The sequence below is a fragment of the Pseudomonas sp. Ag1 genome (genome assembly GCF_000278565.1).
In the GTDB taxonomy this organism is placed as follows: domain Bacteria; phylum Pseudomonadota; class Gammaproteobacteria; order Pseudomonadales; family Pseudomonadaceae; genus Aquipseudomonas.
In genome coordinates, this window is sequence record NZ_AKVH01000106.1 from 168,500 (window position 1) to 212,399 (window position 43,900).

Genomic DNA, 43,900 nt, shown 5'->3' on the forward strand with positions numbered 1-43,900 from the left:
CGTAGATATAGCTTTGGTGGTGATCAGCACTGTGTTCGGCAATCAGCGTGTCGCCTTGCCAGAAGAACTCGGTGGTTTGGCTTTTTATCGTTTTGGCGATACGCCGACCAAAYGGRTCGTAGCGRTAGCTGGCCTGKRTKCCGTCCGGYTGGGTGACGCTGATCAGGCGATGCTGACAGTCGTARCKGTATTCGGTAACYAACTGYTGMGCCYGRCCCCGGCGTTCCCGCAGGAGGTTGCCGAAAGCGTCGTAGTCGTAATGRCGGTCRCCTTGCATCARCAGGCGRTTGCCTTTGACGACGCTSGGMCCKACGCGGTCTTGCATCAGCAGGTTGCCCGCCGGRTCGTGGACGAAGCGTTCCTGCAGGTCGTGCGAGTGGTTGGCGCGGGTCAGKCGGTCGAGTGGGTCGTAGTGGTAGTCGTGCTGRCCTTTKCGRGTGTCGAGRATGCGGGTSAGGTTGCCGCGTTTGTCGTAGTCGTATTGGCGGCGCTGSTGGCGTTGTTCCTGTTGRGTGATSGCGTGGGCGTGCAGGCGGCCCTGGTCGTCRTAGTGGTAGTGGCTGAGGAGTTGGCCYTGCTGGCGYTGRTGTTCRCGGCCGGATTTGAACAGGTGCGAGGTGAGCAGGYTGCCRTTSAGTTCGACGGTGSCGAGGTCGCCACCTTTGTCGTRGTGGAAGGCGAGGCGGTTGTTGTCKGGCAGSCGCAGGTAGTTGAGTTGSCCGCATTCGTCGTAGCGGTAGCGCAACGTGCCCCAGCCCTGGTGTTCGGCGGTGAGGCGGTTTTGCAGGTCGTATTCGTAATGCAGCGGCCAATGACCGTCGTCGACGCTGAGAAGGTTGCCGAGACGGTCGTAGGTGTAATCGACAATGCTGCGGTCGGGCAGGGTTTTTCTTACCAGGCGACCGGCAGCATCGCGCGCATAACCGGTAACCAACTGACTGCCGTCATCGCCGTATTCGGTCTTTTCCAGCAGATGCCCGGCGAGGTCGTAGRCATAGGCGGTGCGGCGMCCATCAAACCCGRTTTCCTGCTGTATCAGGCCGTTGGCGTGGTACTCAAGCCGGTAGGTTTCCCCAACCTCATTTTCGATCTCGGTGAGTAACAACCGAACATTGTCGTAGCGGTATTTGAGCTGCGTGCCGTCCGGATTAATCCGACGGCTGATCAGGTGTAGGCCGTCGGCATATTCGTAGCGCGTRACCCGMCCCAGCTCRTCRCGCTCGGCAGTGATTTTTCCGTACGGGTTGTAGCTGAATTCGCGAGTGCCACCGCCCGGCTGAATCACCTTCAGCAAACGACCYACGGCGTCCCACTGATACTGGGTCAGCGCACCATGCTCATCCTCGCAAGCCACCTGCCGCCCCAGCTCGTCATAGCGATAACGCCGCACACCGCCATTCGCCAGTTTTTCYTCAATGAGCTGGCCGCGTTCGTTCCAGATAAAGCGTTGGCTGCTGTTATCCGGATACCAAACACCCGTGAGCTTTCCGTGTTGGGTGTAGGTGTATTCGGTGTAATTGCCRTCCGGATCAGTCTTGCGAGTGATATCGCCTTGATCGTTACGCTGGTATTTCCACACCGCGTCACCACGGCGCACAACCCGTACGAACCCGTTGTCATGCTCGTAGGACGTCGGCRTATCGTCCCCGGGAAACAGCGCAATCAACCGACCGGCTTCGTCGTACTGATASGCCGTCACCGCCCCCAGCGGATCCTGCTCGACCGTCAGCCGGCCTTTTTCRTCGTAGGATTTGAAGTGCTGCGCGCCGTCCGGATCGATCCGCTGCACCAGCCGTGCRCGCTGGTCGTGTACGTAGACTTCCTGGCTGCCATCGGCGTTGTGYACRGTGACMGTGCCGTTGTCRTCCCACACATACCGSGTGTCCATCTGCGAAAAGCTGGCCCAGTGGCGGACGCATCGCGCCGCCTTGCCAGACCGTTCCCACTCCCAGAAGAAACTCGCCCCACCGGCCAGTTCCCGCTCCAGGATCACCTGCTGATCGTCGTAYCGATAACGCTCGCTTTCGCCGACAGCGTTGGTCGCTTCGATCAACCGCCACGCATCGTCGTACTTGTAGGCAACAACGTTCTGCTCGGTAACCCAGTCCAGTTCCCGCTGCACCTGATAGTCGACGGCAACGATATGTCGGCGGTCATACCGCAGCAGCAATCCTTGACCAACGCCGTTATCAATCCGCTGAATCCGCCCGGAATAGTCACGGGAAATACGCAGCCGGTTGTCATACGCATCGCTGATCGCCGTCAGCACACCGTCACGGAAGTGGTAGAAAAGCGACGCCTGAGCCAGYACCCATTCATCCGGCAAAGCACCCMGATAAATCGCCGCTTCCGCCAGGCTATTGGTGATCGCCGGCCGTSCAGCAGAGGGCAGGGGAAAGGTGGTGCTGCGGTTYTCGTGATCGGTCCACACCACCGATTCRCCGCTCACCWCCAACCGCTGMGCCAGCGCATGACTCCAGCCAAACCCCAACCCGCAATCCAYTTCCACGGCACTGCTGCGATACAACCGCGTCCAGGCAAATGGCAGSACACCCTCCAACGAGCCRTCYGTGAGGGTCAGCAGTTCCTCACCAGTAACCATCGATACCGGGCAGCCATTCGTACAGGTGCTCGCCGAACAAGCCGACGCATCCCCATTGGGGTTTTTCGCCGAAGCAGGCACATCATCCACAGGCTCCTGCTTCACCAGCGCCGTGCGTGCCGTCTTCGGTTCCCGCACCATCGGTGCCGGGTTGGAAATCTCGTCCACGCCAGCCTTCAACGGCACCGCCGCAGCCTTCACCGGTACTGCCTGACTCTGAAGCGATAACGGCTTAAGCACCTCCGCATGCCTATCCAGCGGGGCCGTACCGCCCAACTTGGCAATCTGCTCCAACCACTCCCGTGCCCGCTCGGACCTGACCTTGCCCAGCACCTGCGCGCCCAGCCGTACCGCCACACCCATACCGCCGGTAGCCCACAGCAACAGCAGGTTGAGCAACACCTCGGTGGTGATTTCCCCGAGCAACTCAAGCATGTAATGCGGCGGCAGCATGCGCATCCAACTGACCATCGCGGACAGGTAGATGAACAGCAGCGGCTCGTCGCTGAGAATCAACAATCCTTTGGCAATCGCCTCATGACTGAGCTTCAGGAGCGCTCCAAGCTCGGCTTGGGAGAGGTACTGCAGGAGCTTTTCGCTGTTGGGCTTGATGTCTGCCAACCACTGGTACAGCTGCGCAATACCGTCCCAGAGACCGTAAAGCACGTTTTCAAAGCCCCGCGCATAAGCCAGTTGCAGCGAGGTGTAGCGCTCGCCATAACCCGCCTTGGAATAGCTCTCCCATATCGGCTTGAACGTGCTCGTCCACTGACCGCGCAAGTTGCCTTCCAGCGAGCTGAGCTCGGACTGATAGGAGGCATACAGTGCCTTGATGTGATCCCTGGAAACGTTGGGGTAAAAGCTGACTCGATACTGCCGGTCGACGGTGCACTCGGTGACTTCGAGAATGCCGCTGGGGCCGATGGTTTTATGGATGGGGTCGCCGAGGGCGCCACCGTCTTGCGCGACTTCCTGCAGCATCACCGGCGTATTGCCGATGGGCACGAACCGTGTGCTCTGGAACATGTGCACCAGGGTCAACGGTGAGTTGGCCTTGCAGGTCGCGACGGTGCTGGCGGGATACAGGGAACGGGTGATGGGCGCGACCAGCGAAACCTCGTCGCCTACCTTGAACACCTGCTCGACATCCAGTGCCGAAAAGCTCCAGAAGCTCTCGGCCCACGCGTCGTAGGTGTTCAGGCAATGTGTGAAGTCGTTGAGAGCCCCATCGACGTCGCGCGTCTTCGGGTCCATCGCCGCCACGACCAGAAAGCCTATGGCGGGATTCAAGAGGCAGCCCCATCGGGCAGGGCATTAATCGAAAAAAACATCGGCGTTCCCTCGCGCTGTGTGATCAGGCGAGGGACTTTGCAGAGGTTCTCAGGGCAGGGGAGTAGAGGTTATCCGGCAGTTCGGTAGGACGTTTCGTTAAACCTCCGGCAAGGTCGAGCCGCCATCCACCACCAGCGTCTGCCCAGTGATATAGCCCGCCAGGTCCGATGCCAGGAACAGCATTGCCCCGGCAATATCCGACGGTGCGCCCAGCCGTCCCAGCGGTACCCGGCTGGCGATCTGTGCATTTACCTGGTCATCCCCCAGGTTGCCCATGGCCGGGGTTGCGATCATGCCGGGCTCCACCCCGTTGACTCGCACATTCAAACCGGCCAGTTCCAGCGCCGCATTGCGAATGAACCCGTTGACCCCGGCCTTCGACGCCGCATAGTGACTCAACCCCGGAAACGCAACCCGCGGCCCCGTGACAGACGACGTAACCAGCACGCAGCCCCGACCCTGACGGCGGAACATCGGCAGCGCCGCCTGGGTCAGCCAGAACAACGCCGAGAGGTTGACCGCCAAGGTACGGCCGAGCATCGCCGGAGTGATCTCGGCAAAGGGCGTCAGCGGAAAATACCCGGCGTTATGCACCAGAATATCCAGCCGCCCCCAGTCGTGTTCCACCCCTGCAATCAGCTCGAAAACCGCAGCCGCATCCGCCAGATCCACCGTCACCGCTTCCACCTGGCAGCTGCGCCCGCACAGCTCCAGCGCGAGCGCCTCTGCCAGTTGCAGGTCGGCGATCATCACCCGCGCGCCCCGCAGAGCAAACGCTTCGACGATGGCCCGACCAATACCCTGGGCGCCACCCGTTACCAATACGTTGCGACCAGTGAAATCCAGGTCTTCATTCATGACGCTGCTCCATACGCGCATAGGCCAGCGTCGGCACATCGACAATGCTTGAGCCCCCGTCCGCCACCAGCGTCGCACCCGTAATGATCGACGCGTCACTGGAGGCCAGGAAGCGGCACACCCTGGCGATTTCTTCAGCGCTGGCCGGCCGGCGCAACGGCACGTCGGCGCACACCCGGTCATAGGCGTGTTGCAGCGTTTCGCCATAAAAGTCCATCAACGGCTGCATCTCCTCATCCGCCATCGGCGTGCGCACCCAGCCGGGGCACACCGCGTTCACCCGCACCCCGCGCGGGCCGTAATCCCGCGCCAGCGAGCGATTGAGCCCGAGCAAGGCATGCTTGGCCGTGGTGTAGCCGCACACCTCGGGCCCGGCAGCCAGTGAGGCAATCGAACCCATCAGCACGATGTTCCCGCCACTTTCCAGCAGCAGCGGCAAACACGCCCGCGCACTGTAGAAGGCGCTGTCGAGGTTGCTGCGCAGCGCCGCTTCCCAGGTCTGCGGGCTGGTGTCGGTGGCGCTGCCCACGCCATGGCCGCCCGCACAGGCCAGCAGCACGTCGATCCGCCCATAGTGCTGGCGAATCTGCGTAATAAAACCCTCCCAGGTCTGCGGGCAGGCCGCATCACCCACCAACACCAACCCCCCGGTTTCCCGCGCGACCTGCTCCAGCGGTTCGCGACGACGGCCGATCAGTATCAACTGCGCACCCTCGGCAGCATACAGCCGGGCGCACGCAGCACCGATGCCCGTGCCGGCCCCGGTGATCACAATCGTGCGCGGCTCAGTCATCAGGATGTTCCGTGCGATTGAGCACCTGGCAGTATGAACTGATGGGAAAGTTCGATAGCTCATCGAAGGAGGCGTCGGCATAGCCAAAGATCTTGCCGTCGCTGCGGTGCTGTTGCAGGTCGATCAGCACCAGGCCAAGGGTAGGGATGATTTTTTCGCGCCAGACGAACAGGTAGAGCTGGTCGGCGATCTTGTAGTAATCGCAGCGGTCGGTGTCGCACAGGCCCTGCTCGACACCCTTGAGGCATTGCCAGGCGTAGAACTGGTGGTTGAGGTAGATGTGCTCGTAGACCTCGCTCGGGCTGTAGCGGTACTGGTTGCGCAGGCCGATCAGGTCGGTGGTTGGTGCGTGGGGGCATTGGCCTGGCTGCCACGGGCGGTCGAGGCTGCCGTGGAGGAACTCCACTTCCACCGACGTCAGCGGCTTGCCGGCAAGGGCGCGGCTGTAGAGGCCTTCGCGGGTTTGTTCCTGGGTGGGCATGCGCCCGAGCACAGCGGTGAACGAAGCGCTGGCGGTGTCGAGCACCAGGCTGACCGACCAGGCCTGCGTGCCTTCGCGCTTGATGAAATCCACCAGGTACAGGCCGGGGCGCACGGAGGTCGCACGGTAGGTGGCGCTGCCGCTGGAGTGACCGTCGGCTGCAGCCCAGGAGAGCCTGTCGCGCTCGAAACGGTGCTCGATCTGCCAGCCATTGGCGAAGTGCAGGGTGAAGACCTTGCCGCTCAGGTCGGCCAGGTTCGGCAGGATAAATGCCTCTGGGGCGAAGCCGTCGGCCAGGGCGCCCACGGTGATCCAGTCAGAAGGGGTGGTCATTTGCGAAGCTCCGGTTGGGTGGGTGAACACCACGAATCATCGCGCCCGGGAGCAGGCGCGGGTATCAACCGGATGGTTGAGGCGAACTACAGGAAAAGACTTCCCACCAGTTCTGTGCGACTGCTGACGCCGGCCTTGCGAAACAGGTTGATCAGGTGGGTCTTGATGGTGGGCAGGCCGACATCCAGCTCCTGGGCCAACTGTTTATTGCTGGCGCCCTGGCGCAACAGCAGGGCGATCTGGCGCTCCTTGGGCGTCAACCCGGCCAGCGCCTCTTCAGTGGGCTGCATGTTGGCCACCGCCAGTTGCAGCAAGGTTTGCAGGGCGTTCAGTTGGGCCAGTTGCTCGCCGGTGAAAGCGCCCTGGTCGGCGGTGCGCAACAGCGAAATCGCCGCCTGGGGCTGGCCGGCCCGCTGGGCGAAAATCTCCACCACATCGACCACGCCATAGCGCCGCAGAAAATCCCCATAGCGCCGGGTATCCCGCGCCGGCTGGCGGGCCATGGCAACGCCCAGCGGCACCACCGCCAGGCCACTGGACAGGCAGTTGCGCGGTTGCAACGGGTCGAATTGGCGGTAGTTGTCGAGGTAGTCGCGGTGCATTTCGCCGCTCATGCCGTGCAACTGGAAATCCCGGGCTTGCAGCTGGCGGTCGACGCAATAGAACGCGGCCTGGCTGACCGGAATCAAGCGGGTGAAAGCCTGCAGGCACTGGCCGGCGACTTCGTGGGCGGGGAGAGCGTGCATGGGTGGGCACCTGCGCCAAAAGGCTGCCGACGGGTGCCGGCAGCCGGGGCTATCACACCACGGCGAAGTAGTGTTTGACGAAACTTTCGCTGACCACTTCCCACAGCACCGGGGTGCCCTTGGTCACGAACCAGCTGTCACCGGCCTTGTAGCGGGTGCTCTGGCCGGTGGATTCGTCGGTGAGTACCACTTCGCCGGTGACCACGGTGGCCTGTTCGGCAAACGGGTAGACCATGCGGAACTTGCCCTGGGTGGTGCCGAAATAGGCGCTGCTGACCGGGTCGGTGGGGGCACCGAAAGTCATTTTGCCGAAGGCCCGGACTTCGCCTTCGAGGATGGTCGAGCCGAGGTCGGCGACGGTGCCCCAGGCGTCGAGTTCGGATAGCTGGATGTCTTTCTTGAGGGTAACGAGGGTCATGGCAGTTGCTCCTGATGAGAAAAAATTAGTGACCAACTGTAGGAGCGAGCTTGCTCGCGAAGGTCGTCAACGATGACGTTGGCGTCCTGGATTAACGCGGCGCCCTTGGGTTTTTCGCGAGCAAGCTCGCTCCTACAGGTGTCAGGCGTGGGATTTAGCGGCGGCCGTTCCAGTAACCGGAGAGCTGGTGCCAGGATTTGCCGGCGGTAAGCAGCAGCGGGCGGATCGCGTCCTTGCCGATGATGGTCGGGCGATGGATCGAGCTGACCAGGTCATACCGCGCCGAGCCTTCGCTCATGCCTTCGGCCAGCACCTTGCAGATGATGTGGCTTGGGGTCACGCCGAAGCCCGAATAGCCCTGCACGTAGAACGCGTTGCTGCGCCCGGGCAAGGTGCCGACCTGCGGGAACAGGTTCGGGCTGCAGGCCATCGGGCCGCCCCAGGCCAGGTCGATCTTCACGTCCTTGAGGTACGGGAAAATCTTCAGCATCAGGTTGCGGTTCCAGGCTTTCAAATCGCCGGGAATGTGCTCCACCAAAGGCGTGGCGGCGCCGAACAGCAGGCGGTTTTCGTTGGTGACGCGGTAGTAGTCGATCACCGGGCGAATGTCGCTGTAGGCCCCGCGAATCGGGCTGATACGGTTGATCAGCTCTTCTGGCAACGGCTCGGTCATCATCTGGAACGCGTAGGTGTTGATGGTAGAGCGGTGCAGTTCCGGCTCCAGCTTGTTGAGGAAACTGTCGCAGGCCCACAGCAGCTTGCTGGCCTTGACCGAACCGCGGCCGGTGCGCACGGTGATGCGCTCGCCATAACTGACTTCCAGCGCCGGGCTGTTCTCGAAAATTCGCACGCCGTGGCCGGCCAGGGCCTTGGCTTCGCCCAGCAGCAGGTTCAACGAGTGCACATGCCCGCCGCCCATGTGCAGCAGGGCGCTGCTGTAGGCGTCGGAGCCGATGATCTGCCTGACGTCGGAGCCGCCAAGAAAGCGGATCTCGTGTTGGGTGTTGATGGATTTGAAGTCTTTCTCCCAGGCGCGCAGGGTCTTTTCCTGGCGGGCGTTGAAGCCCATGTAGCCATAGCCGTGGCAGAAGTCGGCATCGATGTCGTACTTGGCGATGCGGTTCTTGATGATGTCGGCGCCCAGGTCGCTGATCTCGAAGATCTGGCGCAGGCCGTCTTCACCCACGTCCTTCTTGATCTTTTCCAGGTCGTGGCCAATGCCGGCCATGATCTGCCCACCGTTACGCCCGGTTCCGCCGAAACCCAGGTAACGCGCTTCCAGCACGACGATGTTGGTGATGCCTTTTTCGGCGAGCTCCAGGGCGGTGTTGATCCCGGAAAAGCCGCCACCGATGATCACCACGTCGGCTTCCACGTCCTGCTCCAGGGTGGGGAAGCTGAGGTTGTATTTCTTGGTCGCCGTGTAATAGGTCGGCGTTTCGATATTGATCATTGCGCTGCCTGACAGTGAAGAGCTAATGAGTGTATTAAGGCCGTTGGCGCGCTGGATGTCTTGATTCTGTGTGCCGCCGGTTTTGATCCTGCGCGCCAGAGCCTTCGCCGGCTTCACAAGTTATAGCGTGAGGTGGGGAGGAGAGTGTTAGAGTTTCGTTAAAACATTAACTAAATCTATCGTGACCCTGAGCCTATGTTGAAACCCAGACAATCCCTGACCCTGACCTTGCTTCAGGCCCGTGAAGCGGCCATGAGTTTTTTCCGGCCCTCGCTGAATGAGCATGGGCTGACCGAGCAGCAATGGCGGGTTATTCGAATTCTCAGCCAGCATGACGAGCTGGAGATTTACCAACTGGCGGAACTGGCGTGCATTCTCAAGCCGAGCATGACCGGCGTGCTGGTACGCATGGAGGCGGCGGGGATGGTGCACCGGCGCAAGGCCGAGCAGGATCAGCGGCGGGTGCTGGTGACGCTGGCGGAGAAGGGCAAGGCCAGTTTCGAGTCGATGAGCCAGTGCATGGAGGAGAATTACCAGCGGTTGCAGGAGCAGTTCGGGGAGGAGAAGTTGCAGGTGTTGCTGGGGTTGCTGGATGAGTTGAAGACTATCAAGCGCTGACACACCGCCGATCCAAATGTGGGAGCGGGCTTGCTCGCGAATGCGGTGGGTCAGCCAACAAACCTGGCACTGATACACCGCTTTCGCGAGCAAGCCCGCTCCCACATTTTGGATCTTTGTAGTTTCAGAGCGTCAGTACACGCCGCCGGTAATGGCCGGTGCCGCAGTGTCTTTGAATTTCGCCGCCAACCCCTGCAACCCGCGCATCAACACCGTCGTATCCACCCCTACCGCCACAAACGCTGCCCCCAGCTCGATATACCGCCGCGCCAGTTTCTCATCCGCACTCAAGATCCCCGCCGCCTTGCCGGCTTTTTGAATCCGTACGATAGCGTCCTCAATCGCTGCCTGCACCTCGGGGTGCCCCGGATTCCCCCGATGCCCCATGGCCGCGCTCAGGTCCGCCGGGCCGATAAACACCCCGTCCACTCCGTCAACCGCCGCAATCGCATCGAGGTTGTCCAGGCCTTCACGGTTCTCGATCTGCACCAGCAGGCACATCTGCGCATCGGCCTCATCCAGGTAACCGGGAATACTGTTCCAGCGCGACGCCCGCGCCAGCGCGCTGCCCACGCCCCGTACACCACCCGGTGGATAACGCATCGCCCGCACCAGCTGCCGTGCCTGGTCAGCCGTCTCCACCATCGGCACCAACAGCGTCTGCACGCCGATATCCAGCACCTGCTTGATCAACGCCGTATCGCCGATCACCGGGCGAATCACCGGTTGGCTGTCATAAGGCGCGACAGCCTGCAGTTGGCCGAGCATGCCGCGCAGGTCATTGGGCGCGTGCTCGCCGTCGATCAGCAGCCAGTCGAACCCGGCATTCGCCGCCAGTTCGGCGCAATAAGCGTCCGCCAAACCGAGCCACAGGCCGATCTGGGTCTCGCCACGTTGCAGGCGTTGCTTGAAACGGTTGATGGGCATGTCCATGAAACAGTCCTCCAGTGTTCAGACAAAGCGGCAGGAGATGGACCCCAGCATGTCGTAATCGACATGGAAGGTGTCACCCGGATTCGCCGCCACCGGGCGGGTGAAGGAGCCGCCGAGGATGATCTGGCCGGGTTGCAGGGTGACGTCGTACGGCGCCAGTTTGTTCGCCAGCCAGGCCACGCCCTTGGCCGGGTGGTTGAGCACGGCAGCCGACACCCCGGACTCCTCGATCACCCCGTTGCGGTACAGCACCGCCGGCACCTTGCGCAGGTCGATCTCGGTGGGGCGCACGGCGCGGCCGCCCATCACCACGCCGGCATTGGCGGCGTTGTCGGAAATGGTGTCGAACACCTTGCGGGTGGCGTTGGTGTGCGGGTCGATCTGCTGGATGCGGGCGTCGATGATTTCCAGCGCCGGGATCACCCATTCAGTGGCATCGAGCACATCGAAAATCGTGCAGTTCGGGCCCTTCAGCGGCTTGCCGAGGATGAACGCCAGTTCCACTTCCACCCTCGGCACGATGAAGCGCTCGAAGGGGATGTCGGTGCCTTCGTCGAAGAACATGTCATCGAGCAGGGCGCCGTAATCCGGCTCGGTGATGTTCGACGACACCTGCATCGCCCGCGACGTCAGGCCGATCTTGTGCCCGACCAGCTTGCGCCCGTCCTTGATTTTCCGGGCCACCCAGGCGCGCTGGATGGCGTAGGCGTCTTCAATCGTGATGTTCGGATGCTCCAGGGAAAACTGGCGCACCTGTTCACGGGAACGCTCGGCCTGGTCGAGGCGGGCGGCGGCTTGCTGAATAAGGGCTTGATCAAGCATGACAAAATCTCTACTGGGGATTGACGATGGCCGCATGGGTGCGCAGCACCAGCAGGCCGCCGAGGGCGATAAGCAGCGCCAGCACGTACAGGGCCAGGCTCGCGCTTTGGGTGGTGTCGCGCATCCAGCCGATCAGGTAGGGCGCGAGGAACGAAGCGATGCTGCCGAACGAGCTGATCAGCGCGATGCCGGCCGCCTGGGTGCTGTTGGACAGGAATGCCGGCGGCAATTGCCAGAACATCGGCAGCGCAGCGCTGGCGCCCATGCCGGCGAGGATCAGGCCACCCAGCACCAGGGTCGGGTTGGTGGGCGAGAGCCCGGCCACCGCAATACCGATGGCCGACATCAGCAACGGCACGCACAGGTGCCAGCGGCGTTCGCGGTTGCGGTCGGACGAGCGCCCGCAGCCGATCATGAAGAAGCACCCGGCCAGATACGGTACGGCGCTCAGCAGGCCGACCTGGCTGTCGCGGCCGATGCCGGCGCCGTGGATCAGGGTGGGCATCCAGAACGCCAGGGTGTTCACCGCCAGCATCACCGCGAAGTACACCGCCACCAGCAGCCACACCTGCGGGTCACGCAGGATGCCGCCGAAGGAGGTGATGGATTTGCGCTGTTCTTCAGTGCTCAGTTGCTCGCGCAGTTGTTGCTTTTGCGCGGGCTCCAGCCACTTCACGGTTTCGAAGCTGTCGGGCAGGTATTTCAGGACGACTAGGCCGAGCAGCACCACCGGGGCGCCTTCGATCAGGAACATCCACTGCCAGCCCCGCAGCCCGCCGAAATCATGGAAGTTCTCCAGGATCGCACCGGACAACGGGCCACCAATCACACCGGCCATGGGCACGGCAATCGCAAACAGCGCGGTGACTTGCGCCCGGCGGCGGGCCGGGTACCAGCGGTTGAGGAACACCAGGATCCCCGGGAAGAAGCCGGCTTCGGCCACCCCCAGCAGAAAGCGCAGCACGTAGAAGCCCGTGGAGCTTTCGATCCACAGCATGCTGGTGGAGAGCACGCCCCACACCACCATCAGGCAGGCGATCCAGCGCCGTGGGCCGACCCGGTCCAGGGCCATGTTGCTGGGTACGCCGAACAGCGCGTAGGCGATGAAAAACAGGCCGGCACCGAGGCCATACACCGTGTCGCTGAAGTGCAGGTCGGTGCTCATCTGCATCTTGGCGAAGCCGATGTTGATGCGGTCCAGGTGGGCAAACAGGTAGCAGATCAGCAGCAACGGCATCAGTCGCCAGGTGACGATGCTGTGGGTGCGCTGATGTTCGATCAGGGTGGTGCTGTCGGCGGTATTGGCTGTGCTCATGATGTTGTTCTTTTTTGTTTGAGTGGCCATGGGCGGAAAGGTGGGCTGTGCTCAGCCCGCCTGGTTCTTCAGGAATGCGTGCACGTTGTTCTGCTTGAAATTCAGCTCGGGGTGCAGCTCGATCATCTCGAACGACAACGCCAGCAACCGCTGGGATTGCAGCGCGGCGAAGTGTTCGGTGATGACCTTGAACAGGGCTTCGGCCACCGTTTTTCGGGTTTCCAGGTCGCGCCCGTGGCCGACCTTGAGGGTCATGTGGACGAAGGCGTAGTCATGCTTGCCGTCGGCCATGCGCCAGGTGTCCAGGCGCACTCCGCGACTGCGGATGCCCCCCAGGGGAAACACGCCGCTGTCCCCCAGCACGGCGTGAACCTGCTCGAACAGGGCCGGCAGGTTGGCCTGCTGCTCGATGTTGTCGGTGTATTCGGCGATGAAGTGCGGCATGTGTATCTCCTCTTTGGGTGAGGTGCAGCGAATTCCTTGTAGGAGCTGGCTTGCCTGCGATGGCATCAACTCGGTGAGACAGATACACCGAGGTGCCTGCATCGCAGGCAAGCCAGCTCCTACAGGTGATCTTCACCAAGGCTCATAAAGGGAAAATGGCATTGATCTGGCCGGTGCCCGAGCTGCCGAATGGCTGGGTGATGATCTCGGCCGGCTGGTTGTAGTCCGGCCCGCCCAGCAGCCCCAGGAGCATCGCGGTGTCGTGCATCTTGCCTTCGCCGAAGCAGTGCTCGGCGTAGTCCGGCAGCATTGCGCAGAACTCCTTGAAGCGGCCTTGCTTCCACATCTCCACCACGTGCAGGTCCATCTGCTTGTCGAATTCACGGGTCCAGTTGTGGATATTGGCTTCGGCTTCGCGGTCGTCCGAGAAACGGTGGGAGAGGGAACCCGAGGCCAGCACCAGGACTTTGCGGTCGCTCTTTTCGATGGCGCGGCGCACGGCGGCGCCGAACGCAAAGCTGTCTTCCAGGCGGTGCCAGGCGCACCACGCGGCAATCGAGATCACGTCGAACTTCTGCGCGTCCGGCACGCCCATGTGCATGTAGCGCATCGGTACCAGGGTGCCGTATTCCAGCTCCAGGCTCGGGATGTTGTGGGCCATGGTGCGCACGCCGGCCAGGTTGGCCTCGGCGGCGATCAACTCGCCCAGCTCGGGGCAGCCCGGGTACTCGTACTCCATGTTCTTGATGAAGTGCGGCAGCTCGTTGCTGGTGTAGGTGCCCTTGAAATGCTCGCCGCAGTTGACGTGATAGCCGCTGTTGACCAGCCAGTGCACGTCGAACACCACCGCGGTGTCGGCCCCCAGTTCACGGGCGCGCCGCCCGATTTCCTTGTGCCCGGCGATGGCTGCTTCGCGGCAACCGTGGTGCTTGCCGGGCAGTTCCGACAGGTACATCGAGGGGACGTGGCAGATCTTCGCTGCCAGAACCACTTCGCCCATGATCATTCTCCTGAGTATTTATTCTTTTGTAGGAGCGAGCTTGCTCGCGAAAAACGTCAACGATAACGCAGCACTTCTGTTAGCCCGCGGCGCCTGCGGGTTCTTCGCGAGCAAGCTCGCTCCTACAGGTAGCGTTGTTATATCCGGATTACACACCCCAGCGCGGGATGTGGTGACTGCCCATGGAAATGCACACGTTCTTGATCTCGGCAAACACTTCGAAGCTGTACTGGCCGCCTTCACGGCCGGTGCCGGAACCTTTTACCCCACCAAACGGCTGGCGCAAGTCCCGCACGTTCTGGCTGTTGATGAACACCATGCCGGCTTCGATGCCGTAGGCCAGACGATGCGCCTTGCCGATGTCCTGGGTCCAGATATAGGACGCCAGGCCGTACTCGGTGTCGTTGGCCAGTTGCAGCGCTTCGGCTTCGTCCTTGAACGGGATCAGGCACACCACCGGGCCGAAGATCTCTTCCTGGGCGATGCGCATCTGGTTGTTCACATCGGCAAACACCGTCGGCTGGATAAACTGCCCGCGGCTCAAGTGCGCCGGCAGGTTGGCCGGGCGTTCCAGGCCGCCGGCCAGCAGGGTGGCGCCTTCTTCGAGGCCAATCCTGATGTAGCCGGTGACCTTGTCGTAGTGGGCCTGGGTGATCATCGAGCCGACCTGGGTCTTCGAGTCCTGTGGGTCGCCGACGATCAGGCGTTTGGCGCGGGCGGCAAATTCGGCGACGAACTGCGGGTACACGCTCTCCTGAATGAAGATCCGGCTGCCGGCGGTGCAGCGCTCACCGTTGAGCGAGAAGATGGTGAACAGTGCCGCGTCGAGGGCGCGGTCCAGGTCGGCGTCTTCAAAGATCAGCACCGGCGACTTGCCGCCCAGTTCCATGGAGTACTTTTTCAGCCCGGCGGTCTGCATGATTTTCTTGCCGGTGGCGGTACCGCCGGTGAAGGAAATCGCCCGCACGTCCGGGTGGCGCACCAGCGCATCACCGGCGGTGGCGCCGTAGCCCTGGATCACGTTCAGCACGCCTTTGGGGATCCCGGCTTCGACCGCCAGGCGCCCCAGTTCATTGGCCGTCAGCGGCGAGAGCTCGGACATCTTCAGCACCGCGGTATTGCCCAGCGCCAGGCACGGCGCAGTCTTCCAGGTGGCGGTCATGAACGGCACGTTCCATGGCGACACCAACGCACACACACCCACCGGCTGGTAAAGGGTGTAGTTGAGCATCTGGTCGTCTACCGGGTAGCTGTGGCCGTCCATGCGGGTGCAGACTTCGGCGAAGAAATCGAAGTTGTGGGACGCCCGGGGAATCAGCACGTTCCTGGTCTGGTGGATCGGCAGGCCGGTGTCGAGGGTTTCCAGCTCGGCCAGGTGCGGCACGTTCTGTTCGATCAGCTCACCGAGCTTGCGCATCAAGCGGGCCCGTTCCTTGGCCGGTGTGCCTGCCCACTTCGGAAAGGCTTCCTTGGCTGCTGCAACGGCCTGCGCCACTTCCTCGGCACCGCCGCTGGCCACTTCACCGATGGCTTCGCCGGTGGCCGGGTTGTAATTGATGAAGGTGTCTTTGCTCTCGACCTCACGGCCGTTGATCCAGTGTTTGATCATGTTGCTCAAGCCTCTTTACGGGCGGCAAAAAAGTCCGCCTCGCTGACAATTCGATTGACCAGGCGACCGACGCCTTCGACTTCCACGACCACTTCGTCCCCCGGCACCACATCCGCCAGGCCTTCCGGGGTGCCGGTGGCGATCATGTCGCCGGGCTGCAAGGTCATGAAGCTGGACAGGTACTCGATCAAATACGGGATGTCGAAAATCATGTCTTTCGTACTGCCTTCCTGGCGCAGTTCACCGTTGATCCAGGTGCGCAGCTTCAGGTTGCTCGGGTCCGGCACGTCGGCGACATCCACGATCCATGGGCCCACGGGCGTGGTGGCGTCGCGGTTTTTCACCCGCAGGTTGGGGCGGTAGTAGTTTTCCAGGTAGTCGCGGATCGCGTAGTCGTTGCACACCGTGTAGCCGGCCAGATACTCCAGGGCGTTCTCGCGCTTGACGTTGCGCGCCGGCTTGCCGATGACCGCCACCAGTTCGCACTCGTAGTGCATGTAGGCGACGTTATCCGGCCGCCAGGTCACCTGGTTATGGCCGGTGTAGGTGCCGGGAGACTTGATGAACGCCAGCGGTTCAGTCGGTGGCTTGAAGGCCAGTTCGGCGGCGTGGTCGGCGTAGTTCAGGCCGAGGGCAAACATGCTGCCGGTGGCCGGTGGCAGCCATTCGACCTGGTCTTCAGCCAGCAGGCGACCGTCGGCCAGGCGCACGGCGTTTTCAGCCTCTACCAGCACCTGGTGGGCTTCACCTTCAAAGCGAATACGGGCGTGTTTCATGACAGCTCCTCTGCCTTGATGTGGTTGACCAGGCGGCCCAGGCCGCTGATCTCGACTTCAACCGTGTCGCCGGGTTGCACATCCACCCGGCCTTCGGGGGTGCCGGTGATCAGCACATCGCCTTCGTGCAGGGTCATGAACTCGCTGATCTCGGCGATCAACTGCGGCAGGCTGCGCACGAAGTTGGCGGTGGAGTTTTGCTGGCGCAGTTCACCGTTGACGAACAGCTTCACGCTCAATTGATGCGGATTGGCGACCTGGTCGCGGGCCACCAGTTCCGGGCCCAATGCGCAGAAACCGTCCCGGCACTTGGCTTTCACCGCCGGGCGGTAGTAGCTGTCTTCCGGCAGGCTGAACTCATTGACGATGGTGTAGCCCGCCACATGCTCCAGGGCATTTTCGACGCTGACCCGGCTGGCGCTCTTGCCAATCACCACCCCGAGTGCCGGGCCCGGTTGCAGGCGTTCACCCTGTGGGTGCAGCACCACGCCGTCGTGGCCGTTGCGGGTATTGGGCGTCTTGATGAACAGCACCGGCTTCACCGGTGGCTTCTGGTAAGGCGCTTGTTCGAATTCGGCGAGACGTTGGTTCAGCAACCCCTGGTAGTTCAGCGCAACGCCGAACAGGGTGCCGTTCGCAACATCATGCAGGGCACGGCTCATGCTTTTCTCCTGGCAGTGGCGGGGCAGATTCGGACCTGCACCGTGGAAAATTCGTTAACGTGTTAACGTTATAATTAAGATGTTAACTATCGTCAAGCGTGGCAATATTTCAGGGCAGTCAAAACAACAAAGAGAATGCAGTGATGAGCGATCGTCAGCCGATCCCCAACATCAACATCGGGCAGGTCTACGACCAGCGTTACAGCGATGCCGAGGTGCACTACGACCGGCTCGGCAACCTGGCGGGATTTTTTGGCCGCAACATGCCGGTGCATCGCCATGACCGGTTTTTCCAGGTGCATTACGTCAAGACCGGCGCGGTGCGGGTCTACCTGGACGACCAGCAGTACCTCGAATCCGGGCCGATGTTTTTCCTCACGCCGCCGACGGTGGCGCATTCCTTCGTCACCGAAGTCGACGCCGACGGCCATGTGCTGACCGTGCGCCAGCAACTGGTGTGGGCCTTGATTGACGCCGACCCCAGCCTGGCCCCCGGCGCACAATTGCCGGCGGCCTGCGTGGCGTTGGCGCGGCTGGCACCGGAGTTTCAGCCCGAGGTGCGCCGCCTGGAATTCCTGTTTGATGAGCTGTGCAGCGAGATCAACGCCCAGGCCAGCGGACGCGGTTCGGCCCTGGACAGCCTGACGCGGCTGATCATGATCAGCCTGCTGCGGCTCTGCGCCAATTCCCTGGAAGCCCGCCCTGCACGTCACGAAGACCTGCGGATCTTTCACCGCTTCAACGAACTGATCGAAGACCACTACCTGCAACACTGGCCGCTGTCGCGCTACGCCGACGGTATCGGCGTCACTGAAGCGCGGCTCAACGAGGTGTGCCGACGCATCGCCGACCTGCCGTCCAAGCGCCTGATTCTGGAGCGGCTGATGCAGGAGGCCCGGCGCCTGCTGCTGTTCACCGGCAGTTCGGCGAATGAAATCTGCTACCAGTTGGGGTTCAAGGACCCGGCGTATTTCAGCCGGTTCTTCCAGCGCTACGCGCAGATGACGCCGGGGGAATACCGCCAGCGTCAATCGGGGTTGCGTTGAGGCGCCCGGCGTTACCACAGGGCTACGGTGTAGCCGATGATCACCCGGCTTTCGTCGATGTCGCTGGTCAGGCCGTTGCTTGAGCGCAGGGTCGCATTGCGCAGGCGCACGTTGACGTTCTTCAGCGGGCCGCTCTGCACGGTGTAGACCAGGTCGGTGTCGCGCTCCCATTCGCGGCCGTTGCGCACCGTGGCGGTTTGCGCGTGGCTGCCGTCGACGTAGCGGGTCATGAAGGTCAGGCCCGGTAGGCCGAGGGCGGCGAAGTTGTAGTCGTAGCGCGCCTGCCAGGCATCGGTGTTGGCCTTGGTGAAGATATTGATGGTCACCAGGTTGACCGAATACGGATCTTGCCCCGGGAAGGCAAAGTCGCCGTCGCCGGAAAGGCTCTGAAAGCCCAGGCCGAATTTGTGTGCGCCCACCGACAAACTGAACATGCCGTTGAAAAAGCGGTTGTCGATCCGCCCGCCGTCGACCCGCGAAGCGCTGCGCAGCAGGGCGCTGCCTTGCTCGCGGGTGTCGAAATAGCGCAGGTCGGTGCGCAGGTTCACGCCTTGGGCCAGCGGCAGGTCATGCACCAGGCCGATGAAATTCTGGCGGTAGATGTCCTGCATCTGCGCGTAGTAATAAGTCGCCGTCAGGTGCGGATTGATTGCGTAGGTGCCGCCGGCCAGGTCCAGGTGGCTGCTGGAGACGCCGCCGTAGCTCATGGATTCGTTGTTGGAGGAGTCCCGCAGGTTCTGCTTTTCCAGGCGGCCGACGTTCAACGTCAGGCCGTCGATGTCCTGGGAGGTCACCAGTTCACCGTTGTAGGTTGACGGCAGCAGGCGCGTGTCGTTATAGGCGGCCACCGGCAACAGGGGTTGCAGGGTGCCGAGCTTGAGCACGGTTTTCGACACGCGCAATTTGGCGGTCAGGCCGAGTTCGCTGTAGCTGTCGGCCGGCTCGCCGCTGGCGCCAGACGGCAACAGCCCGGTGCCCCGGCGGTCGCGGCTGGAGTCGAGCTTCAGGCCCATTTCACCCAGGGCGTCCACGCCAAACCCGACCACGCCTTCGGTGTAGCCCGACTCCAGGCGCAGCACAAAACCTTGCGCCCATTCGTCTGCCTTGTTCTGCGGCGCGTTGGCCTGGCGAAAGTCGCGGTTCATGTAGAAATTGCGCAGGTCCAGGCTGGCCTTGCTGTCCTGGATGAAGTCGGCGTGGGCGACCAGAGGGCTAAACGCGGCGCACAGGCCAGCGCTTGCCGCCGTGCGAAAGAGGCACGAATGCATGAGGGGCGTTCCTTTTGTTGTTTTTGTTGGTAGAGCCCGCCACCAGGGCAGGGGCGGGCATATTGTTAACATGTTATCTTTAAGCTGAATAGCTGGATTAACAGGTTTTTATGAATTCGTTTCGAAATTAACGACTTGCTGCGCGCGTCGGGTTGCGCACGCGGAACACCGACTCTAAGCTTCGTCGCTTCGACCTCTATTGCGCGTGAACCATGCCCACCCCCAGACCGTCCCTTACGCTCACCTTGCTCCAGGCCCGCGAAGCGACCATGGCGTTCTTCCGGCCGTTGCTCAATGAACATGACCTGACCGAACAGCAGTGGCGGGTGATCCGCATCCTGCGCCAGCAAGGCGAACTCGAAAGCCACCAACTGGCGCACCTCGCATGCATCCTCAAGCCGAGCATGACCGGCGTACTGGGGCGGCTGGAGCGTGACGGCATCGTGCGCCGGCGCAAATCCGCCGAAGACCAGCGCCGGGTGTTCGTCGCCCTGACCGAACAGGGCCAGCAGTGTTTCGTCGACATGAGCGCCGGGATGGAAAGCAATTACCTGAAGATTCAGGAGCAGTTCGGCGAGGAATCCCTGGAGCAATTGATGGAGCTGCTCCAGAAGCTCAAAGGCATCAAACCGTAATAATCAAAAAATAGTGGCTGAAGCCTGTCCCTTTTTTTCACGTGACTGGTCATTCCAGGTAAGTGAACAAAATCGAGAGCTTCTTCCAATGCCCGCAATACGCCCGTTGCTGAACCTCAGCCTCATGCTGAGCCTGAGTGCCAGCCCGTTGTTCGTTCCCATCAGCTATGCCGAAGACGGTGCGTCCCGGCGCAGCTACCAGGTGCCGGCCGGCAGCCTGAGCGCCGCGCTGACCCGTTTCGCCGGGCTGGCCGGGGTCAACCTCTCGGTGGACCCGGCGCTGGTCAGCGGCCGCAACAGCAGCGGGTTGTCCGGCGAATACGGCGTCGAAGAAGGTTTCGCGCGCCTGCTCCAGGGCTCCGGCCTGCAACTGCAGCCCATGGGCGAGCAGGCCTATAGGCTGACCCCGATTCCCGAAGGCGGCAGCCTGCAACTGGCGCCCACCTCGATTCTCGGCACCACCGGCGATGGCGACAGCGAGTCTTTCGCCGGTGGCCAGGTGGCGCGCCGTGGCTCCCAGGGCCTGCTGGGCTCGAAGGACTTCATGGATACTCCGTTCAGCATGACCACCTACACCAGCGCGGCGGTCAAGAACCAACAGGCGCGTACCCTTGGCGACCTGATTGCCAGCGACCCCTCGGTGCGCGCCACCAACCCGGCCGGCGGGCGCTATGAGCAATTCACCATTCGCGGCTTCAGCCTGTTCAACAGTGATGTCGCCTACAACGGCCTCTATGGCGTATTGCCGACCTACACCATCGACATGGAAATGGCCGAGCGCGTCGACATCATCAAAGGCCCCAGCCAGTTGATCAACGGCATCTCGCCACGGGGCAGCGTGGGCGGCGGGATCAACGTGGTGCCCAAGCGTGCCACCGACACACCCATCACCTCGCTCACCGGCAGTTGGGCCTCCGACAGCCAGGCGGGCGGAGCCGTGGATATCGGCCGGCGTTTTGGTGAAGACAACCAGTTCGGCCTGCGTTTCAACGGCGTGAAACAGTCCGGCGACACCGCCTGGGATCACCAGAGTGTCGACCGCGAAATGGCCGTGTTGGGCCTGGATTTTCGCGGTGAACGCCTGCGACTTTCCACCGACATCGGCCGCACCGAGCGCGATACCGACGCCCCCCAGGAACGTGTGCAAGTCGGGCCCAAAGCCAGGGTGCCGAGTGCCAACGACGTACGCCACAACTACGCGCAGCCCTGGAGCAAGGCAAGCACCAACGACACCTTCGGCACGGTCAACGGCGAGTTTGATCTCAGCGACAACCTAATGCTCTACGGCGGCGTCGGTGCGCGCAAAAGCAACCATGACTTCCTGCGCCATGCAGTGTCGGTGGCCAACAACGCCGGTGATTTCAGCGTGCAGCCCCGCGACTTCACCCGTGATGAAAACGTGCGCACCGCCACGGCGGGCGTGCGCAACTGGTTCCATACCGGCCCGGTGAGCCATGAGGTCAACCTGGCGGCCAGCTACTTCTACATGGACTTCGAAAACGGCGGCGCGCGATATGCGCAGGGTTCAAGCAATATCTACAACCCTGTTGAAACCCCCGCGCCTGGCCGGCCAACGCGATTTGACTCGAAGGTCTACACCGAAAACCGTTTCAGCGGTGTGGCGTTGTCCGACACCCTGGGTTTTTTCGACGACCGGTTGCTGCTGACCCTCGGTGCGCGCTGGCAGCGGGTCAAGGTCGACGACTGGACCGATGACGTCAAAGGCGACACCGCCTACGACGAGGAAAAAATTTCACCGTCCGGCGGCATCCTGTTCAAGGCCACCGACAAGCTCTCGTTGTACGCCAACTACATGGAAGGCCTGAGCCAGGGCAAGGTCGCGCCGTCGGCGTCGGTCAACGATGACGAAATCTTCCCACCGTTCATCAGCCGTCAGGTCGAAGTCGGCGCCAAGTACGACGCCGGTGCGTTCGCGGTGACGGCCGCTGTATTCAGGATCAAGCAGCCGGCCTACGAGACCAACGCCACCACGCTGGTCTTCGGCCCCAATGGCAAGCGCCAGAACGATGGTGTGGAACTCAGCGTGTTCGGCGAGCCGCTCAAGGGTTTCCGCCTGCTGGGCGGGGTGATGTACATCGACAGCGAACTGACCCACACCACCAACGGCACCTACGACGGCAACCGCGCGCCGGCCACGCCCAAGTACAACGTCAACCTGGGCGCGGAGTGGGACGTGCCGACTGTTGAAGGCCTGACCCTGACCAGCCGCGGGATCTATTCCAGCTCGCAGTACCTGGACCAGTCCAACGTCAAGGAAATCGACGCCTGGACGCGGCTTGATGTCGGCGCACGCTACGCCTTCAAGGTCGACGACAAGCACATCACCCTGCGGGCCAATGTCGAGAACGTGGCCGACCGGCGCTACTGGAGTTCGGCCGGTGCCTCGGATGACAGCGAGCCGGGGTTGACCTTGTCGACGCCGCGCACTTACTTGCTGTCGGCCACCGTCGACTTCTGAGGAGCCTGCCATATAGCCTTCTGTACATCGATGGGCTTGGGCAGCAGGCGGTTCTGGTAAAACAGGTCCGCCGTCTCTTGCTGCGCCCCAATGATGTCCTTATCAATCGGCAGGATCGGCGATGGCGGCCGGTTGTCGACGTAACGTGCAATCACCCCGGCCGGCAAACCCATGAAACGGGTCAGCACCTGCAGGCTGTCTTCGCGCTGGCTGCGGGTCAGGGCTTCGGCGGCGCTCAGTTCATCGAGCAGGGCGTGGATGAACGGACCATTGGCCTCGGCGTATGCACGGCGCGCGGTATAGATCGGCCCAGACAGGTTCAAGCCTTCGCCGTTGGCCAGGACGCGGCTCGGGCTTTGGCTCAGGGCCAGTGACGAGTAGGGCTCCCAGATTGCCCAGGCGTCGACACTGCCTTGCTCGAAGGCGGCGCGGGCATCGGCCGGTGGCAGGTAAACCGGCTGGATATCCTTGTAGCTCAGGCCGGCTTTGTTCAAGGCCCGCAGGATCAGGTTGTGGGAGCTGGAGCCTTTCTGGAAGGCGACTTTCTTGCCCTTGAGGTCGGCGATGCCGTGCAGTGGGCTGTCGGCCTGCACCAGGATGGTTTCTGCCGTCGGCTTGGGCGGTTCAGCGCCGATGTAGACCAGGTCGGCGCCCGCCGCCTGGGCGAACAATGGCGGGATATCACCGGTGGACGCCACGTCCAGCGCGCCCACGTTCAAGGCTTCGAGCATCTGCGGGCCAGCGGGGAATTCGATCCATTGCACCTTCGTCTGGTCGAAGCGTTTTTCCAGCAGGCCATGTTCCTTGGCGAGTACCAGGGCGATCGAGCCTTTCTGGTAGCCGATCCTCAGGGTGGCCGGCTCGGCGGCCATTGCAGTTTGAGTCAGGGCAAACAGCGCAAACAACAGTGCAGGAATTCTCATGCCGGTTGCTCCGCAAAGCGATTGGCCGGTCGCGCCAATCCAAGGTTTTCACGCAGGGTGGTGCCGGCGTATTCGGTGCGGAACAGGCCACGCCGTTGCAGTTCCGGCACCACCCCTTGGGCGAAATCTTCCAGCCCGCCCGGCAGGTGCGGCACCAGCACATTGAAGCCATCGGCGGCGCCATTCTCGAACCAGTGCTGCAGTTCATCGGCGATCTGCGCGGGTGTGCCGATCAGGCTGTAGTGCCCGCGTCCACCGGCGATGCGTCGGCCCAGTTGCGCCAGGCTCAGCTGTTCGCGACCCGCCAGTTCGGTCAGCAGTTGCTGGCGGCTGCGCTGGCCGCTGTCGGTCAATGGCAGGTCCGGCAGCGGGCCGTCCAGCGGGTAGCCGGACAAGTCGAAGTTACCCAGCATGCGCCCCAGTAACGCGACGCCAACCTGCGGTTCGACCAACTGCTGGAAGGCCTCGAATTTGTCCCGGGCTTCAGTTTCTGTCTGCCCGACCACCACAAACACCCCCGGCATGATCTTCAGCGCATCCGGTTCCCGCCCATATCGAGCCAGGCGCCCCTTGAGGTCGGCATAGAACGCCTGGGCATTGGCCAATGATGTCTGGGCGGTGAACACCACTTCGGCAGTTTGTGCCGCCAATTCGCGGCCTGCCTCGGACGAACCCGCCTGGACAATCACCGGCTGACCCTGGGGCGAGCGCGCCACGTTCAGCGGGCCCTTCACACGAAAGTGTTCGCCGACATGCCCGAGTACATGCAGTTTCGCCGGGTCGTAGTAGCTGCCACTCGCCTTGTCGCGCACAAAGGCATCGTCTTCCCAGCTGTCCCACAGCCCCGTCACCACCTGGTGAAATTCCCGGGCACGGCTGTAGCGTTCGCCGTGGCCGAGGTGCTCGTCGCGGCCAAAATTCTGTGCTTCGGCGGCGTTGTCCGAGGTCACCAGGTTCCAGCCGGCGCGCCCGCCGGACAGATGATCCAGTGAGGCGAACTTGCGCGCCACATGGTACGGCTCGTTGTAGCTGGTGGTGGCCGTGGCGATCAGGCCGATGTGTTCGGTCACCACGCTCAATGCCGACAGCAGCGTCAGTGGCTCGAAGTGATCCGAGCGCGCCATGCGGCTGGCAATTTCGCCGGTGGCGGCGGCAATGCTGTCGGCCACGAACAGCGCGTCGAATTTCGCCGCTTCGGCAAATTGCGCCAGGCGTTTGTAGTGGGCGAAATCCAGCCCGGCATTGGCCGGTACATCGGGGTGACGCCAGGCGGCGACGTGGTGCCCGGTGGCCATCAGGAAAGCGCCGAGTTTCAGTTCACGGGGCATGCTCAAAAATCCTTGCGCAGTTGCACGCCGAAGTAACGTTCATCGTCACGGGGTACGGCGCGGTAGATGTAGCTGCCGCCACTGGCCAGCAGCGGTGAATAGGACTTGTCGGTGAGGTTCTTCGCCAGCAGGGCCACGCGCCAGCCGTTGCTGTAGTCGGCCAGGGCGACGCTGGCGTTCCAGATGCCGTAGGCGCCTTGCTTGGTGTCGACGTTCTGGCTGATGTCGTACTGCACTTCGCTCTGCCAGCTGTAGTCGGTACCCAGTTCGATATCCAGGCCGTTATCCAGCGGGATGCTGTAGTCGGCGCGCACGTAGCTTTTCCAGTCCGGGCTGAAGGGCAGCGGCTTGCCGTTGACGTTGCAGGACGCCGCCGCGCCAGGCGGGCAGGCGAACTCATCGATGCGGGCCCGGGTGTAGGCCAGCGCGCCGGAGAGCTTCAGTTGTTGGGTGGCCTGCAACGCGTAGTCGAGTTCGACGCCTTCGGTGCTGACGCTGCCGGCGTTGATCAAGCGCGTCACCACTTGCCCGGCGACGGTGTCGAAGAAGTTCGCCTGGTAGTTGTCGTAGTCGCTGTGGAAGATCGCCAGGTTGGTGGTCAGGCGATTGTTCCAGCTGGTGGCCTTGATCCCGACTTCCCAGGTGTTGGAGGTTTCCGGTTTCAGCGCGTCGGTGTCCCGCGGCTGCATGTTGAAGAACACGTTGTAGGCCGGGCCCTTGTAGCCGCGCGAGTAGGTCAGGTAGCTGGTGACGGTGTCGCTCAGGTCGTATTGCACCCCCAGCCGGCCGGACCAGCCGTCTTCGTCCACCGAGCCGGAACTGCTGGTGGCCGGTTGAATGCCGCTGACAGTGGTGGCCGAGGTGGAGACACGGCGGTGATCGTATTCCAGGTCGTCGTGGGTGTAGCGCAGGCCGGCGATGCCACGAAAGGCCGAGGTGAAATTCAGCGTGGTCTCGCCGAACACCGCGTAGCTGTCGCTGGTGGTGCCGTAGTCGGCGATGCCGCGGTCGGTGCGTGTGGTGGTGGTCAGGGTGCGCTGGTAGGTTTCCTGATCCTTGCCGTGCATGTAGAACAGGCCGCCGACGTATTCGAGGAATTCGCCTTTGGGCGAGGCCAGGCGCAGCTCCTGGGAGTATTGGTCGAACGCCAGTTGGCCTTTGTCGGCGGTGCCGGGGAAAGCGGCGGTCACGGTGCCCAGGCGGTCGCCGTCCTGGTACTGGGTGTTGTCCCAGCCGCGCCAGGCAGTGATCGAGGTCAGGGTGTAGTCGCCGAGGTTCCAGTCCAGTTGGGCAGACAGGCCTTTGTTGGTGTCCTCCACGTGGCTGCGGGTGTCGGTGTTGATGTCGCGGTTGTCGCTGGTCCCGCGCACCGGGTTCAGCGCGTTGGCGAACGCCGGGGTCAGGGATTTGCTCACCACGCCATTTGGCGCATCGTCGTGGGACTGCATGTAGTCGGCAATCAGGGTCAGTTTCACGTCCTCGTTGGGGGTGAACTCCAGTTTGCCGCGCACGCCCTGATGGTTGTAGCCGTTCACTTCCTGGCCGTTGTGCTTGTTGTCGACGTTACCGTCGTAGCTGCCGAACAGCCCGCTGATGGAGCCCTTCAGCGTGCCGGGAATCAGGCTGCCGCCCAGGCCGAAGCGGGTGCGGCTTTCATTGCCGCTGAAGTAGGACTGGTCGATATAGCCGTGGGTCTCGGCCGTCGGCGCCTTGCTGGTGATATTCAGCACGCCGGCCGAGGCGTTCTTGCCGAACAGTGTGCCCTGGGGCCCGCGCAGCACTTCGACACGATCCAGGTCGAGCAGGTCCAGGGTAGCCTGGCCGGGGCGGGCGTACACCACGCCGTCAATCACCGTCGCCACCGTGGGTTCAACCCCGGGCGAGGTGGATATCGTGCCCACTCCGCGTACGAACAACGAGGTGTCCTTGTTCGACGCGCCGGTACGGAAATTCAGCGAGGGTACCTGCTGGACGATGCTCGCCACGCCGTTGCGATTGTCACGCTCCAGTTGTTCGCCATCGAGTACCGAAACCGCCACCGGGACTTTTTGCAGCGACTCTTCGCGGCGGGTGGCGGTGACCGTGACCGGCTTGAGGGTGGGTTCCTGGTCGTCGGCGGCGAATGCAGCGGGAACGGGCAGGGCGGCGAGCCCCGCCAGTAGCCAACCCAGGTGGGCGCGGCGCCCGGTGGCGGCGCGTATGGATTGCGAAAGTTTTTGAGGTTGCCCCGAATGTGTGTGCATGCTCTGACCGCTCGAAAAATGCCCTGAACCGCTGCCGTTCTGCGACGACAGCGCCGTTGAATCCGTCTTGGGCATTCGCTCGAGCGAGTAGCAGACAAAACGCTTTGGTAGCGCTAACATCGGCATTATTGGTAGGTGCGATATAGAGCGTCAAATACTAAAAAATTAGTTTTATATTCTTTTAGGTTTTTAACAGGATCGTCCCTTGAGCGAAGACAAACCCCGGAAACGCCGTGGTGCCGGCCGCGTCACCTTGAATACCGTGGCGCGCCAGGCCGGTGTGTCAGCGATTACCGTGTCGCGCTATTTCAACCAGCCGGAGCAGGTCTCGCCCGAACGCCGCGAACGCATCGCGGCGGTGGTTGCCGAATTGGGCTACGTGCCGAACCTGGTGGCGGGTGGGCTGGCGTCGGCGCGGGGCAGGATCGTCGCGATGGTGATTCCAAACATCTCCGGGCCGATCTTCGCCAATACCATCCAGGGCTTCAGCGATACCCTCAGCCGCCACGGCTACCAATTGCTGCTGGCGTCCAGTTACTTCAGCGCCGAGCAGGAAGAAAATGCAGTGCGCGCGTTTCTCGGCTGGTCCCCGGCGGCATTGGTGCTCACCAGCCGCTTCCATAGCGCGGGCACCGAGAAGATGATCGCCGAGGCGGATATCCCGGTGGTTGAAACCTGGGATTACCAACCCGAGCGGGAGCCGTTGCAGATTGGCTTCTCGCATTACGAGGTGGGCGTGACGGCTGCGCGCTACCTGCATGGCAAGGGTTATCGGCGCATCGCGTTCGTACAGAACAGCGCGCCGGGGGACTTCAGTGCACTGGAACGCCGGGATGGCTACAGCGCGACCCTGATTGAGCTGGGCATGCAGCCGTGGGTGTTTGCCCCGGACGCCGATCGCGCACCGTTTGAGGCGGGCAAGCAAGCGATGCAGGCATTGATGAGTGCCGCCATTCCACCGGACGCAATCATCTTCGCCAATGACAACCTGGCCGCCGGTGGCCTGCTGGCCGGGCAACGGGCAGGTCTGGAGATCCCCAAGGATTGCGCCGTGCTCGGCTTTGGTGATTACCCGTTTGCCGAAATGCTCTTGCCCAGTCTCAGCACCATCAAGCCGCCCGCCCTGGAGATCGGTGTGCTGGCGGCGACGCGGGTACTGGAAAGCCTGGGCGTGTTGCCGGTTGAGGATGAGGTGCAGCGCTTGAACCTGCTGGAGTGCCGCTTGATCGAGCGCGAGAGCGCCTGAGTCCAGTTGCGGCTCATGGCCATGTTGCGTTGACTCTTGGTATTTTCTGATAACGGATTATTCAAGGTCAGGCGCTGAAACATGCGTTTGATTGCGTGCGCTCGTCTCTTTTTTATCAGTGGGTAGTTCTTCTTCGGTGACAAGTTTTAGCGATGGCTAATTGCAATTAGTGCGGTGGGTTTCGCGATTTAAAAAGTGCAATGACTTGGTGGGTTGTTCTTTTGAGTAGTGTCCATGTGATATTGCAAGGTGGCCTATTGAACTGATCATTGATTGCCATTAGGTGCCGGGATAGACCCAGATCTTGCGTGAGGCTGGCGATATTTTCTTGCGCTGATGAACTAAGTTTAAACATGTCAGTCGATGCTTTAAACATCATGTGTACGGTCATGGCTAACTAATGGCGCCTGTTGGTAGTTCTAAAAGGCCATAACTTAAGTGGGCTGTAATACAAAATGTTTTGGTGTAGGGTCCGTACCTTGTCATGACAGCGCTTGCGCTAAAAACCTCCAACTAAGTGTGGATGCCCTTGTTCCGGCGCGTGCCACGGAACAGGTTTTTAAATAGCCCCTCAGACTTGTGCAGATGCCCCAGCCGATACCGTCAATGCCCATCGATGCATGCCGAATGCAGATTCCGGATGCCGAACAAGTGTGCGCGTGGCTGATGCGAAAAGCCGGTCTGAAAACCGTCGACCTGGAACGTGCTCGACGGTTATCCCAGGAATCCGACGACCCCGAACTGCTCGGCCTGCTGACGCGCCTGGGGCTGGTTTCCGAAGTGGAACTGGCGCGGGCCTGGGCCGATTTGCTCGGCGCGCCGTTGCTGCTGGCGGACGCCGCACCGCCCGTGCTCGACCCGCTGCCGGCGCTGACCGAACGCTTCATGCGCCATTACCAGGTGGTGCCGGTGGGCTGGAGCCACGGTGGTGTGCGGGTGTTGGCGGCCAACCCGGCGCTGCTGTATCCGTTCCAGGCCCTGGCGTACGCGTGCGGCGTGCCGGTGTGGCTGGCGGTCGGGCCGCGCAACGAAGTCGAAACCCTGATCGAGCGTTACTACGGCCAGGGCCGTTCCGCCATGGGCACCCTGATCGAAAACCTCGACGAACAAGGCGGCGCCCTGGAGGACATCGAACACCTCAAGGACATGGCCTCCGAAGCCCCGGTGATTCGCCTGGTCAACCTGATCCTGCAACGGGCCGTGGAGCACCGCGCCTCGGACATCCATATCGAACCCTTCGAAAACCAGCTCAAGGTGCGCTACCGCATCGACGGTGTGCTGCATGAAGCGGAAGCGCCGCCGGCGAGTTCCTCGGCGGCGGTGATTTCCCGGGTCAAGATCATGGCGCGCCTCGACATCGCCGAGCGCCGCCTGCCGCAGGACGGCCGGATCATGTTGCGCATCCAGGGCAAGGAACTGGACCTGCGGGTATCCACGGTGCCCACCAGTTTTGGCGAGTCGGTGGTGATGCGCCTGCTGGACCGCCAGACCGTGCAGTTCGATTTCCAGAGCCTGGGCTTTGACGGCCAGCGCCTGGAAACCTTCCTTGAAGTGCTCGAGCGACCCCACGGCATCCTGCTGGTCACCGGGCCCACCGGCTCGGGTAAAACCACCACGCTCTATACCGCGTTGTCGCGGCTCAATACCGCCGAGCGCAAGATCATCACCGTCGAAGATCCGGTGGAATACCAGCTGGAAGGCATCAACCAGATCCAGGTCAAGCCGGCCATTGGGCTGGACTTCGCCGGCGCGCTGCGCTCCATCGTGCGCCAGGACCCGGACGTGATCATGATCGGTGAAATCCGCGACCTCGAAACCTGCCGCATCGCCATCCAGTCCTCCCTGACCGGCCACCTGGTGCTCTCGACCCTGCACACCAACAGTGCCGCAGCGAGTATCACGCGCCTGCTGGACATGGGTGTGGAGAGCTACCTGATCGCCTCGACCGTCAATGGCATCCTCGCGCAGCGCCTGGTGCGCCGCCTCGACCCGGCGACCCGTGAGGCGTTCGAAGCGCCGCCGGAGTTGATCGAGGAACACGGCCTCGACCGCTTCACCGAACAGCGCCCGATCCTGCTTTACCGGCCTCGCGCCAACGCCGCCGGCGGCGGTTACCACGGCCGCAGTGCAATCACCGAATTGCTGGTGATGAATGACGAACTGCGCAGCTTGTTGATGCGCCAGGCCGACGCCGCGACCCTCGAACAGGCCGCCCGCCGTGGTGGCTTGCGCACCCTGCATGAAGAAGGCCTGCGCCAGGCGGTGGCCGGTGTCACATCCCTTGAAGAAGTGTTGCGCGTCACCCGTGGAGAGGGCGCGTGAGCCTGTTCAAATACCGTGCCCTGGACAGCCAGGGCGTCGCGCAGAACGGCACCCTCGAAGCGAAGGACCAGGCCGCCGCCGTCGCTGCGCTGCACAAACGTGGCCTGCTGCTGTTGCACATCGATGCCGCCGGTGCCCAAGGGCTGCGCAATACCTTCGGGCGCGGCCAGTTGAATGGCGCGGCGCTGGTCAGTTTTACCCAGCAACTGGCCACCCTGCTGGGCGCGGGCCAACCGTTGGAACGCTCGCTGGGCATCCTGCTCAAGCAGCCCGGCCAGCCGCAGACCCGAGCGCTGATCGAACGTATCCGCGAGCACGTCAAGGCCGGCAAGCCATTGTCGGCAGCGCTGGAAGAGGAGGGCAGCCAGTTTTCGCCGCTGTACCTGAGCATGGTCCGTGCCGGTGAGGCGGGCGGTGCGCTGGAGAACACCCTGCGCCAACTCAGCGACTACCTGGAACGCAGCCAGTTATTAAGAGGCGAGGTGATCAACGCGTTGATCTATCCCGCCTTCCTGGTGGTGGGCGTGCTCGGTTCCCTGGCGCTGTTGCTGGCTTACGTGGTGCCGCAGTTTGTGCCGATCTTCAAGGATCTGGGCGTGCCGATTCCGTTGATCACCGAAGTGATCCTGGGCCTTGGCCAGTTCCTCGACGCCTATGGCCTGGCGGTTTTTGCCGGGTTGATCGTGACGGTCTGGGCCCTGGCGGCACGCCTGCGCAACCCACGACACCGCGAGCAGTACGACCGGCGCGTGCTGGGTATCCGCGTTATCGGCCCGCTGTTGCAGCGGGTCGAAGCCGCACGCCTGGCACGCACCCTCGGCACCTTGCTGAGCAACGGCGTGGCGCTGCTGCAAGCGCTGGTGATCGCCCGCCAGGTCTGCACCAACCGTGCCTTGCAGGCACAAGTGGCCCAGGCCGCCGAGTCGGTGAAAGGCGGCGGCACCCTGGCCAGTGCATTTGGCAGCCAACCGCTGCTGCCGGACCTGGCCCTGCAAATGATTGAAGTCGGCGAACAGGCCGGTGAACTGGACAGCATGCTGCTCAAGGTCGCCGACGTGTTCGACGTCGAAGCCAAGCGCGGCATCGACCGCCTGCTCGCCGCCCTGGTGCCGTCCCTGACGGTGGTCATGGCGGTGCTGGTGGCGGTGATCATGCTCGCGATCATGCTGCCGCTGATGAGCCTGACCAGCAATATATGAAGACCCAAGGAAGCAAGCCGATGCGCCATACCCGTTTCAAACCCGCCCGCCGCCAAGGCGGTTTCACCTTGCTGGAAATGCTCGCGGTGATTGTGTTGCTGGGCATCGTCGCGACCATCGTGGTGCGCCAGGTGGGCGGCAACGTCGACAAGGGCAAATACGGCGCGGGCAAGGCGCAACTGGCCAGCCTGAGCATGAAGATCGAGAGCTACGGCCTGGACGTCGGCTCGCCACCCAAGACCCTCCAGCAATTGGTCGACAAGCCCGGCAACACCGCCGGCTGGGCCGGACCGTACGCCAAGCCCTCAGACCTCAAGGACCCGTTCGGCCATGCCTTCGGCTATCGCTTCCCCGGTGAACATGGCGCCTTCGACCTGATCTTCTACGGTCAGGACGGCCAGCCCGGCGGCGAAGGCTACAGCGCCGACCTGGGCAACTGGGAATAATGCCGGCCCTCCAACGCGGCTTTACCCTGCTGGAGATGCTGGTGGTGATCGTGTTGATCAGCATCGCGGCCGGGTTGGTGGGATTTGGCCTGCAACAAGGCCTGCGGGTAGCGAAAGAGCGCCAGGTGGTCGGGCAGATGGTGGATGCCCTGCGCAGCACACGGGCACGGGCGATTGTCAGCGGCAGGTCGGCCAAGACCGTCTTCGACTTGGCCCGGCTGAGCTTTCAGGCGCCGGGGCAACCCATCAAGCACTGGCCGGCCGATCTGCAAGTGACCCTGCACACCGCCGAACACGCAGGCGCTGCGGTGGAGTTTTACCCCGACGGCAGCTCTACCGGCGGCAACCTGTTATTGGCCAATGGCACGCGACGCTGGCGCATCGACGTCGGCTGGCTGACCGGCAGCGTGCAGTCCAGGGCATTGCCATGAAGCGTCAGTCGGGTTTCACCTTGCTGGAAATGCTCGCAGCGCTGACCCTCATGGCGATCTGCAGCACGGTGTTGCTGGTCGCGTTCGGCCAAAGCGCGCGCTCGTTGTTGCAGGTGGCCCATAGCGACCGCCTGACCCATACCGCCTTGAGCGTGATGGATCAGGAGGCGTCGGGGCCCCTGGCCAGTGGCGTGCGCGAGGGCGAGCTGGACGGCATTGCCTGGCAACTGCGCGTCGCCCAGCAGCCCACCCGCATCGGTCAGCCACATTTGTTTCGCCTCGATCTCAGCGTCAGCGAAGGTCCGCGCCGCGCAAATTTCAGTACCTTGAAACTGCGCGCCAGCCGCGACGGGAGCCTCCAGTGAAGCAGCAGCGGGGCTTCACGTTGCTCGAAGTCATGATCGTGCTCAGCCTGCTGGGCGTGTTGTTGGCCCTGGTGGGCGGCGCGCTCCTGGGAGCCAACCGTGCAGTACTCAAGGCGCAGCGCTACACCGTCAGCCTGGATGAAAGTCGTGCCGCGCAACAGTTCCTGCGCACGTCCATCAGCGAGGCGCTGCCCCTGGACGTGACCGAGGACGACAGCCAGACCAACGGCTTTTTTGTCGGCGCCCCCCAGCGCCTGCAATACGTCGCGACCTTGCCGGGCGTGCTCGGCGGCGGTATCCAGCGTTTCACCTTGCAGTTGACCGAGCGCGAGTTGCAGGTGGCGTTCGCACGGTTTGAGTCCAATGCCCAAGTGAGCGTGCCGGCCATCCGCAGCGAACCGCAGGTGTTGCTGAAGAACGTCGAGGATCTGCAATTCAGCTATCGCGGCCTGTCGCCCAAGGGCCAGGCCACCGGTTGGATCAGTGACTGGCCGTGGAGCAAACGCCTGCCTTATGCGGTACGCATTGCAGCACAAGTCAACGGACCGGTGCCGTGGGTCACCCAAGTGGTTGCCTTGCGCCTGAACCTCTCCAGCGGAGCATCAGGCGAATGAAGCGTCAGCGCGGCGTTGCATTGCTGCTGGTGCTGTGGGTACTGGCGTTGCTCAGCTTGCTGCTGGGCGGCCTGGCCGGTTGGGTACAACTGGAAAGCCGCCAGGCCCTGTGGCATCGCCAGCATACCCAGGCGCTGCTGGCGGCGGAGGCGGGCGTGGCGTTGGCCATGCAGGCCCTGGCCGACCCGCTGCAACGCAAGCAATGGATCGCCGATGGCCGCGAAATGCCCCTGGTATTTGATGACGCACAGCTTCACGTGAGCCTGCACAGCGAGCGCGGCAAGCTGTATTTGAACAGCGCCGAGGCCGCTGACTTTGCCCGCCTGGCCCTGGCCTGCGGTGCCACCCAGGCCCAGGCCAGCCGGCTCGCCGGGGACCTGGAAATGCGGCGCAACGCAGGCCTGGCGCCGTTCCGCGTGGTGGAGGACGTGCGGCAATTGCCCGGCATGACCCAGGCGCTGTACAGCCGGCTGGCCCCGGAAATCAGTTTGTGGAGTGGCCTGGACCGGCCCGATCCCGCCTTCGCCAGCCCCTTGATGCGCCAGGCGCTGAACCTGCCCCGGCAGAGCGCGGTAGGGGCCGACCCCGGTGACGTGCTGGTGATCGACAGCCGCGCACAACGCCCCGGCGGTTACCACGCCCGGTTACGAACCACGGTTTTATTGAGCCCATCGGAGGGAAGCGCACAACCTTATCGGGTGCTGCGTTGGCAAGAATGAATCCATACCTTTCGGCGCCAGTGGCGCGCCTTCAACAGCTGGCCGAACCGCTCACCCGGCGCTGGCGCGGCAGCTTGCTGCAAGTGGGCTGGCGCCTGTGGCTCAAGGAGCTGCGTGGCTGCCTGCCGGCGTGGCTGTCGGTCCGTGACATCCCCGAGCACCGCTACCACTGGCCGTTGACCGGGCCGGTGGCAAAACCTGCCGACGAGGTGCGCCAGGTGCTGGTGCTCGCGCCCTCGGCGGTGTTGCTGCAAACCCTGCAACTGCCCCTGGCGGCCGCGCGCAACCTGTCGACCGTGGTGGGTTATGAGCTGGACCGCTTTACCCCGTTCGAGGCTGAACAGTTGTACTTCGTGGCCCGTCAGGAACGGCGCACCGCCACGCATGTGCAGGTGACCCTGGTGGCCATCCTGCGGGAGCGCCTGGATCAAATCCTGTTGGACTGCGCTGCCCTCGGCTTGCAGCCCCATGCGGTGGATGTTGACGGGCCAATGGGCATCGACCTGCTGCCGGCGCCGTTGCGCCCACGCCAGCGGCCGGCCGGGAAGGGCTTGCAACGCAGCCTGCCCTGGCTGTGCGGCGCCTTGCTGATTGCCGCGATGCTGCTGTGGCTCAACGACCGCCAGCGGGTGCTCGACGTCATGCAGGCGCAGGTGCAACAACAGAAAGCCCAGGTCGCCGAGGTCCAGAGCCTGCGCCAGCAACTGCTTAACACCCGTGGCGCCGCGCAGTACCTGATCCGCCGCAAGTCGGCACAACCGCCGTTGGCGGCGTTGCTCAACGAGCTGACCGCCTGCCTGCCCGCCGACACCTGGATCGACCAGTTGGACGTCAACAACGGCGCCGACGTGTCCTTCTCCGGGCAAAGCGCCAAGGCGAGTGCCCTGATCACTCGGATCAAGGCGTGCCACAGCCTGGAAAACCCCCAGTTCGAAGGAGTGATCCAACCCGATGCGCAAACCGGCAAGGATCAGTTTTCCCTGCGCGCCCACTTGCACCAGGAGGCCGCCGATGCGCCGACCACTGACACCCCGTGAGCGTCGCGGCGCCGCCTTGCTGGTCCTGGCGCTGGTGCTGGGCGGCGGTTACTGGCTGCTGATCGACAGCTGGTTCGCCGGGCCATTGCGTGCCATGGGCGAGCAGGCCGAACAGCTGCGCGAACAACAGCAACGCTATGCGGGCCTGCTGCACCAGGGCACCGCCTTGCGTGAGCAATTGGAGCAAGCCCGCCAGGACCCGGCCAGCAGCACCAGCCTGTTGCCGGGGGATGACCCCAGCGCCGTGGCGGCGGACCTGATGCAGCGCATCGCCGACCTGATCAACAGCCGCGCCGGCCTTGGCGGCGGCTGCAGCCTGACCCAGCGCATGCCCATCACCCCGGAGCAGGACGACACCGAGCCCTATCGCCAGGTCAAAGTCAGCCTGACCCTCAACTGCGCCATCGAACCCCTGACCGCGATCCTGCATGAGCTGGAGTACCAGCGACCGTTCCTGTTCGTGGATGAAATGAGCGTCCGTCGCGGGCCGAATGCCCCCGCCAGCGGCGGTGCCGGAAAGCTGGTGGTGCACCTGTTGGTGCGCGGTTATCTGCAACCGGCAGCCGCCACGCAGGCCCGCCGATGATCAATTCATTGCGCCCCCTCGAGTGGGTGTTGCTCGGTGTGGCCGGGCTGCTGGGCCTGCTGATGGTGGGCATCTTGAGCAGCATCGGCGATGCGCCGCAGTGGCTGGATGAGCCTGCCTCCGCCGTGCGCGCCAATGCTTCGGCGAAGGTTCACGTGGCCCCGAGTGCGACCCTGGAAAGCCTCGCCGGCACCTGGCAGGCGCCGCTGTTCAGCCCCGACCGCAGCCCCGATGCCGCCGTGGGTCAGGCCGAGATTTCCAGCCTGTCGAGCCTGAAGCTGACCGGCGTGCTGCTCGACGGCGACCTGCGCGTCGCGCTGCTCAAGCGTGACGAGGGCCCGCCGCTCAAGGTCCACCAAGGCCAGACTCTGCCCAACGGCTGGCGCCTGGAACACCTGACACCGCTGCACGCCCGTTTTGTGCTGGATGGCCGCACGCAAACCCTGAGCCTCAGCGTTCCGCGTTTGCCGCCGCCGTCCACCACACCACCGATTTCCCTTCCTCACGAGCCCGCCCCTTGATCGATACTTCCCCTAGCGCCTTGCGCACCAGCGTGTTTTGCCTGGCCACCGCCGTCGCCTTGGGCGGCTGTGGGTCATTCCCCGATCACCTCGACCCGGACGATGCCTTGCTTCACGAGGCGATGCAGGGCACCGGTTCGCAACGGCCGCCCGTGGACCCGGCCAGCGAGTCGCCTGCGGCCGACAGCCGCCAACCCCAGGCGCCTACGCCGCCCCAGCGCCAGTTGATTCGCGGTAACCAGCAGTTCGTGCGCCAGCCCGCACCTGCGCCGGCGGTCAAGGATGAAGCCAGCGGCGACATCGTGTTCAACTTCGCCGACCAGCCGATTGAGGCGGTGATCAACAGCGTCATGGGCGACCTGCTGCACGAGAACTACAGCATCGCCCAGGGTGTGAAAGGCAACGTAAGCTTCTCCACCTCAAAGCCGGTGAACAAGAAACAGGCGCTGTCGATCCTCGAAACCCTGTTGTCCTGGACCGATAACGCGATGATCCGCCAGGGCCAGCGCTACGTGATTCTGCCCGCCAACCAGGCGGTGGCGGGCAAGCTGGTGCCGGAAATGAGCGTGTCGCAACCCTCCAGCGGGCTCTCGGCGCGGCTGTTTCCGTTGCGCTATATCTCGGCCACGGAAATGCAGAAACTGCTCAAGCCGTTTGCCCGGGAAAACGCGTTCCTGCTGGTGGACCCGGCGCGCAATGTGCTGAGCCTGGCCGGTACGCCGGATGAGTTGGCCAACTATCAGGACACCATCGACACCTTCGACGTCGATTGGCTCAAGGGGATGTCGGTGGGGGTGTTCGGTTTGCAACGGGCCTCGGTGGCCGAGTTGATGCCCGAGCTGCAAAAAATGTTTGGCCCCGACAGCGGCATGCCCCTGGCGGGCATGGTGCGCTTCCTGCCCATCGAGCGGACCAATTCGGTGGTGGCGATCTCGTCCCAGCCGCAGTACCTCAGTGAAGTTGGCGACTGGATTCACACCATCGATGAAGGCGGCGGCAACGAGCCGCAGATGTACGTCTACGACGTGCGCAACATGAAGGCCACGGACCTCGCCAAATACCTGCGGCAGATCTACGGCACCGGCGCGATCAAGGACGATGCGCCGGCCAAGGTGGCGCCGGGGCTGCGCACGGCGACCTTGTCGTCACTCAACACCAGCGGCGGCACCTCGGGTGGCTTGAACAACAGCAGCAATAGCCCGCCCGTCGGCGACGATGAAGACCAAGCGCCGGCCGCCACTGAAGACACTGAAAACGCCGAGCCAGGCCCCGCCCCCAAAAGCCTCGACGCCGGCACCCGGATCACCGCTCAAAAAAGCAGTAACCAGTTGTTGGTACGCACCCGACCGGTGCAGTGGAAGGAGATCGAATCGGCGATCAAACGCCTCGACAACCCGCCGCTGCAAGTGCAGATCGAGACGCGCATCCTCGAAGTCAAACTCACCGGCGAACTGGACCTAGGGGTGCAATGGTACCTGGGCCGCCTGGCGGGCAACTCCACCAGCACCACGGTAGCCAATACCCCTGGCAGCCAGGGCGCTCTGGGTGGCGGCGGGGCGGGATTGGGCGCGGATTCGCTGTTCTATTCCTTCGTCAGCTCCAACCTGCAAGTGGCCTTGCACGCCCTGGAAACCAACGGCCGCACCCAGGTGCTGTCGGCGCCGTCGCTGGTGGTGATGAACAACCAGCCGGCGCAGATCCAGGTGGGGGACAACATCCCCATCAGCCAGACCACGGTCAACACCGGCAACGCCGACAGCACCTTGAGCAGCGTCGAATACGTGCAGACCGGGGTGATCCTCGACGTGGTGCCGCGGATCAACCCGGGCGGCCTGGTGTACATGGACATCCAGCAACAGGTCAGCGACGCCGAGAACCAAACCACCAACAGCAGTGACACGCCCAACAACCCGCGCATCTCCACACGTTCGGTGTCGACCCAGGTGGCGGTGCAAAGCGGCCAGACCGTGTTGCTCGGCGGGCTGATCAAGCAGGACAACGCCGAGAGCGTCAGTGCGGTGCCGTACCTGGGGAAAATCCCCGGGCTGCGCTGGTTGTTTGGCAACACCAGCAAGTCCAGGGATCGCACCGAGTTGATCGTGCTGATCACGCCGAGGGTGATCACCAGCAGCGGTCAGGCGCGGCAGGTGACGGATGACTACCGCCAGCAGATGCAGCTGTTGCGACCGGCCAACTGAAGGACCTTTCAGCCCTTGCGTTGCAGGGTGTGATAACCCAGCGCCGCCCGTGCTTCACGCAGGGATTTGCCTTCATCGAGCAGCGCCCGGATACGCGCTTCCACCGCTTCAATCGAGCGTGCACAGGCTGCCACTTCATGGGCCCGCTCGCGCGGCACGATCACCACGCCATTGGCGTCGGCGACCACGATGTCCCGGGCGCACACCCGGGCCTGGCCGATGGACACCGGCTGGTTTACTGCTTCCACTTCAACCCGGTCCTTGCCCGTGCGCATGAACCGGCCCTTGGTGAACAGCGGGTAGCCGTCGCCCAGGGCCTTGCTCACGTCGCGGCACACGCCATCGATCACCGTCGCGGCGATCCGCTGGCTGCCGGCGTACTGGGTCATGATGTCGCCCCACACCGTGCAGTCGGTGCGTCCGTCGTTGTCGATCACCACCACATCGCCTTCGGCCACGTCATCGATAAAGTCGCCTACGGTGCCCGGCGGGGTGCTGGCGCTGACGTAGCGCACCGTGAAGGCCGGGCCGACCACCACCTGGCGATAGTTGTCCAGGGGCATGATTCCCAGGCATTGGCCGGGCAGGCCGAGTTTGTCCAGGGCGTCGGACACGCCCGGGGTGTCCAGGCCGGCAAACAGGGCAACCAATTCTTGGTCTTGGGGTGACATGGATAACTCCTCGTGGTGGTGACAAATCAGGTCGGGTGGCTGGAGGCCGGGCGGGGCTCGGCAATGGTCAGCAAAATGATGAAGCTGATGAACGAGCCGATCGCCAGCCAGGCAAATACGTAGTTCCAGCCGTAGTTGTCCAGCAGCAGGCCGGTGATGAAGGGCGTGGCGGCGGCGCCCAACTGGCCGATCATGTTCACGATGGCGTTGGAGATCGGGAAGGTCTTCTTGGTGGTCAGGCCCATCGGGTAGACCATGTAGGACGAGAAGCCGAGGCTCAGCACCACGCCGGTCAGCATCAGCAGCAAGCCGTAGGGCAGGGGCTCGGCCGGTGAGTTGATCAGCAGGTACATCATCAGCGAGGTGCCGACCGCCGACAGCAACATGCCCGGCTTGCGGCGCCCGCCCATCAGGCGGTCCGAGCAGAAACCTCCCAGCAGGTTGCCCAGCACCGCGCCCACCCAGGGCGCTGCCGAGACCAGGCCCATGTTCATGATCGAAAACTGCTTGACGGTCATCAGGTAGGTGGGAATCCACGCCAGCAGCACGCTGGAGACACCGAGCTGGAAGCAGTAGCTGGTGGCGCACCCCCAGATATTCCATGAGGTGAAAACCTGACGGTTGGTTTCCAGGGGCTTTTCATCGCGGGTGCGGATCACCCGGTCGAGCTTTTTCACCCACGCCGGCGTCTTGTGCACACGGGCGGTCTGGGCGATTGCGGTGTCTTCGACGATGTATTGAAGTTCGGCCTGGTTGACGAAGCGGCTGCGGGACGGATGGTCGGTGACCAGGAAGTACCAGACCACCGCCAGCACGATGCCCGGGATCGCAAAGAAGTAGAAAATTTCGCGCCAGCCCCATACCGAAATGATCACGGCACACAGCGGCGGCACGATCACCGGTCCGAACTTCACGGCCGACAGAAAGATCCCCGACGCGGTGCCTTTTTCCCGTGCCGGAAACCAGTTATTGATGGTGGTGGTCATGCTGATGGGCAGCGGGCCTTCGGCGATACCCAGGCCCAGGCGATAGAGTTTCAGCGCCAGCAGTGAGCTGGCGGTGCCCACCAGCCCGGTCAACAGGGAGGTCAGCACCATGGCCCCCGGCAGGATCCGGCTGACGCCAAAGCGCCCGAAGGCAAAGCCCGACGGCAGTTGTGCCAGGGCGTAAGCCAGCAGGAACAGGCTGACCAGGCCACCGGCCTGGGCGTTGCTCATTGCAAATTCCTGGCGAATGAACGGCAGCGCCACGCCGAGGTTGGCCCGGTCGGCGGCGGCCACGGTGTAGATCAGGAAAATCAGCGCCGCTACCACCCAGCGGTATTGGCTGCGCACAGCGGGTTTTATGACTTCAGGCATAGACATGGGGGCGGACCTTGTTGTTGTGAGTGTTGTCCTGTTCGGCCTTAATCTTAAGAAGGGGCGCACGCCACCATTAGCGATATTTATCTATGTGAACTCATCACTTTTATTCTTCTGCCAGCAAGCTGCTGCAGAAGCCGCGGATTGCCTCGCACGCCTGGCGCAACGACTTGTCATCCAGGGCATAGGCGATACGGATGTATGGCCCCAGGCCAAAGGCGCTGCCATGCACCACGGCTACATTGGCCTCATCCAGCAGCGCCAGGGCCACGTCTTCATCGCTGCGCAGCAGCCGCCCGCCCGCCGAGGTGCGCCCGATCAGCACGGCGCATGAGGCGAACGCGTAGAACGCGCCGGCGGGGCTGATGCACGTCAGGCCTGGCGTGTCGTTCAGCAACTGGACCATCAAGTCCCGGCGCGCCTGGAACACCCGGCGGCTGTCGCGGATGAAATCTCTGGGGCCTTCCAGTGCAGCGAGGGCCGCCTGTTGCGAGATCGAACAGGCGCCGGAGGTCTGCTGGCCCTGGAGTTTTTCCATGGCCTCCAGCAGCCAGCGTGGGCCGGTGGCGAAACCGATGCGCCAGCCGGTCATGGCATAGGCCTTGGACACGCCGTTCATGGTCAATGTACGCGGTGCCAGCCGGGGTTCAACCTGGGCCAGGGTATGGAACACCTGGCCGTCGAAGATCAGGTGCTCGTAGATGTCGTCCGCCAGGACCAGCACCTGCGGGTGGGCCAACAGCACTTCGGCCAGCGCCCGTAGCTCGCCCTCGCTGTACACCGCACCGGTGGGGTTGGACGGTGAGTTGAGGATCAGCCAGCGCGTCTGCGGGGTCATTGCAGCGGCCAGGGCCTCGGGTGTCAGCTTGAAACCGCTGTCGGCATCACAGGTGACGATGCGCGCTTCGCCGCCGCACAGTTGCACCATCTCCGGGTAACTGACCCAGTACGGCGCGGGCACGATCACCTCGTCGCCTTCATTGAGGGTGGCTGCCAGGGCGTTGTAGATCACCTGCTTGCCGCCGTTGCACACGAGGGTGTCCTGCCAGGACACGTCCAGGCCGTTTTCGCGCCGGAACTTCGCCGCCACCGCCTCCCGCAGGGCCCGCACACCGGCCACCTGGGTGTAGCGGGTATGCCCGGTTTCAATGGCCTGGATCGCGGCTTCGCGGATATGCGCCGGGGTGTCGAAATCCGGTTCGCCGGCGCACAGCGAGATAATCTGCGCGCCTTGCGCCCGGCGTTCGGCGACGCGGTCCATGATGCGATAGGTGGCAGACGGTTGTGCGCTGGCCAGGCGCGGGTTCAGCCGCTGGATATCGGCGCTCATCGGCTGATCGCCTCAAACTGTGCGTCGTGCATCACCTCGACCACCGAGCGCCCGCTGCGCACGGCCTGCACCATGCCGTCCTGGCGGCGGGCAATGCGCTCGCCCAGGTCCAGGACCTTTTCGATCACCGCCTGGGCCACGAATACCGTGCCGCAGGTATCGGCAATCACGTAGTCGTCCTCGCTGACGCTTACGCCAGCAACGCTGAGGGTCACGCCGGCGTCGAGCTGCACCACGCGGTTGCGCGCACTGATCATGGTCACGCCGCGTCCGTACACCGGATAGCTGATGGCTTCGCTGCCGTCGATATCGCGGCTGAAACCATCAATCACCGTACCGCGTATGTGTTTGCGCAACGCCGCGTTGGCGATGATGTCGCCCCAGCAGGAAATGCCCTCGATACCGCCGGCAATCACCAGCACCCGGTCGTCTGTCGCGACCTGTTCGATCACCGGGGTGATCAAGTGCACGGTCGGGGCGATGTCGGACTTGGGGCCGAGCAGTACGGTACTGGCGCGGCCAACGATCTTCGGGCAGTTCCACAATGGGCGCAGGCCCACGGTGGCGCCGGGCAGGCCGAGGAAGTCGAGGGCGTCGGACACGGTGTTGGTGTCCAGTGCGGCCAGGCGGTCGAGCAAACGGTCAGGGGTCATCGGCAAGCCTCGGGTGACGGAGGCGGCCAGTGTCAGGCAGTGCCTATGATAGGTATATTACGAAGTACAGAAGCCTTGCATACGCTTAACCTATGGATAAGACCATGATCAACTTTCGCCTGATTCGTCACCTCTGGTTGTTCCTGGCCGTGGCTGAAGAGCAGAACTTTGGCCGTGCGGCCAAGCGCCTCGGCATGTCCCAGCCACCGCTGAGCGAGCAGATCCAGGTGCTGGAGCAGGCGCTCAAGGTCAAGCTGTTCGACCGCTCCCGACGGGGGGCCAAGCTGACTCCGGTGGGCGCGGCGATCCTGCCGGCGGTGCGCAAGTTCGCCGAGCAGCTGGAGCGCCTGGAACTCGCCGTGGAAGAAGCGGTGGCGGGGCAGTCGGGGATGTTGACCATCGGCGCGATCTCCACGGCGATGTTTGATGTGCTGCCGGGGTTGATCGAGCAACTGAAGCTTGATTACCCGCAGCTCACGGTGTCGGTGCGGGAAATCGACAGCGTCGAGGCGTTGCCGGCGCTGGAGGCCGGGGATATCGACCTGGCGTTTGCCCGGCTGGATGGTGACCTTGGGGCTTCGGTGCAGTCATTGCCGCTGACGGAGGACCGGCTGGTGGTGGCGCTTCCGGTGGATCATCCGTTGGCGAGTCGTACGCGGATCAGTTTGTCGAGCCTGGCGAATGAGCCGTTGGTGATGTTTTCGCGCAACGTCAGTCCGGTGTATTTCGACAATTTGATCGCTACCTGTCGTGCCAGCGGGTTTTCGCCTCGGGTGCTGCATGAAGTGCGGTCGGTGGCTTCGCAGATCGCGTTTGTCAGCTATGGGCAGGGTATTGCGTTGGTGCCGGCGTCGTTGAAGAAGCTGGCGCCGGCCAATGTGGTGTTTCGGGCGTTGAGCCAGAAGCTCAATGTGGTGACCACGGCCGTCGCCTGGAATACCCAGCGGCCGAACCCGGTGGTGGAGGCGGTGATCGCGCGGTTTCGCTAGGGGTTGGGGTTGAGTACATATCCGCTATTTAGGTAACGGCGGCTTATGGTTCCGCTCTTACAGCGGGTCACTTTTGGCAAACGCCCGGAATGCCG

General features: G+C 63.2%; 40 protein-coding genes (1 of these 40 only partly in view). 17 read left to right on the forward strand and 23 right to left on the reverse strand.

Translation table 11 applies throughout. From position 1 onward, the window contains the following. From A462_RS09765 to A462_RS09735, 7 genes are all read right to left on the reverse strand, one after another. A protein-coding gene (locus A462_RS09765) for an RHS repeat-associated core domain-containing protein (RefSeq protein ID WP_008437175.1) crosses the window boundary here: on the reverse strand, positions 1–3,856 show its 5' portion. The gene continues 929 nt to the left of window position 1, outside the view; 3,856 of the gene's 4,785 nt are visible here — the first part of the coding sequence; its start codon is at positions 3,854–3,856; its stop codon lies beyond the left edge, outside the window. A gap of 174 nt (positions 3,857–4,030) precedes the next feature. Beyond that, a complete protein-coding gene (locus tag A462_RS09760) occupies positions 4,031–4,792 on the reverse strand; it encodes an SDR family oxidoreductase (protein ID WP_008437176.1) in 762 nt (253 codons plus the stop codon). Next, positions 4,785–5,585: an SDR family NAD(P)-dependent oxidoreductase gene (locus A462_RS09755; RefSeq protein ID WP_008437177.1), complete on the reverse strand. Its 801-nt coding sequence runs from the start codon at positions 5,583–5,585 to the stop codon at positions 4,785–4,787. The genes A462_RS09760 and A462_RS09755 overlap by 8 nt, the downstream gene beginning before the upstream one ends. Further along, the gene (locus tag A462_RS09750; protein ID WP_008437178.1) at positions 5,578–6,399 is read right to left on the reverse strand and encodes a molybdenum cofactor biosynthesis F family protein; all 822 of its coding nucleotides are present in this window, start codon (positions 6,397–6,399) and stop codon (positions 5,578–5,580) included. Before A462_RS09750 ends, A462_RS09755 begins: the two co-directional genes overlap by 8 nt. An 86-nt stretch (positions 6,400–6,485) precedes the next feature. Beyond that, positions 6,486–7,145, reverse strand: a complete 660-nt coding sequence (locus A462_RS09745) for a helix-turn-helix transcriptional regulator (RefSeq protein WP_003209871.1) — start codon at positions 7,143–7,145, stop codon at positions 6,486–6,488. 52 nt (positions 7,146–7,197) lie between these two features. Further along, on the reverse strand, positions 7,198–7,563 hold the full coding sequence (locus tag A462_RS09740; RefSeq protein WP_003209872.1) for a cupin domain-containing protein: 366 nt from the start codon (positions 7,561–7,563) through the stop codon (positions 7,198–7,200). A gap of 154 nt (positions 7,564–7,717) precedes the next feature. Then, a complete protein-coding gene (locus tag A462_RS09735; protein WP_008437180.1) occupies positions 7,718–9,016 on the reverse strand; it encodes an NAD(P)/FAD-dependent oxidoreductase in 1,299 nt (432 codons plus the stop codon). A gap of 195 nt (positions 9,017–9,211) precedes the next feature. Here A462_RS09735 and hpaR (A462_RS09730) point away from each other — a divergent pair, with 195 nt between their 5' ends. Next, positions 9,212–9,634, forward strand: a complete 423-nt coding sequence (gene hpaR, locus A462_RS09730; protein WP_003209875.1) for a homoprotocatechuate degradation operon regulator HpaR — start codon at positions 9,212–9,214, stop codon at positions 9,632–9,634. Between the two features lie 132 nt (positions 9,635–9,766). Here hpaR (A462_RS09730) and hpaI read toward each other — a convergent pair whose 3' ends face one another. The 8 genes from hpaI to A462_RS09690 form a co-directional block, all read right to left on the reverse strand. Continuing rightward, positions 9,767–10,567 carry a 4-hydroxy-2-oxoheptanedioate aldolase gene (gene hpaI, locus A462_RS09725; protein WP_008437181.1) on the reverse strand — a complete coding sequence of 267 codons (801 nt, stop codon included), beginning with the start codon at positions 10,565–10,567 and terminating at the stop codon, positions 9,767–9,769. 18 nt (positions 10,568–10,585) lie between these two features. Beyond that, positions 10,586–11,389, reverse strand: coding sequence for a 2-oxo-hept-4-ene-1,7-dioate hydratase (hpaH, locus tag A462_RS09720; RefSeq protein ID WP_008437182.1), 804 nt, complete (start codon positions 11,387–11,389; stop codon positions 10,586–10,588). A 10-nt stretch (positions 11,390–11,399) separates the two neighbouring features. Further along, on the reverse strand, positions 11,400–12,704 hold the full coding sequence (locus A462_RS09715; RefSeq protein WP_008437183.1) for an MFS transporter: 1,305 nt from the start codon (positions 12,702–12,704) through the stop codon (positions 11,400–11,402). A gap of 51 nt (positions 12,705–12,755) precedes the next feature. Beyond that, the gene (locus A462_RS09710; protein ID WP_008437184.1) at positions 12,756–13,148 is read right to left on the reverse strand and encodes a 5-carboxymethyl-2-hydroxymuconate Delta-isomerase; all 393 of its coding nucleotides are present in this window, start codon (positions 13,146–13,148) and stop codon (positions 12,756–12,758) included. 142 nt (positions 13,149–13,290) lie between these two features. Then, on the reverse strand, positions 13,291–14,148 hold the full coding sequence (gene hpaD, locus A462_RS09705; protein WP_003209884.1) for a 3,4-dihydroxyphenylacetate 2,3-dioxygenase: 858 nt from the start codon (positions 14,146–14,148) through the stop codon (positions 13,291–13,293). A 148-nt stretch (positions 14,149–14,296) separates the two neighbouring features. Further along, the gene (gene hpaE, locus A462_RS09700) at positions 14,297–15,757 is read right to left on the reverse strand and encodes a 5-carboxymethyl-2-hydroxymuconate semialdehyde dehydrogenase (RefSeq protein WP_008437185.1); all 1,461 of its coding nucleotides are present in this window, start codon (positions 15,755–15,757) and stop codon (positions 14,297–14,299) included. 5 nt (positions 15,758–15,762) lie between these two features. Next, positions 15,763–16,533 carry a fumarylacetoacetate hydrolase family protein gene (locus A462_RS09695; RefSeq protein ID WP_003209888.1) on the reverse strand — a complete coding sequence of 257 codons (771 nt, stop codon included), beginning with the start codon at positions 16,531–16,533 and terminating at the stop codon, positions 15,763–15,765. Further along, positions 16,530–17,195 (reverse strand): fumarylacetoacetate hydrolase family protein, encoded by a 666-nt coding sequence (locus A462_RS09690; RefSeq protein WP_008437186.1) that lies wholly within the window; start codon positions 17,193–17,195, stop codon positions 16,530–16,532. Before A462_RS09690 ends, A462_RS09695 begins: the two co-directional genes overlap by 4 nt. A gap of 143 nt (positions 17,196–17,338) precedes the next feature. Here A462_RS09690 and hpaA point away from each other — a divergent pair, with 143 nt between their 5' ends. Further along, positions 17,339–18,241, forward strand: a complete 903-nt coding sequence (gene hpaA, locus A462_RS09685) for a 4-hydroxyphenylacetate catabolism regulatory protein HpaA (protein WP_008437187.1) — start codon at positions 17,339–17,341, stop codon at positions 18,239–18,241. An 11-nt stretch (positions 18,242–18,252) separates the two neighbouring features. On the opposite strand, the gene A462_RS09680 is transcribed toward hpaA, so the two are convergent. After that, a complete protein-coding gene (locus A462_RS09680; protein ID WP_008437188.1) occupies positions 18,253–19,509 on the reverse strand; it encodes an OprD family porin in 1,257 nt (418 codons plus the stop codon). A gap of 212 nt (positions 19,510–19,721) precedes the next feature. Here A462_RS09680 and hpaR (A462_RS09675) point away from each other — a divergent pair, with 212 nt between their 5' ends. Together hpaR (A462_RS09675) and A462_RS09670 are read left to right on the forward strand one after the other, a co-directional pair. Further along, entirely contained in the window at positions 19,722–20,144 is a 423-nt protein-coding gene (gene hpaR / locus A462_RS09675) for a homoprotocatechuate degradation operon regulator HpaR (protein ID WP_008437189.1), read from the forward strand. An 88-nt stretch (positions 20,145–20,232) separates the two neighbouring features. After that, entirely contained in the window at positions 20,233–22,623 is a 2,391-nt protein-coding gene (locus A462_RS09670; protein ID WP_008437190.1) for a TonB-dependent receptor, read from the forward strand. Here A462_RS09670 and A462_RS09665 read toward each other — a convergent pair. The 3 genes from A462_RS09665 to A462_RS09655 are packed head-to-tail and all read right to left on the reverse strand — an operon-like array spanning position 22,593 to position 27,117. Next, a complete protein-coding gene (locus tag A462_RS09665; protein WP_008437192.1) occupies positions 22,593–23,546 on the reverse strand; it encodes a sulfonate ABC transporter substrate-binding protein in 954 nt (317 codons plus the stop codon). The two genes, A462_RS09670 and A462_RS09665, sit on opposite strands and share 31 nt — an antisense overlap. Then, a complete protein-coding gene (locus tag A462_RS09660; protein ID WP_008437194.1) occupies positions 23,543–24,874 on the reverse strand; it encodes an LLM class flavin-dependent oxidoreductase in 1,332 nt (443 codons plus the stop codon). The genes A462_RS09665 and A462_RS09660 overlap by 4 nt, the downstream gene beginning before the upstream one ends. A 2-nt stretch (positions 24,875–24,876) precedes the next feature. Next, a complete protein-coding gene (locus A462_RS09655; RefSeq protein ID WP_008437197.1) occupies positions 24,877–27,117 on the reverse strand; it encodes a TonB-dependent receptor in 2,241 nt (746 codons plus the stop codon). Between the two features lie 205 nt (positions 27,118–27,322). Here A462_RS09655 and A462_RS09650 point away from each other — a divergent pair, with 205 nt between their 5' ends. The 12 genes from A462_RS09650 to gspD all read left to right on the forward strand — a co-directional run bounded on the left by A462_RS09650 (position 27,323) and on the right by gspD (position 38,801). Continuing rightward, on the forward strand, positions 27,323–28,363 hold the full coding sequence (locus A462_RS09650; RefSeq protein ID WP_008437199.1) for a LacI family DNA-binding transcriptional regulator: 1,041 nt from the start codon (positions 27,323–27,325) through the stop codon (positions 28,361–28,363). 627 nt (positions 28,364–28,990) lie between these two features. Then, positions 28,991–30,685 (forward strand): type II secretion system ATPase GspE, encoded by a 1,695-nt coding sequence (gene gspE, locus A462_RS09645; RefSeq protein ID WP_003209908.1) that lies wholly within the window; start codon positions 28,991–28,993, stop codon positions 30,683–30,685. Beyond that, positions 30,682–31,884 carry a type II secretion system inner membrane protein GspF gene (gene gspF / locus A462_RS09640; protein WP_008437202.1) on the forward strand — a complete coding sequence of 401 codons (1,203 nt, stop codon included), beginning with the start codon at positions 30,682–30,684 and terminating at the stop codon, positions 31,882–31,884. Before gspE ends, gspF begins: the two co-directional genes overlap by 4 nt. 20 nt (positions 31,885–31,904) lie before the next feature. After that, positions 31,905–32,330 carry a type II secretion system major pseudopilin GspG gene (gene gspG / locus A462_RS09635; protein ID WP_003209911.1) on the forward strand — a complete coding sequence of 142 codons (426 nt, stop codon included), beginning with the start codon at positions 31,905–31,907 and terminating at the stop codon, positions 32,328–32,330. Beyond that, a complete protein-coding gene (locus A462_RS09630; RefSeq protein ID WP_003209913.1) occupies positions 32,330–32,761 on the forward strand; it encodes a type II secretion system protein in 432 nt (143 codons plus the stop codon). The genes gspG and A462_RS09630 overlap by 1 nt, the downstream gene beginning before the upstream one ends. Continuing rightward, complete coding sequence (locus A462_RS09625) at positions 32,758–33,126, forward strand: type II secretion system protein (protein WP_008437204.1); 369 nt, start codon at positions 32,758–32,760, stop codon at positions 33,124–33,126. Before A462_RS09630 ends, A462_RS09625 begins: the two co-directional genes overlap by 4 nt. Continuing rightward, entirely contained in the window at positions 33,123–33,740 is a 618-nt protein-coding gene (locus A462_RS09620) for a prepilin-type N-terminal cleavage/methylation domain-containing protein (RefSeq protein WP_008437205.1), read from the forward strand. The genes A462_RS09625 and A462_RS09620 overlap by 4 nt, the downstream gene beginning before the upstream one ends. Further along, the gene (locus A462_RS09615; protein ID WP_008437206.1) at positions 33,737–34,459 is read left to right on the forward strand and encodes a general secretion pathway protein GspK; all 723 of its coding nucleotides are present in this window, start codon (positions 33,737–33,739) and stop codon (positions 34,457–34,459) included. Before A462_RS09620 ends, A462_RS09615 begins: the two co-directional genes overlap by 4 nt. Beyond that, on the forward strand, positions 34,456–35,496 hold the full coding sequence (locus tag A462_RS09610) for a PilN domain-containing protein (protein ID WP_032899604.1): 1,041 nt from the start codon (positions 34,456–34,458) through the stop codon (positions 35,494–35,496). The genes A462_RS09615 and A462_RS09610 overlap by 4 nt, the downstream gene beginning before the upstream one ends. Next, on the forward strand, positions 35,471–36,082 hold the full coding sequence (gspM, locus tag A462_RS09605) for a type II secretion system protein GspM (protein WP_032899613.1): 612 nt from the start codon (positions 35,471–35,473) through the stop codon (positions 36,080–36,082). The genes A462_RS09610 and gspM overlap by 26 nt, the downstream gene beginning before the upstream one ends. Beyond that, on the forward strand, positions 36,079–36,603 hold the full coding sequence (locus tag A462_RS09600; RefSeq protein ID WP_008437209.1) for a general secretion pathway protein GspN: 525 nt from the start codon (positions 36,079–36,081) through the stop codon (positions 36,601–36,603). The genes gspM and A462_RS09600 overlap by 4 nt, the downstream gene beginning before the upstream one ends. Next, positions 36,600–38,801, forward strand: a complete 2,202-nt coding sequence (gspD, locus tag A462_RS09595) for a type II secretion system secretin GspD (RefSeq protein WP_008437210.1) — start codon at positions 36,600–36,602, stop codon at positions 38,799–38,801. Before A462_RS09600 ends, gspD begins: the two co-directional genes overlap by 4 nt. A gap of 8 nt (positions 38,802–38,809) precedes the next feature. On the opposite strand, the gene A462_RS09590 is transcribed toward gspD, so the two are convergent. The 4 genes from A462_RS09590 to A462_RS09575 form a co-directional block, all read right to left on the reverse strand. Then, entirely contained in the window at positions 38,810–39,472 is a 663-nt protein-coding gene (locus tag A462_RS09590; protein WP_003209925.1) for an RraA family protein, read from the reverse strand. A gap of 26 nt (positions 39,473–39,498) precedes the next feature. Further along, positions 39,499–40,836: an MFS transporter gene (locus A462_RS09585; protein ID WP_023658999.1), complete on the reverse strand. Its 1,338-nt coding sequence runs from the start codon at positions 40,834–40,836 to the stop codon at positions 39,499–39,501. A gap of 103 nt (positions 40,837–40,939) precedes the next feature. Beyond that, complete coding sequence (locus A462_RS09580) at positions 40,940–42,163, reverse strand: pyridoxal phosphate-dependent aminotransferase (RefSeq protein WP_008437211.1); 1,224 nt, start codon at positions 42,161–42,163, stop codon at positions 40,940–40,942. Continuing rightward, complete coding sequence (locus A462_RS09575; protein WP_008437212.1) at positions 42,160–42,816, reverse strand: RraA family protein; 657 nt, start codon at positions 42,814–42,816, stop codon at positions 42,160–42,162. The genes A462_RS09580 and A462_RS09575 overlap by 4 nt, the downstream gene beginning before the upstream one ends. Before the next feature lie 104 nt (positions 42,817–42,920). On the opposite strand from A462_RS09575, the gene A462_RS09570 reads away from it, so the two are divergent. Next, complete coding sequence (locus A462_RS09570) at positions 42,921–43,805, forward strand: LysR family transcriptional regulator (protein ID WP_003209935.1); 885 nt, start codon at positions 42,921–42,923, stop codon at positions 43,803–43,805. The last annotated feature ends 95 nt before the right edge of the window (positions 43,806–43,900 follow it).

Coding starts and splice junctions, on each gene's coding strand:
- A462_RS09760 (WP_008437176.1), bottom strand. CDS start 4,792: ATGAATGAAGACCTGGATTTCACTGGTCGCAACGTATTGGTAACGGGT.
- A462_RS09755 (WP_008437177.1), bottom strand. CDS start 5,585: ATGACTGAGCCGCGCACGATTGTGATCACCGGGGCCGGCACGGGCATC.
- A462_RS09750 (WP_008437178.1), bottom strand. CDS start 6,399: ATGACCACCCCTTCTGACTGGATCACCGTGGGCGCCCTGGCCGACGGC.
- A462_RS09745 (WP_003209871.1), bottom strand. CDS start 7,145: ATGCACGCTCTCCCCGCCCACGAAGTCGCCGGCCAGTGCCTGCAGGCT.
- A462_RS09740 (WP_003209872.1), bottom strand. CDS start 7,563: ATGACCCTCGTTACCCTCAAGAAAGACATCCAGCTATCCGAACTCGAC.
- A462_RS09735 (WP_008437180.1), bottom strand. CDS start 9,016: ATGATCAATATCGAAACGCCGACCTATTACACGGCGACCAAGAAATAC.
- hpaR (WP_003209875.1), top strand. CDS start 9,212: ATGTTGAAACCCAGACAATCCCTGACCCTGACCTTGCTTCAGGCCCGT.
- hpaI (WP_008437181.1), bottom strand. CDS start 10,567: ATGGACATGCCCATCAACCGTTTCAAGCAACGCCTGCAACGTGGCGAG.
- hpaH (WP_008437182.1), bottom strand. CDS start 11,389: ATGCTTGATCAAGCCCTTATTCAGCAAGCCGCCGCCCGCCTCGACCAG.
- A462_RS09715 (WP_008437183.1), bottom strand. CDS start 12,704: ATGAGCACAGCCAATACCGCCGACAGCACCACCCTGATCGAACATCAG.
- A462_RS09710 (WP_008437184.1), bottom strand. CDS start 13,148: ATGCCGCACTTCATCGCCGAATACACCGACAACATCGAGCAGCAGGCC.
- hpaD (WP_003209884.1), bottom strand. CDS start 14,148: ATGGGCGAAGTGGTTCTGGCAGCGAAGATCTGCCACGTCCCCTCGATG.
- hpaE (WP_008437185.1), bottom strand. CDS start 15,757: ATGATCAAACACTGGATCAACGGCCGTGAGGTCGAGAGCAAAGACACC.
- A462_RS09695 (WP_003209888.1), bottom strand. CDS start 16,533: ATGAAACACGCCCGTATTCGCTTTGAAGGTGAAGCCCACCAGGTGCTG.
- A462_RS09690 (WP_008437186.1), bottom strand. CDS start 17,195: ATGAGCCGTGCCCTGCATGATGTTGCGAACGGCACCCTGTTCGGCGTT.
- hpaA (WP_008437187.1), top strand. CDS start 17,339: ATGAGCGATCGTCAGCCGATCCCCAACATCAACATCGGGCAGGTCTAC.
- A462_RS09680 (WP_008437188.1), bottom strand. CDS start 19,509: ATGCATTCGTGCCTCTTTCGCACGGCGGCAAGCGCTGGCCTGTGCGCC.
- hpaR (WP_008437189.1), top strand. CDS start 19,722: ATGCCCACCCCCAGACCGTCCCTTACGCTCACCTTGCTCCAGGCCCGC.
- A462_RS09670 (WP_008437190.1), top strand. CDS start 20,233: ATGCCCGCAATACGCCCGTTGCTGAACCTCAGCCTCATGCTGAGCCTG.
- A462_RS09665 (WP_008437192.1), bottom strand. CDS start 23,546: ATGAGAATTCCTGCACTGTTGTTTGCGCTGTTTGCCCTGACTCAAACT.
- A462_RS09660 (WP_008437194.1), bottom strand. CDS start 24,874: ATGCCCCGTGAACTGAAACTCGGCGCTTTCCTGATGGCCACCGGGCAC.
- A462_RS09655 (WP_008437197.1), bottom strand. CDS start 27,117: ATGCACACACATTCGGGGCAACCTCAAAAACTTTCGCAATCCATACGC.
- gspE (WP_003209908.1), top strand. CDS start 28,991: ATGCAGATTCCGGATGCCGAACAAGTGTGCGCGTGGCTGATGCGAAAA.
- gspG (WP_003209911.1), top strand. CDS start 31,905: ATGCGCCATACCCGTTTCAAACCCGCCCGCCGCCAAGGCGGTTTCACC.
- A462_RS09630 (WP_003209913.1), top strand. CDS start 32,330: ATGCCGGCCCTCCAACGCGGCTTTACCCTGCTGGAGATGCTGGTGGTG.
- A462_RS09625 (WP_008437204.1), top strand. CDS start 32,758: ATGAAGCGTCAGTCGGGTTTCACCTTGCTGGAAATGCTCGCAGCGCTG.
- A462_RS09615 (WP_008437206.1), top strand. CDS start 33,737: ATGAAGCGTCAGCGCGGCGTTGCATTGCTGCTGGTGCTGTGGGTACTG.
- A462_RS09610 (WP_032899604.1), top strand. CDS start 34,456: ATGAATCCATACCTTTCGGCGCCAGTGGCGCGCCTTCAACAGCTGGCC.
- gspM (WP_032899613.1), top strand. CDS start 35,471: ATGCGCCGACCACTGACACCCCGTGAGCGTCGCGGCGCCGCCTTGCTG.
- A462_RS09600 (WP_008437209.1), top strand. CDS start 36,079: ATGATCAATTCATTGCGCCCCCTCGAGTGGGTGTTGCTCGGTGTGGCC.
- A462_RS09590 (WP_003209925.1), bottom strand. CDS start 39,472: ATGTCACCCCAAGACCAAGAATTGGTTGCCCTGTTTGCCGGCCTGGAC.
- A462_RS09585 (WP_023658999.1), bottom strand. CDS start 40,836: ATGTCTATGCCTGAAGTCATAAAACCCGCTGTGCGCAGCCAATACCGC.
- A462_RS09580 (WP_008437211.1), bottom strand. CDS start 42,163: ATGAGCGCCGATATCCAGCGGCTGAACCCGCGCCTGGCCAGCGCACAA.
- A462_RS09575 (WP_008437212.1), bottom strand. CDS start 42,816: ATGACCCCTGACCGTTTGCTCGACCGCCTGGCCGCACTGGACACCAAC.
- A462_RS09570 (WP_003209935.1), top strand. CDS start 42,921: ATGATCAACTTTCGCCTGATTCGTCACCTCTGGTTGTTCCTGGCCGTG.